The 55,386-nt window shown below is 68.1% G+C and carries 56 protein-coding genes (1 of these 56 only partly in view); 27 read left to right on the forward strand and 29 right to left on the reverse strand.

What is annotated here, in order from left to right:
- Nucleotides 1-341: 341 nt before the first annotated feature.
- Nucleotides 342-968, reverse strand: coding sequence for a TetR/AcrR family transcriptional regulator (locus NAM01S_RS28470; protein ID WP_067791235.1), 627 nt, complete (start codon nt 966-968; stop codon nt 342-344).
- 151 nt (nt 969-1,119) lie between these two features.
- Here NAM01S_RS28470 and NAM01S_RS28475 point away from each other — a divergent pair, with 151 nt between their 5' ends.
- Nucleotides 1,120-3,036: an acyl-CoA dehydrogenase family protein gene (locus NAM01S_RS28475; protein WP_067791090.1), complete on the forward strand. Its 1,917-nt coding sequence runs from the start codon at nt 1,120-1,122 to the stop codon at nt 3,034-3,036.
- A gap of 244 nt (nt 3,037-3,280) precedes the next feature.
- On the opposite strand, the gene NAM01S_RS28480 is transcribed toward NAM01S_RS28475, so the two are convergent.
- The 3 genes from NAM01S_RS28480 to NAM01S_RS28490 are packed head-to-tail and all read right to left on the reverse strand — an operon-like array spanning nt 3,281 to nt 5,690.
- On the reverse strand, nt 3,281-4,111 hold the full coding sequence (locus tag NAM01S_RS28480) for an exodeoxyribonuclease III (protein WP_067791092.1): 831 nt from the start codon (nt 4,109-4,111) through the stop codon (nt 3,281-3,283).
- A gap of 27 nt (nt 4,112-4,138) precedes the next feature.
- Complete coding sequence (locus NAM01S_RS28485; RefSeq protein ID WP_067791094.1) at nt 4,139-5,110, reverse strand: N-acetylglutamate synthase, CG3035 family; 972 nt, start codon at nt 5,108-5,110, stop codon at nt 4,139-4,141.
- Entirely contained in the window at nt 5,100-5,690 is a 591-nt protein-coding gene (locus tag NAM01S_RS28490; RefSeq protein ID WP_067791096.1) for a peptide deformylase, read from the reverse strand. The genes NAM01S_RS28485 and NAM01S_RS28490 overlap by 11 nt, the downstream gene beginning before the upstream one ends.
- Before the next feature lie 187 nt (nt 5,691-5,877).
- On the opposite strand from NAM01S_RS28490, the gene napA reads away from it, so the two are divergent.
- The 8 genes from napA to NAM01S_RS28530 all read left to right on the forward strand — a co-directional run bounded on the left by napA (nt 5,878) and on the right by NAM01S_RS28530 (nt 13,815).
- A complete protein-coding gene (gene napA / locus NAM01S_RS28495) occupies nt 5,878-6,234 on the forward strand; it encodes a nucleoid-associated protein NapA (protein WP_067791098.1) in 357 nt (118 codons plus the stop codon).
- A gap of 58 nt (nt 6,235-6,292) precedes the next feature.
- The gene (locus NAM01S_RS28500) at nt 6,293-6,850 is read left to right on the forward strand and encodes a LytR C-terminal domain-containing protein (protein ID WP_067791100.1); all 558 of its coding nucleotides are present in this window, start codon (nt 6,293-6,295) and stop codon (nt 6,848-6,850) included.
- Between the two features lie 127 nt (nt 6,851-6,977).
- On the forward strand, nt 6,978-7,667 hold the full coding sequence (gene sodC / locus NAM01S_RS28505; protein ID WP_067791102.1) for a superoxide dismutase[Cu-Zn]: 690 nt from the start codon (nt 6,978-6,980) through the stop codon (nt 7,665-7,667).
- A 13-nt stretch (nt 7,668-7,680) separates the two neighbouring features.
- Nucleotides 7,681-8,823, forward strand: coding sequence for a glutamate--cysteine ligase (locus NAM01S_RS28510; protein WP_067791104.1), 1,143 nt, complete (start codon nt 7,681-7,683; stop codon nt 8,821-8,823).
- Nucleotides 8,824-8,882: 59 nt separating this feature from the next.
- Complete coding sequence (locus NAM01S_RS28515) at nt 8,883-10,256, forward strand: phosphatase PAP2 family protein (protein WP_067791106.1); 1,374 nt, start codon at nt 8,883-8,885, stop codon at nt 10,254-10,256.
- An 832-nt stretch (nt 10,257-11,088) separates the two neighbouring features.
- Nucleotides 11,089-12,852, forward strand: coding sequence for a hypothetical protein (locus NAM01S_RS28520; protein ID WP_157107963.1), 1,764 nt, complete (start codon nt 11,089-11,091; stop codon nt 12,850-12,852).
- Between the two features lie 140 nt (nt 12,853-12,992).
- Nucleotides 12,993-13,553, forward strand: a complete 561-nt coding sequence (locus NAM01S_RS28525) for a type II toxin-antitoxin system Phd/YefM family antitoxin (RefSeq protein WP_084483393.1) — start codon at nt 12,993-12,995, stop codon at nt 13,551-13,553.
- Complete coding sequence (locus NAM01S_RS28530) at nt 13,546-13,815, forward strand: Txe/YoeB family addiction module toxin (RefSeq protein ID WP_067791114.1); 270 nt, start codon at nt 13,546-13,548, stop codon at nt 13,813-13,815. The genes NAM01S_RS28525 and NAM01S_RS28530 overlap by 8 nt, the downstream gene beginning before the upstream one ends.
- A 424-nt stretch (nt 13,816-14,239) precedes the next feature.
- Here the strand turns inward: NAM01S_RS28530 and mnhG are convergent, their stop codons facing one another.
- The 12 genes from mnhG to NAM01S_RS28590 form a co-directional block, all read right to left on the reverse strand.
- Nucleotides 14,240-14,572 (reverse strand): monovalent cation/H(+) antiporter subunit G, encoded by a 333-nt coding sequence (gene mnhG, locus NAM01S_RS28535; protein ID WP_067791116.1) that lies wholly within the window; start codon nt 14,570-14,572, stop codon nt 14,240-14,242.
- Nucleotides 14,569-14,829: a monovalent cation/H+ antiporter complex subunit F gene (locus tag NAM01S_RS28540; protein WP_067791118.1), complete on the reverse strand. Its 261-nt coding sequence runs from the start codon at nt 14,827-14,829 to the stop codon at nt 14,569-14,571. The genes mnhG and NAM01S_RS28540 overlap by 4 nt, the downstream gene beginning before the upstream one ends.
- A gap of 4 nt (nt 14,830-14,833) precedes the next feature.
- Nucleotides 14,834-15,412, reverse strand: coding sequence for a Na+/H+ antiporter subunit E (locus NAM01S_RS28545; RefSeq protein ID WP_084483395.1), 579 nt, complete (start codon nt 15,410-15,412; stop codon nt 14,834-14,836).
- A 43-nt stretch (nt 15,413-15,455) separates the two neighbouring features.
- Nucleotides 15,456-17,057, reverse strand: a complete 1,602-nt coding sequence (locus tag NAM01S_RS28550; RefSeq protein ID WP_067791119.1) for a Na+/H+ antiporter subunit D — start codon at nt 17,055-17,057, stop codon at nt 15,456-15,458.
- Nucleotides 17,054-17,437, reverse strand: coding sequence for a Na(+)/H(+) antiporter subunit C (locus tag NAM01S_RS28555; RefSeq protein WP_067791120.1), 384 nt, complete (start codon nt 17,435-17,437; stop codon nt 17,054-17,056). The genes NAM01S_RS28550 and NAM01S_RS28555 overlap by 4 nt, the downstream gene beginning before the upstream one ends.
- Nucleotides 17,434-20,268 (reverse strand): Na+/H+ antiporter subunit A, encoded by a 2,835-nt coding sequence (locus NAM01S_RS28560; protein ID WP_067791121.1) that lies wholly within the window; start codon nt 20,266-20,268, stop codon nt 17,434-17,436. Before NAM01S_RS28560 ends, NAM01S_RS28555 begins: the two co-directional genes overlap by 4 nt.
- Nucleotides 20,269-20,378: 110 nt before the next feature.
- Complete coding sequence (locus tag NAM01S_RS28565) at nt 20,379-21,692, reverse strand: hypothetical protein (RefSeq protein WP_067791125.1); 1,314 nt, start codon at nt 21,690-21,692, stop codon at nt 20,379-20,381.
- Between the two features lie 73 nt (nt 21,693-21,765).
- On the reverse strand, nt 21,766-23,994 hold the full coding sequence (locus tag NAM01S_RS28570) for an AAA family ATPase (protein ID WP_067791127.1): 2,229 nt from the start codon (nt 23,992-23,994) through the stop codon (nt 21,766-21,768).
- A 78-nt stretch (nt 23,995-24,072) separates the two neighbouring features.
- On the reverse strand, nt 24,073-24,495 hold the full coding sequence (locus NAM01S_RS28575; protein ID WP_067791129.1) for a hypothetical protein: 423 nt from the start codon (nt 24,493-24,495) through the stop codon (nt 24,073-24,075).
- A gap of 263 nt (nt 24,496-24,758) precedes the next feature.
- Nucleotides 24,759-25,112, reverse strand: a complete 354-nt coding sequence (locus NAM01S_RS28580; protein WP_067791136.1) for a UBP-type zinc finger domain-containing protein — start codon at nt 25,110-25,112, stop codon at nt 24,759-24,761.
- A 31-nt stretch (nt 25,113-25,143) separates the two neighbouring features.
- Complete coding sequence (locus tag NAM01S_RS28585) at nt 25,144-26,622, reverse strand: ATP-binding protein (RefSeq protein WP_253799466.1); 1,479 nt, start codon at nt 26,620-26,622, stop codon at nt 25,144-25,146.
- 16 nt (nt 26,623-26,638) lie between these two features.
- Nucleotides 26,639-28,306 (reverse strand): NAD(P)/FAD-dependent oxidoreductase, encoded by a 1,668-nt coding sequence (locus NAM01S_RS28590; protein ID WP_067791240.1) that lies wholly within the window; start codon nt 28,304-28,306, stop codon nt 26,639-26,641.
- A gap of 477 nt (nt 28,307-28,783) precedes the next feature.
- Here NAM01S_RS28590 and NAM01S_RS28595 point away from each other — a divergent pair, with 477 nt between their 5' ends.
- Nucleotides 28,784-29,239 (forward strand): SRPBCC family protein, encoded by a 456-nt coding sequence (locus tag NAM01S_RS28595; protein WP_067791143.1) that lies wholly within the window; start codon nt 28,784-28,786, stop codon nt 29,237-29,239.
- Between the two features lie 129 nt (nt 29,240-29,368).
- Here NAM01S_RS28595 and NAM01S_RS28600 read toward each other — a convergent pair whose 3' ends face one another.
- Nucleotides 29,369-30,397 (reverse strand): beta-ketoacyl-ACP synthase III, encoded by a 1,029-nt coding sequence (locus NAM01S_RS28600; RefSeq protein ID WP_067791144.1) that lies wholly within the window; start codon nt 30,395-30,397, stop codon nt 29,369-29,371.
- Between the two features lie 218 nt (nt 30,398-30,615).
- Between NAM01S_RS28600 and NAM01S_RS28605 the strand changes: the two genes are divergently transcribed.
- The 6 genes from NAM01S_RS28605 to NAM01S_RS28630 all read left to right on the forward strand — a co-directional run bounded on the left by NAM01S_RS28605 (nt 30,616) and on the right by NAM01S_RS28630 (nt 35,776).
- Nucleotides 30,616-30,888: a GlsB/YeaQ/YmgE family stress response membrane protein gene (locus tag NAM01S_RS28605; protein ID WP_067791145.1), complete on the forward strand. Its 273-nt coding sequence runs from the start codon at nt 30,616-30,618 to the stop codon at nt 30,886-30,888.
- Between the two features lie 99 nt (nt 30,889-30,987).
- Nucleotides 30,988-31,701 carry a phosphatidylserine decarboxylase gene (locus NAM01S_RS28610; RefSeq protein ID WP_067791146.1) on the forward strand — a complete coding sequence of 238 codons (714 nt, stop codon included), beginning with the start codon at nt 30,988-30,990 and terminating at the stop codon, nt 31,699-31,701.
- Nucleotides 31,701-32,603: a CDP-alcohol phosphatidyltransferase family protein gene (locus NAM01S_RS28615; RefSeq protein WP_067791147.1), complete on the forward strand. Its 903-nt coding sequence runs from the start codon at nt 31,701-31,703 to the stop codon at nt 32,601-32,603. The genes NAM01S_RS28610 and NAM01S_RS28615 overlap by 1 nt, the downstream gene beginning before the upstream one ends.
- Before the next feature lie 62 nt (nt 32,604-32,665).
- Nucleotides 32,666-33,547 carry an RNA polymerase sigma-70 factor gene (locus tag NAM01S_RS28620; protein ID WP_067791148.1) on the forward strand — a complete coding sequence of 294 codons (882 nt, stop codon included), beginning with the start codon at nt 32,666-32,668 and terminating at the stop codon, nt 33,545-33,547.
- A 96-nt stretch (nt 33,548-33,643) separates the two neighbouring features.
- Complete coding sequence (locus NAM01S_RS28625) at nt 33,644-34,729, forward strand: NAD(P)/FAD-dependent oxidoreductase (RefSeq protein ID WP_067791153.1); 1,086 nt, start codon at nt 33,644-33,646, stop codon at nt 34,727-34,729.
- A 309-nt stretch (nt 34,730-35,038) separates the two neighbouring features.
- Nucleotides 35,039-35,776, forward strand: coding sequence for a Clp protease N-terminal domain-containing protein (locus NAM01S_RS28630; RefSeq protein ID WP_067791155.1), 738 nt, complete (start codon nt 35,039-35,041; stop codon nt 35,774-35,776).
- A gap of 225 nt (nt 35,777-36,001) precedes the next feature.
- Here NAM01S_RS28630 and NAM01S_RS28635 read toward each other — a convergent pair whose 3' ends face one another.
- The gene (locus tag NAM01S_RS28635; RefSeq protein ID WP_067791160.1) at nt 36,002-36,676 is read right to left on the reverse strand and encodes a suppressor of fused domain protein; all 675 of its coding nucleotides are present in this window, start codon (nt 36,674-36,676) and stop codon (nt 36,002-36,004) included.
- A 145-nt stretch (nt 36,677-36,821) separates the two neighbouring features.
- On the opposite strand from NAM01S_RS28635, the gene NAM01S_RS28640 reads away from it, so the two are divergent.
- The 3 genes from NAM01S_RS28640 to NAM01S_RS28650 all read left to right on the forward strand — a co-directional run bounded on the left by NAM01S_RS28640 (nt 36,822) and on the right by NAM01S_RS28650 (nt 39,690).
- Nucleotides 36,822-37,124 carry a hypothetical protein gene (locus NAM01S_RS28640; protein ID WP_067791162.1) on the forward strand — a complete coding sequence of 101 codons (303 nt, stop codon included), beginning with the start codon at nt 36,822-36,824 and terminating at the stop codon, nt 37,122-37,124.
- Between the two features lie 236 nt (nt 37,125-37,360).
- The gene (gene groL, locus NAM01S_RS28645) at nt 37,361-38,986 is read left to right on the forward strand and encodes a chaperonin GroEL (protein ID WP_067791241.1); all 1,626 of its coding nucleotides are present in this window, start codon (nt 37,361-37,363) and stop codon (nt 38,984-38,986) included.
- 107 nt (nt 38,987-39,093) lie between these two features.
- Nucleotides 39,094-39,690: a Uma2 family endonuclease gene (locus tag NAM01S_RS28650; protein WP_067791243.1), complete on the forward strand. Its 597-nt coding sequence runs from the start codon at nt 39,094-39,096 to the stop codon at nt 39,688-39,690.
- A gap of 153 nt (nt 39,691-39,843) precedes the next feature.
- Here NAM01S_RS28650 and NAM01S_RS28655 read toward each other — a convergent pair whose 3' ends face one another.
- Genes NAM01S_RS28655 through NAM01S_RS28665 form a run of 3 tightly spaced genes read right to left on the reverse strand, consistent with a single transcriptional unit; the run spans nt 39,844 to nt 41,525 of the window.
- Entirely contained in the window at nt 39,844-40,683 is an 840-nt protein-coding gene (locus tag NAM01S_RS28655) for a helix-turn-helix domain-containing protein (RefSeq protein ID WP_067791170.1), read from the reverse strand.
- The gene (locus tag NAM01S_RS37440; protein WP_372511745.1) at nt 40,676-41,200 is read right to left on the reverse strand and encodes a DUF6879 family protein; all 525 of its coding nucleotides are present in this window, start codon (nt 41,198-41,200) and stop codon (nt 40,676-40,678) included. Before NAM01S_RS37440 ends, NAM01S_RS28655 begins: the two co-directional genes overlap by 8 nt.
- Nucleotides 41,178-41,525, reverse strand: coding sequence for a hypothetical protein (locus tag NAM01S_RS28665; protein WP_253799470.1), 348 nt, complete (start codon nt 41,523-41,525; stop codon nt 41,178-41,180). Before NAM01S_RS28665 ends, NAM01S_RS37440 begins: the two co-directional genes overlap by 23 nt.
- Nucleotides 41,526-41,796: 271 nt before the next feature.
- Here NAM01S_RS28665 and NAM01S_RS28670 point away from each other — a divergent pair, with 271 nt between their 5' ends.
- Nucleotides 41,797-41,985: a hypothetical protein gene (locus NAM01S_RS28670; RefSeq protein WP_157107964.1), complete on the forward strand. Its 189-nt coding sequence runs from the start codon at nt 41,797-41,799 to the stop codon at nt 41,983-41,985.
- Between the two features lie 189 nt (nt 41,986-42,174).
- Here the strand turns inward: NAM01S_RS28670 and NAM01S_RS28675 are convergent, their stop codons facing one another.
- The 4 genes from NAM01S_RS28675 to NAM01S_RS28690 all read right to left on the reverse strand — a co-directional run bounded on the left by NAM01S_RS28675 (nt 42,175) and on the right by NAM01S_RS28690 (nt 45,637).
- Nucleotides 42,175-42,681: a hypothetical protein gene (locus tag NAM01S_RS28675; protein WP_067791177.1), complete on the reverse strand. Its 507-nt coding sequence runs from the start codon at nt 42,679-42,681 to the stop codon at nt 42,175-42,177.
- A 344-nt stretch (nt 42,682-43,025) separates the two neighbouring features.
- Entirely contained in the window at nt 43,026-43,835 is an 810-nt protein-coding gene (locus tag NAM01S_RS28680; protein WP_245910109.1) for a DUF6585 family protein, read from the reverse strand.
- Nucleotides 43,836-43,940: 105 nt separating this feature from the next.
- Nucleotides 43,941-44,630: a ZIP family metal transporter gene (locus NAM01S_RS28685; RefSeq protein ID WP_067791181.1), complete on the reverse strand. Its 690-nt coding sequence runs from the start codon at nt 44,628-44,630 to the stop codon at nt 43,941-43,943.
- Nucleotides 44,631-44,662: 32 nt separating this feature from the next.
- On the reverse strand, nt 44,663-45,637 hold the full coding sequence (locus NAM01S_RS28690; RefSeq protein ID WP_067791183.1) for an SMP-30/gluconolactonase/LRE family protein: 975 nt from the start codon (nt 45,635-45,637) through the stop codon (nt 44,663-44,665).
- Nucleotides 45,638-45,746: 109 nt separating this feature from the next.
- On the opposite strand from NAM01S_RS28690, the gene NAM01S_RS28695 reads away from it, so the two are divergent.
- Nucleotides 45,747-46,208 (forward strand): MarR family winged helix-turn-helix transcriptional regulator, encoded by a 462-nt coding sequence (locus NAM01S_RS28695; RefSeq protein ID WP_253799472.1) that lies wholly within the window; start codon nt 45,747-45,749, stop codon nt 46,206-46,208.
- A 195-nt stretch (nt 46,209-46,403) separates the two neighbouring features.
- Nucleotides 46,404-47,276, forward strand: a complete 873-nt coding sequence (locus NAM01S_RS28700; protein ID WP_067791188.1) for a DMT family transporter — start codon at nt 46,404-46,406, stop codon at nt 47,274-47,276.
- A 46-nt stretch (nt 47,277-47,322) separates the two neighbouring features.
- Here NAM01S_RS28700 and NAM01S_RS28705 read toward each other — a convergent pair whose 3' ends face one another.
- Nucleotides 47,323-47,514, reverse strand: coding sequence for a GNAT family N-acetyltransferase (locus tag NAM01S_RS28705; RefSeq protein WP_067791190.1), 192 nt, complete (start codon nt 47,512-47,514; stop codon nt 47,323-47,325).
- 153 nt (nt 47,515-47,667) lie between these two features.
- Between NAM01S_RS28705 and NAM01S_RS28710 the strand changes: the two genes are divergently transcribed.
- From NAM01S_RS28710 to NAM01S_RS28720, 3 genes are all read left to right on the forward strand, one after another.
- The gene (locus NAM01S_RS28710; protein ID WP_067791191.1) at nt 47,668-48,462 is read left to right on the forward strand and encodes an HAD-IIA family hydrolase; all 795 of its coding nucleotides are present in this window, start codon (nt 47,668-47,670) and stop codon (nt 48,460-48,462) included.
- Between the two features lie 279 nt (nt 48,463-48,741).
- Nucleotides 48,742-49,347 carry a TetR/AcrR family transcriptional regulator gene (locus NAM01S_RS28715; RefSeq protein ID WP_067791193.1) on the forward strand — a complete coding sequence of 202 codons (606 nt, stop codon included), beginning with the start codon at nt 48,742-48,744 and terminating at the stop codon, nt 49,345-49,347.
- Between the two features lie 61 nt (nt 49,348-49,408).
- Nucleotides 49,409-50,269, forward strand: coding sequence for an alpha/beta hydrolase family protein (locus NAM01S_RS28720; RefSeq protein WP_067791195.1), 861 nt, complete (start codon nt 49,409-49,411; stop codon nt 50,267-50,269).
- Nucleotides 50,270-50,274: 5 nt separating this feature from the next.
- On the opposite strand, the gene NAM01S_RS28725 is transcribed toward NAM01S_RS28720, so the two are convergent.
- Entirely contained in the window at nt 50,275-50,919 is a 645-nt protein-coding gene (locus NAM01S_RS28725) for a TetR/AcrR family transcriptional regulator (RefSeq protein ID WP_067791197.1), read from the reverse strand.
- Between the two features lie 264 nt (nt 50,920-51,183).
- Between NAM01S_RS28725 and NAM01S_RS28730 the strand changes: the two genes are divergently transcribed.
- Nucleotides 51,184-52,539 (forward strand): WS/DGAT/MGAT family O-acyltransferase, encoded by a 1,356-nt coding sequence (locus NAM01S_RS28730; RefSeq protein WP_067791199.1) that lies wholly within the window; start codon nt 51,184-51,186, stop codon nt 52,537-52,539.
- 3 nt (nt 52,540-52,542) lie between these two features.
- Here the strand turns inward: NAM01S_RS28730 and NAM01S_RS28735 are convergent, their stop codons facing one another.
- Nucleotides 52,543-54,600 carry a prolyl oligopeptidase family serine peptidase gene (locus tag NAM01S_RS28735; RefSeq protein ID WP_067791201.1) on the reverse strand — a complete coding sequence of 686 codons (2,058 nt, stop codon included), beginning with the start codon at nt 54,598-54,600 and terminating at the stop codon, nt 52,543-52,545.
- A 42-nt stretch (nt 54,601-54,642) separates the two neighbouring features.
- The gene (locus tag NAM01S_RS28740) at nt 54,643-55,188 is read right to left on the reverse strand and encodes an AMIN-like domain-containing (lipo)protein (protein WP_067791203.1); all 546 of its coding nucleotides are present in this window, start codon (nt 55,186-55,188) and stop codon (nt 54,643-54,645) included.
- Nucleotides 55,189-55,344: 156 nt separating this feature from the next.
- On the opposite strand from NAM01S_RS28740, the gene NAM01S_RS28745 reads away from it, so the two are divergent.
- A protein-coding gene (locus NAM01S_RS28745) for a dipeptidase (RefSeq protein ID WP_067791204.1) crosses the window boundary here: on the forward strand, nt 55,345-55,386 show its beginning. It continues 933 nt past the right edge of the window; only the first 42 of its 975 coding nucleotides appear in the window; it begins with the start codon at nt 55,345-55,347; its stop codon lies beyond the right edge, outside the window.

Consider the following 55,386-nt stretch of genomic DNA (forward strand, 5'->3'; position numbering starts at 1 on the left):
GGATGTCGACTGAGGGCGACCGCCATCCGGCGAGGCCGGCTGAATGTCGCCTTCGGTCGGGTTCCGCTCGCGGGCGTATGGCCTTAGGTCTGGCGTGTGCGTGCGGCGGACTCTTGGCGCTGGCGTCGCGGATGTCGACTGAGGGTGACCGTCATCCGGTGAGGCCGGCTGAATGTCGCCTTCGGTCGGGTTCCGCTCGCGGGCGTATGGCTTTAGGTCTGGCGTGTGCGTGCGGCGGACTCTTGGCGCTGGCGTCGCGGATGTCGACTGAGGGCGACCGCCATCCGGCGAGACCGGCTGATTGTCACCTTCGGTCGGGTTCCGATCGCCGGCGTATGGCCTCAGGCCTGGCGCAGCGCCCGATAGACCGCGGCGCCGACAAAGGCACCGAGCGTCTGCGGCGTCCAGTCGCCCTCGTCGGCGAGCAGCGAACGCACCGCCCCCTCACCCGCCGACACCCACTGCTCGACCAGAATCGGCAGCTTCCGCTCGGCGTCCTCGGTGCCCCACGCGCGCAGCGTCGGCCGCAGCAACTCGGTGCAGCGTTCGACCGCCAACTTGCGCCCGCGCCCGAACGAATCCGCAACGGCGGGATCGGGATTGCCGTACAGCAGCCGCCACGAGTCGGGTCGCGCGGCGGCGATCTCCAGCAGCGTCTGGAAGCCCTCCACGAAGACCGTCTCGCCCGCGTCGACCGCGCGGCGCGGTGTCGCCTCGAGCAGACCCTCGACGAGGTGGTTCTCCTCGCGGCGGATCAATTCCTGGATGAGTTCGACGCGATCGGCGAAGCAGGCGTAGACGACCGGCCGGGTGACGTTCATCCGCTCGGCGACGGCGGCGATGGTGACGGCCGCGACGCCGTGTTCGACGGCGATGGCCAGCGCGGTGTCGAGCACCTGCGGGCGGCGGCGTTCCGGTCCGAGGTGCCGCGCCCGCTGACGCGGTTGCACGGCCTGCTCGGTACTCATGGGCACCAACATTAGCAGCGACCTCCTCCGGTTCTCCCAGGTCGGGCGGCCCTTGCCCATTTTCCTACACTGCTGAACAATAATGCTACATTCACGAATGAAGTGGCCCGGCCGGATGCCGGGCGTCGTCCCGACGGCCCAGGAGTCACCGATGCCCGAAACCCTGTTCAACCCGAAGAACTGCGAGTTCGCCGAGTTCGACGCCGAGACCCGGCGGCTGCTGCGCGCCACGGTCGACTGGTTCGAGACGCGCGGCAAGGCGGCGCTGAAGCGGGACGACCGGGAGCGCGTCTGGTACTCCGATTTCCTCGACTTCGTCAAGCGCGAGCGGATCTTCGCGATCTTCCTCACTCCCGCGGCCGAGGCCAACGGCGATCCGAACAAGCGCTGGGACACCGGCCGCATCGCGATGATGAGCAAGGTGCTCGGCTTCTACGGCATGTCCTACTGGTACGTCTGGCAGGTCACCATCCTCGGCCTCGGCCCGATCTGGCAGAGCGACAACAAGGCCGCCAAGCAGCGCGCGGCGGCGCTGCTCGACTCCGGCGAGATCTTCGCGTTCGGGCTGTCGGAGAAGGAGCACGGCGCCGACGTCTACTCCACCGACATGGTGCTGGAGCCCAGGCGCGGCGGCGGTTTCACCGCGACCGGTAGCAAGCACTACATCGGCAACGGCAACCTCGCCGGGATGGTCTCGGTGTTCGGCCGCCGCGCCGACAAGCCGATCATCGACAGCGCCAAGGCGCTGAATGCCAAACCGGCGCAGGAGGATTACGAGGGATATCTGTTCTTCGTCGCGGACAGCAAGCACAAGAACTACAAGCTGCGCCGCAACGTCGTGGACAGCCAGATGTACGTGGCCGCTTTCGATCTGGAGAAGTACCCGGTCGCCGAAGAGGACGTCCTGCACCGCGGTGAGGCCGCGTTCCACGCCGCGATGAACACCGTCAACGTGGGCAAGTTCAACCTAGGCTTCGGCGCCGTCGGCGCGTGCGAACACGCCTTCTACGAATCGATCACGCACGCGGAGAACCGAATCCTGTTCGGACACAGGGTGACCGAGTTCCCGCAGGTGCGCACGTTGCTGACCGACTCCTACGCGCGGCTGATCGGCATGAAGCTCTACAGCGAGCGCGCCATCGACTACCTGCGGTCGGCGTCCGCAGAAGACCGGCGCTACCTGCTGTTCAACGCCATCGAGAAGATGACCGTGACGCGGCAGGGGCAGCGCGTCATCGAGGACCTCGCCGACGTGATCGCCGCCCGCGGCTTCGAGAACGACATGTACTTCCCGATGGCCATGCTCGGCCTGTTCGGGCTGCCGCGGCTGGAAGGCACCGTGCACGTGAACATGGCGCTGTCGCTGAAGTTCATGGCCAACTACATGTTCCACCCGTCCGACGCCGGACTCGCCGCGCTGCGCGTGCTGCCGGAGGCCGCGCCGAGGACTGCGGTGCGGGCGGTGTCCTCTGCGCTGAGCTGGTCCAGCCGCAAGCTCGCCCCGCGTGCAGGCGCGGCGGTGCCCAAGCTGCGGGCGGAGCTGGCCGCCGCGCGCTACCTGGAGGTGCCGACCCACCGCGACGCCGCCGACGACGAATTCCTGTTCCGGCAGGGTCCGAGCGCGGGTCTCGGCCGTATTCGGTTCACCGACTGGCGTCCGGTGTTCGAGAAGTTCGCGCACGTGCCGAACGTCGCGATCTTCCTGGACCAGGCCCTCGCCTTCCAGACGCTGCTCGCCGCCGCCCCGCCCACCGCCGACCAGCAGCGCGACGTGGACTTCCTGTTCGCCATCGGCGAGCTCTTCACCGCGATCCCGTACGCGCAACTCATCCTGGAACAGGCCGCGATCGAGGGCACCGACACCGCCGTACTCGACCAGCTCTTCGACGTCTTCGTGCGGGAATTCGCCAAGAACGCCCTCGCCCTGCACAGCAAGCCGACCGCGACCAAAGCGCAGCGGACCAGGGCACTGGACCTGGTCCGCCGCCCCGCGGCCGACGCCACCCGCTTCGGCAACGTGCTCACCAAGGCCCGCTCACACGCCGGCGCCTACGAGATGAACCCATAGTCGCGCGTCGCAGCTGCGGATACACGTCACCGGCTGGCACTCGGTGCCGCCCGCGACGCGTCGGCGGGCTGATTCAGGCGCTCGGCGACGCCGCGTCGGTGGGCTGAACCCGCCGCCGCACGTTCGCCATCGGCACGCTGCGGCGCGCTGTCAGCCTGGTCGGTGCGCGTCGAACGCAGCCGACGAGCGGGCCGCACCGTAGCGCACTGTCGGTGCGGGACCCGACCACTGGCGGCCGACGCCTTCAGCTGGGCTCTACGGGAATATCGAACTCCGCGACAACCGGCGCGTGATCACTGGCGCCCTTGCCTTTTCGCTCCTCACGGTCGACACCCGCGTCCGTCGTCGCGGCGGCGAGCGCAGGCGAAGCGAGGACGAAATCGATGCGCATGCCTTCCTTACGCGGGAACCGCAGCTGCGTGTAGTCCCAATACGTGTACACCCCGGGCCCCGGCGCGAACGGCCGCATCACGTCGGCGAAGCCGGTGTCGACGATGGCGCCGAAGGCGTCGCGTTCGGGCTGGGAGGTGTGCGTCTTGCCTTCGAAGAACGCGGGGGACCACACGTCGTCGTCGGTCGGCGCGATGTTCCAGTCGCCGACCAGCGCGATCTTGGCCCGCGGGTCCTCGGTCAGCCAGTTCGCGGCGTTGGCGCGCAGAGTTTCCAGCCACTCGAGTTTGTAGGCGTAGTGCGGGTCGGCGAGGGCGCGGCCGTTGGGCACGTACAGGCTCCAGACCCGCACGCCGCCGCAGGTCGCGCCGAGTGCACGCGACTCCACGATCGGTGTGCTGATGAGGGATTCGCCAGCGTCCTTGTCGAAACCGGGCTGGTTGGGGAAGCCGAGTTCGACGTCATCCAGGCCGACCCTGGACGCGATGGCCACGCCATTCCACTGGTTGATGCCGAGGTGGGCCACCTCGTAGCCGAGTTCCTCGAAGCGCTCGAACGGGAACTGGTCGTCGCGGCACTTGGTTTCCTGCATGGCGAGCACGTCGATGTCCTGGCGGTCGAGCCAGGCAGCAACCCGGTCGAGCCGGGAGCGGATCGAGTTGACGTTCCAAGTCGCCAGACGCACGAAATGCCTTCCTTCTGCGGTCTTCGTCTATTGTCCGCCGTGCGGAGCGGCGTAGCGATAGCCGTGGTGGTCCAGGAAGCCGAGGCCGCGGTAGAGCTCGAGCGCCGGCACATTGTCGGCCTCCACTTGGACGTAGGCGTGCGTAGCCCCGCGCTCGTGCCCCCAGCGGATCAGCTCGGCGCACACCAGGGTGGCCAGGCCGTGCCTGCGGTGCTCGGCGGCCACCGCGACGCAGGCGAGCCCGATCCAGCGGCGCCCGTCCGGCGCGGTGGTGCACGCGCCGCGTCCGATGGCGATCGGGCTCGGCAGTCCGAGCGAGGCGAAACCCAGCTCGCCATCGCGCACCGCGGTGAGCACCTCGGTCACCGGAACAGGCTGCGCCGCAGGGTCTTCGCCGCGATAACGGTGCAGCCGCAGCCACGCCTCGTCGGGCCGCTGCGCGATCCGGACCATCGGGGGACCTTGCGGCAGTACGAAATTGGTGATGTCGATGCCCAGCACCAGGGTTTCGTTCCAGGTGCGCCAGCCTGGTGGCGCCGGTGCGAGCCGGTCGGGCAGCAGCAGTTGCAGCGGCAGCCCGTGCGCGGTGTACCACGCGCCGATGCGGTGCAGGGTGTCGGTGGACAACTCGGCCGGTCGTCCCGGTTCGCCCAGCGGCACAGCGGAATTGGCGCGGTTGGTGTAGCCGTCCCCGGCGCGCAACAGCCAGCCGTCGAGCCATTCGCTCTCGACGCCGGGCCACGCGTCCGCCGCGGCCGCCTCCAGCGCCCTGATCTCCCTGGTGCGAATCGGCCTCGGCCCGATGGCTTTCAGCGCGATCACCCGATCGGGTGTCACCGAGACCATCTGCCCGTCGGCGTCGCGCACCGTAGGCGGGTCGAGCGAAATCAGTTCGCCGATCACGTCGGTCAGCGGCTGCGGATATCCGGGCGGCAGCTGATAACGCATCACCACCCGGCGGCCGAGCGGAATCCCCGCGGGCGCCGGCTCAGTCGTCATGCCCGAAGGGATCGGGAACGGTGCCCGGCACCCAGCTCAAACCCGCTTTGCCCCAACCGTTTCGCTTGATCGCCTTCTTCGCAGCGCGGGCGTTGCGGCCGATCAGCACGTCGACGTAGAGGAATCCGTCGAGGTGGCCGACCTCGTGCTGCAACATGCGAGCGAAGAAGCCGTTGCCCTCGATCGAGACCGGCTCGCCGTGCTCGTCGGTGCCGGTGACCCGCGCCCAGTCGGCCCGGCCGGTGGGGAACTGTTCGCCGGGCACCGAGAGGCAGCCCTCTTCGTCGTCGTCGGGGTCCGGCATGGTCTCCGGTAGCTCGGAGGTCTCCAGCACGGGGTTGATCACCGCGCCGCGACGCCGGACGGCCGTGCCGTCGGGGCCGAAGTCCGGGCAGTCGTAGACGAACAGCCGAAGCGGCACGCCCACCTGGTTGGCGGCCAGCCCGACGCCGTTGGCGGCGTCCAGGGTCTCGTACATGTCCGCGATCAGCGGGGCCAGCTCCTCCGGCGAATCGGTGACCGGCTTGGTCGGGTTGTGCAGCACGGGGTCACCGACGATCACGATGGGGAGGATTGCCATGGAAAGCAAGCCTACCGGCCGCTCAGCGGAGGCGAATGGCCGCCGCCCGGCGCAGGTGGGACGCGCGTACCTGGGCGTAATCAACACGCCGGACCGAAGGCGAATCATCCCCGTTGCCCCGTGGTTGAATGATCCGCGACGTACAAGCACCATTTTTCGTCTGGTGGCAACTCGGCGAGGGAGCGAGATGGACGGCGCAGCGGCACGGAATATTTCCGCGATCCAAGACGACCCTTCCGCGAGCGAAGCGACGACGGCGGGCGCATCGGCCAAGGCCGAGGCGGGCGAAGGCAGTGGCCTCAGCCGCCGCGAACTCGACATTCTGGCCTTCGAACGACAGTGGTGGAAGTACGCGGGCGCCAAGGAAGAGGCCATCCGCGAGCTGTTCGGCATGTCGCCGACCAGGTACTACCAGGTGCTCAACGCCGTGGTGGACCGGCAGGAGGCCCTCGCCGTCGACCCGATGCTGGTGAAGCGGCTGCGCAGGCTCCGCGCGAGCAGGCAGAAGGCCAGAGCCGCACGGCGTCTCGGTTTCCAGGTATGACACGTCTTCGGATCGTGATGCGGGCATCCCGGCCGGATGTGCGACTAGGGTCGACAGCGTGAGTCAAACCAATCCCACCTCCGGCGGGCCGCCGTTGCGCGCGCTGGCGATGGTTTTGATCGCGCTGGCCATCGTGTTCGCGGGTCTCGGTGCGATGTCGTTGTCGAGTTCCGATTCCGACGCCACGAACGCCGAGGAGTCGTCGACCGCGGCCCAGCAGGTCACCTCGGCCGCGCCCGTGACGACGGCCGCGACCACCACGGTGGCGACGACGACCGTGGCGCCGACCACCACCGCCGCGCCGACGACCACCGCTGCTGCGCCCGCGGCGGGCGTGAACCGGGCCGTGCCGGTCCGTGTTCTGAACAACAGTCTGGTCGCCGGTCTGGCCGCCCGTACCGCAGAGGAATTGACGGCGAGCGGCTGGACGAACGTCTCGCCGGGCAACTACGCGGGCGGCACCATCGCGAAAACGACTGTGTATTACGGGAATACGGCCGGTGAGCGGGAGGCGGCGGTGGCGATCGCCGCGCAGCTCGGCGCGACCGCCGAACCCAAGTCGGCGGGAATCGGGGACAGCGCTCCGGGTGTGGTCGTCATCTTGACGGGTAACTGAAAACCGAGACCGGCGCGCACGGCCCCTTGGCGGCGCGACACGGCGCTCGTGGCATCATCTTGTCCGGTAACGACAGTGTCCACCCAGCTTTACTCGTAAACTCGGTACTCGTAAAGGAGTTCCCCCGATGGCCCCGTCCACAACTCGTCGCCCGTCCTGGCGGACTGTGACCCCGGTGCTTGCGGTCGCGGTCTTCGGCCTCGCTGCCTGCACGAACAGCCAGGAGTCGAGTGACGTCAAGGGAACGACCCCGCCGGTGTGGACCGGTGCCTCCGCTCCGGCCGAGGGACACGGGACCGATACCGAGCACGGCAGCCCGGCCGCCGACCCCGGCACCAAGGTCGAGCTGAAGGACGCGTCCGGCAGCTCGGTCGCCACCGCGAACATCGCCAAGGACGGCGAGCACCTCGTGATCACCGTCGACGCGCACGGCCTCAAGCCCGGTTTCCACGGTCTGCACTTCCACCAGGTCGGCAAGTGCGAGCCCAACTCCGTGGCGCCCACCGGCGGTGCGGCCGGTGACTTCCTCTCGGCGGGCGGCCACCTCCAGGTTGGCAACGCCAACGCCCACCCGGCCAGCGGCGACCTCACCTCGTTGCAGGTCCGCTCGGACGGCCAGGGCAAGCTGGTCACCACCACCGACACGGTGACCCTCGACGACCTGAAGAATCGCGCGCTGATCATCCATGCCGATGCCGACAACTTCGGCAACATTCCCAACCGTTACGTCCGTGCCGACGGCGTGGCAGGCCCGGACGACAACACACTGGCGACCGGTGACGCGGGCGGCCGCGTCGCCTGCGGTGTAGTCCAGTAGACAAGGTGCCGATATGGGCGGGGCAATCGAGAACGTTCCATTTCCAGGTTCGCCCCGGCCGACGATCGGCATCGAATGGGAGGTCGCGCTCGTCGACAAGGTGACGCGCGATCTCTCCAACACCGCGGCCGCGGTGTTCGATGCCGTCGGTGACCTGCGGGCCTGGGACGGCACTCCGCAGGTCACCAAGGAGCTGCTGCGCAACACCGTCGAGATCGTCACCGGCGTGCACGACACCGTCGGCGCGGCGGTGGACGATCTGAGCGGCACGATGGACACCGTGCGCCGCGCCGCCGACCCGCTCGGCGTCGACCTGTTCTGCGCGGGCACCCACCCGTTCGCCCAGTGGTCGGCCCAGCAGCTGACCCGCTCGCCGCACTACGACGAGTTGATCGAGCGCACCCAGTGGTGGGGCCGCCAGATGATGATCTGGGGCGTGCACGTGCACGTGGGAGTCTCGCACCGGGAGAAGGTCTTTCCGATCCTGAACGCGCTGCTGTTCACCTACCCGCACCTGCTCGCGCTCTCGGCCTCCTCGCCGATGTGGGCCGGTTCCGACACCGGGTACGCGAGCAACCGCACGCTGATGTTCCAGCAGCTGCCCACCGCGGGTCTGCCGTTCCAGTTCGAGAACTGGGGCCAGTTCGAGCGTTTCGTGCACGACCAGATGCAGACCGGCGTCATCGAACAGCTCGGCGGCATGCACTGGGACATCAGGCCCGCGCCCAAGTGGGGCACCATCGAGGTGCGCATCTGCGACGGCATCTCGACCAGGGCCGAATTGGCCGCGCTCGCGGCGTTCATCCACTGCCTGATCGTGGATCTGGACCGTCGCATCGACGAGGGCGAGGATCTCGGGACTTTGCCGCCGTGGCATGTCCAGGAGAACAAGTGGCGGGCCGCACGCTACGGGCTGGATGCGATCGTCATCACAGACTCCGACAACAGCGAGCGGCTGGTCACCGACGACCTGATGGACGTGCTGAACCGGCTCGAGCCGACGGCCAAGCGGCTCGGCTGCTCCGACGAATTGTCTTATGTCGCCGAGATTCCCCAGCGTGGGGCGTCGTATCAGCGCCAGCGCAAGGTGGCCGCTGCGACCCAGGGCGACCTGATCGCGGTGGTGGACGCGCTGGTCCAGGAGCTCTACAAGTAGCGCGAGCGGTCGTCTGCCGTTCAGCTGGCCAGGGGGATGTCGTTCATCCCCCGTTTACTATGGTCGTCGTGCTTGTCGAAGACCCGGGTTCCAGCGTAGGAAGTGCGGTGTGGCGGTTGAAGATACCGCCGTCCCGGGTCTGGGTGACCGCCGCCGTCGCGGCAGTGCCCCTATTGCTGATCGTGCTCCAGATCGTCGCGTTCCAGCAGAATTTCGAAGGTCCGCTGGAAAGCCTGTTGCGCGACTACGTCGGTACGCCGAAATCGATGTCGGTGCCGTGGGCCGGGCTGGTCCTCGCGCTGGTCGGTATCCCCATGCGGCGCAGGCTCGTCGCGGCCGGTGCGGCGGTGGCCATCGACCTGGTGTGCGCGGGGGCCCGGCTGCTCGCCGGTGATCCGCCAACGGTCGGCAACGGTCCTGTACTCGTGCTCACCGCGCTCGCCCTCATCGCCTGGCTGCGCTGGAGCGGCGACGAGCGGCGCAACGCGTTGCGCGCCGCCGCGCTCGGCGCACTGCTGATCCTGGCGACCAAGGTGGGCGACGTCTGGTTGCACATCACGGTGCTGAGCAGTCCCGATGTGCTCGACGAGTACGTGATGCTCGCCGATCACGCGCTCGGCGACCCGTCGTGGGTGATGGGCCGGGTGATCGACGCGCTCGGACCGGTGGTCTACGCCGTGCTGCACTGGGTCTACATCGAGTTGCCGGTGGCCGCGATCGTGGTCGCGGTGTGGCAGCTGCGCCGGGTCGTCGATTCGGGGCGGTGGCCGAGCCACTACCTGGTGCGGACCTTCCTGGTGCTCGGGCTGGTCGGACCGATCGTCTACGTGTTCTTCCCGGTGGTCGGTCCGATGTTCGCCTTCGGTGCCGACGGCAACGGACTCCAGATCGGCAACTACTGGCCTGGCGTACTGCCGCCGATCGACCGCAGTCCCGAGCCGCTGCCCTTCGACACGGCGACGCCGCGCAACTGCATGCCATCCATGCACACTGCCTGGGCATTGTCGGTCTTCCTGCACACCCGTCGCGATATCGACGGGTCGCGCGCGCCGCGTTGGCTGCGCTGGGGCGGCACCTTCTGGCTGCTGGCCACGCTGGCCGCGACGCTCGGCTTCGGCTACCACTACGGCGTCGACCTGGTCGCGGGCGCGGTGCTGTGCCTGACCGTGGAATCCGCGCTGCGTGAGCCGGAACGCGGCTGGGGTTGGTTCCGCATCCGCCTGGTCGGGGGCGGCGCCGCGGTGCTGGTGATCCTGCTGGTCTCCTACCGCTACCTGGCGGCGCCGATGGCGGAGTACGCCGTCCCGGCCGGGACCATCGTGCTCGCGCTGTTGGCGGGCATGGCGGCGGCGTTCCACGCGACGTGGTTCGCGGGGGAGCGAGAGCCGGTGGTTGAGGCGCGGGAGACGGAGTCGGAGACGGTCGATCGCTGAGTCCAGGCAAGGGTCGAGCTGACTGGCCGATGAGTCCGGCGAGCGTTGAGTCGGCTGGCCGCTGAGTTCAGGCAAGGTCGAGCTGACCGGTCGTTGAGTCCGGCGAGTGCTGAGTCGGCTGGCTGGGCCCGTCCGGGCGTGCGGTCATCGCGCGGGTCACGCGGATGCCTCAGGCGCACTTGTATTTTCTCGAACCTCCTGATGTGGGCCTGTTCGAACCGATTCGTGTGGCCGAAGCGCAAGAGGTCGCTGGCGTGGAGCGCGATGGCGAGCAGGTGGTGGTGGAATCGCGGGTGGGTGCGATTCCGACGGTGACGCGCCTGGAAGTGGTCGAAGAGCTGGCGCGGCGCGGATTGCCGGAGCTTGTCCGCGCGGACGGTATTGGTCCACCCGACTTGTCCAGGGGTGCCGGTCAGCTCCGGTCATCCAGCGGCGCGGGCCGCCTCGGCGTTGACCGCGTTGATGCGATCGTGCGCACTCATGGAGTCGATAGTGCGCCGAGGCACCGACAGACTTCGAACCCCGGATCAGCCAGACACCGAGGGACTCGTCGACCTGACGCGCCCGCTGTAGCTCAAGGGTGTGGGGACCAAATCCCATCTACCGGTGCCCAGCAACCTGTTCCCACGCTGCGCGGTATTGGTCGTTCGTACTCGGCGGCAGCTTCCCCAAAACCCGCAGCACGACTGGCCGCAGGTCGTGCTCGTTGTGGTGTATTCGGCCGGGCGCGAGGCCACGTCGCCCCTCGAATCTCTCGTCGGCGAAGTCCTGCGTATCTGGTGGCCATCTCTGTCTCCCTGGCTTTGTGTCTGTGGAAGACCGGAGGATGGTCGTGCCATCAATAGACGGAGAGGCGGGCGCTGGGTTGAAGGGCGTGGTGGGAGTCGGCATTAATTGGCGGCAGGCGGAGAGGCACGAGTTCGAGTGGGTGTTTGAACAGCTCATGCTGCGCGAACACCGAGGCGCGGCCGATGTGGTTCGGATTCCGGACGACCGCGGTGGGGACGGAGGCATCGACATCTTGGTCGACTATCCGAACCGGAGGTTGGTCTACCAGCTGAAGTTCTACACCGACGGGCTATCGAGCAACGAAAGGACCCGCAAGGGCCAGATCAAGCGGTCGTTCGACAAGGCGATGAAGCTCAGTCCGCGACCGGACGTGTGGATCCTGGTGGTGCCTTGCAAGTACAAGGACTCCATCGTCACGTACGTGAAGGACAATCTGATTGCGAAGGTCACCGGTCCTCAGCCTGTGTTCTCCATGATCGACCAGCCAGAGCTGGATTTTCTGCTGCTGGCCCAGCCTGACCTGCTGAGCAGGATGTCGCGTGATGACCACTTCACCACCTTGGTCAGGCTCCATCGCGCAGAACAGTCGGTGTTGGCTGGCGGCGTTGCTGATCTGACCAGTCGGCTGCGTGCGCTGAACAGTGTCGCCGCCGAACTCGACGATCACTGGACGCTCGCCTACGCCACCGACGGCAAGAACATCACTCTCACTCCCGTTGCGAAACACCCGCATGCCGCAGAGCGCAGCCCGCTCGGCGTCCAGTTCGGGATCGACCTGACCGCAGCGGATGACGAGCTCCTGGACGATCTCGACAAAGTCGTCGGCTTCGGTGCTCCAGGAGAGGTGGTGGTGCCCGGCGCCGTCGTCACTGGCCTGAGATGGACAGGACCAGAGCTGTTGGATCCGACCAAGGGCACACTCGCCGAGATGCGGATTGGTGAATCTGCACCAGTCGCCTCATTGACCGGCAAGCCATGCCGACTGTCACTGTTCGATGCGGACGGAACCGCGACCGCCCACGCAGAGGGGCCGATTACTCGAATCGCTCCTGGAACAACCGGGTACACCATCGCAGCCACGTTCCATCACAGCCTGCATCTCGAACTTCGCGCACCGATGCAGGCAGGCAAACCCGGTGAAGCGAACATGACTCTCACCCTGGGCGGACGCGAGCCACGTGAAGTTTGGCGCGGCATCGATCTTCGCCACGCCATCTGCGAAGCAGTGACGGCGCAGGTTCATGTCGATGGAATCCCATATTTCACGGCACAACTGGACGCTGCCGTTTCTGACGAGGACCAGAGGTCACTCTCGGCTTTAGCTGATGCCGCACGTGACCTCGACGTTGTCCAGGATCGGACCGGCACCATCTTCGCCATGCCGGATGAGATCAACGCTCTTCAACGCATTTGGCTGCGCGTCCTACGCATCATCCTCGACGGTGGAATTGCCCCGTTGCCGCGCAATTCTGTGCAAGGCCGCACGCATCCCGGCGCTACGCTCCCCACGGACGGCGAGTTGCACGCTGCACTCGTGGACTATCGGCCTGGAATCGTTGAGCTGTTCGGACGGCCGTTGAACCTCGGCGGGCCGCTGTTCTACTACCATCCCTGCACCCGCACTGAAGTCCTCGATGCAGAGCCCGACGACTTGGGTTGCTACCCATTCCGAATGACCAGCAGTGACGAAACTGTATTCGTCGGCTACATCGCCGGTTGCGTGACAACGACGACTGTCGTTACACCCTGGTCGGTCGAAGGGATCGAAGACCCCGATACGCCTACGCTGCCGGTCGGCGCCTCTTGATCCCGCTGGAAAGCGTGACGGAATACAACTGATCAACCCTGACCTTCCTGCCGGTCATGGGTGACGCGTATCCCAAATGCACACGCCTCAGTAAGGTTGTACGATAAGTCGTACAACCTTGGAAAGAAGGTGAGAAGCTGATGCCTGCGCTACCGATTTCGAACGTGCGCCAGAACCTGTTCGGGCTAGTGCAGCAGGTCAACGACGATCATGATCCGTTGACGGTGGTCACTAAGTCAGGCCAGAACGCCGTGCTGGTAGCCGAGTCGGACTGGAACTCGCTGATGGAGACGCTGTATGTGCTCCAGACCCACGGCGGCGTGCATCTGCTGAAGTCCGCGCAGGACGCCCGCGAGGGCCGCACACAAGCGCACACCCTCATCGATCCTGACGCGGAGACATCGATGGAAGAATGGCCGGCACCCGAGGACATGACGGCTGGGCTGAAGGCACTCGTCGCGAAGGTCGCCAGTCTCCGCGAGCAGTTCGCCGCTCTCAGCGGTCCGGAAGCTCCGGCCGCCGCCGAGCTGGTCGATGAGATCCGACAGTACGTCTTCGATATCGCACATGGGTCAGTGCCGACGCAATCGCTGATGGAGTACCAACCGGCACCGGCAGATGAAGCGCAGCACGAGGATCTACCAGATATACCTGATCTGCCCGCGAGAGTGCAGCCGGAGGAGTCGCGGCGACGTGCCTGACCGGAAACTGACATTCACCGCTCAGGGGTGGCGCAGCTACTCGGCATGGTTGGCACGCGATCGCGCGGTGCTGAAGGCGGCGAACAAGATGATCAACGCTGCGCTCGCCGACCCGTTCGCTGGGATCGGCAAGCCGGAGCCACTACGGCACCAACTGGCAGGACATTGGTCGCGGCGGATCACTCAAGAGCACCGACTGATCTACTACGTCACCGACACAGAGATAGCGGTCGTGCAGGTCGGCGGGCACTACGACGACTGACCGCGCGCGGCCGCCGATCGACATCCAGGCCGGACCGGCACTCTGGGTAGGCCTGGCATGGCTCATGTCGGGACACGTTAGGCGAGCGGGCGCCAATCCCGGCCCGATTGCGCCGATTCCAGACCATGCGCCAAGTTCGTTCGGCGCGTTGGTGTGGCAACGTGCTGCACCACGAGACGATCGCCCGCGACGTTGCCGGCTGGGACGGGCGAGTGCTGAGCCGACCGGTCGTTGAGTCCGGCGAGCGCTGAGTCGGCTGGCTGCTGAGTCGGGCGCGCGCTGAATCGACCGGTCGTCGAGTCCGGTGAGGGTCGAGTCGACCGGTCGCCGTGTCCGGGGAGCGCAGAGCCCACCGGCCGTCGAGTCCGGTGAGTGCCGAGTCGGCCGGTCGTCGACTCCAGCGCACGTCGCGGTGGTGGTCCGCTCAGTCGAGCTCGTCGCCGAGTTCGTTGACCCGCAGCAGTCCGTCGCGGTGTCGCTGTTCGCGGTAGGCGGTGCGGCCGAGCAGGTGCGCGATCACCGGCGCGGTGAAGAGTGTGAACAGGCCGACCAAGGCGAGCAGCCAGACATTGCCTTGGCCGCGCAGCTCGATCGCCGCGCCCGCGAGCACCAGCAGCAGCCCGACCACCTGCGGTTTGGTGGCGGCGTGCATGCGGGTCAGGGTGTCGGGGAAGCGGACGATGGCGATCGCGGCGGTGCAGGCCAGCGCTGCGCCGCTGAGGATCAGCGCGGCCGATGCCCACTGCCAGCCCGTCATCGGTCGTCCCTGACGCGGAAGCGGGAGACGGCGGCCGAACCGAGGAACCCGACCAGCGCCAGCGCGACGATGGCGGGCAGCACCGTGGCGTCCCGGTTGTGCGCGGCCCACACGGCGAGCCCCGCCATGGCGATGGCCATCAGCGAGTCGATGCCGACGACCCGGTCGAGAGTGCTCGGCCCCGCCAGGATGCGGTAGCTGGTGATGACAGCGGCGGCCGCGAGCAGGAAGCCCGCGAGCACGGCGACGACGGTCATGCGTTCACCTCCGGACGGATTTCGGTACGGGCCGCTCGAGTGCCGAGATCAGCAGCCGTTCCAGGCGGCGGGTCTGCTGGTAGAACCGCGCGACCGCGGCCTCGCTGCCGACGTCGAGCACGTGCACGTAGACCAGGCAGCGGTTGCGGTCGATCTCGAGCACCATCGTGCCGGGGATCAGGTTGAGCAGGTCGGTGGTCAGCACGAGCACCAGGTCCGACTTCGTGCTCAGGTTGACCCGCAGCACACCGGAGACCGGCGGCGGCGCGGGCCGCAGCGCGAACCACGCGATCTGCAAGCTGGATTCGAGCGCGTAGTACGTGCCCACCCACACCACCTCGGCGAGCGCGAGCAGGTTGAGCCGCCCGCTCACCGGGATCCGGGGCAGCGGCAGCGCCACCATGATCAGCGCGCCGACCACCAGCCCCGCCAGCAGGTTGCCGATGCTCGAGTCGCCCCACAGCGCCATGTAGACGGCGGCGAGCCAGAGCAGCACGGCCATGCGGACCACGATGTCCTTGCCGACCCGCCGCCGCGCACCGGATCCGCTTGTCCCGTCCGTGATCTCGTTGCCGCTACTCATGCCTTGTCCTCAACTGGCGTGCGCGGGCACGTGTTTCGTTCACTCATCGATACGCCTCCGGTTCGCCGAGCACCGCGCCGACGTACACCGCGGGATCGTTGAGGTCGGCCGCGGCGCGGTCGGCGATGTCGAGAATCGGTCCGGCAAGCACGGTTAGGCCGAGACCGACCGCGGCGAGCGCCATCGTGGAGAGCAGCATGAGGGGCGGGATGCGGCCGGGGTCGGTGCGCTCGTCGTAGAGCACGTCGGTCGAATCCTCGATCAGGGTCGGTGGTTTCGCGGCAGCGAGGTGTCCCTCCGGAGCTTCGGAGCGCGGCCGCCAGAACACCTTGGCCCAGACCCGCGCGACGACGTACAGCGTCAGCAGGCTGGTCAGCACCGCGCCGCCGACCAGCACCCAGGCCAGCACGCTGCCGTCGGCCGCGCCCGCCTGGAGCAGCGCGACCTTGCCGATGAAGCCCGAGAAGGGCGGTATCCCACCGAGATTCAGTGCGGGCACCAGGAAGAGCACGCCGAGCACCGGACTCGCCGCGGCCAGCCCGCCGAGCCTGCGCAGCGAGGTGGAACCGGCTTGCCGCTCGATCAGGCCGACCACCAGGAACAGCGTGGTCTGCACCAGGATGTGGTGCGCCACATAGAACACCGCGCCCCCGATACTGGCGGCCGTGGCGAGCCCGACGCCGAAGATCATGTACCCGATGTGGCTGACCAGGGTGAACGACAGCAGCCGTCGGATGTCGTGCTGGGCGATCGCGCCGAGGATGCCGATCACCATGGTGAGCAGGCCGCAGATCAGCAGGATGTTGTCGAAGGCGCCGTCGGGGAACAGCAGCGTGTGTGTCCGAATGATCGCGTACACACCGACTTTCGTCAGCAGACCGGCGAAGACGGCGGTCACCGGCGCGGGCGCGGTCGGATAGGAGTCGGGCAGCCAGTTGTACAGCGGGAACACCGCCGCCTTGACGCCGAAGGCGACGAGCAGCACCGCGTAGACCGCCGTGCGCACGCCCTCGGGCGCCGCGCCGAGGCGGACGGCGATCTGCGCCAGATTCAGCGTCCCGGTGGTCGCGTAGACCAAGCCGATGCCGGTCAGGAAGATCAGCGACGACAGCATCGACACCATCACGTACGCCACGCCCGCGCGGATGCGTTCGGCGGTCGCGCCTACGGTGAGCAGCACGAACGACGCGGCGAGCAGCATCTCGAAGCCGACGAACAGGTTGAACAGGTCACCGGCCAGGAAGGCCGCCGAAACACCCGCTGTCAGAACGAGATACGTCGGGCGGTAGATGGAGGTCGGCTGGCGCTCGTCACCGTCGCGGATGTTCTGGCCCGCGCCGTAGACCGAGACGGCGAGCAGCACGATGGCGGAGATGAGCAGCATGGCCGCCGCGAGCCGGTCCACAACCAGCGTGATGCCGATCGGGGTGTCCCACCCGCCGACCTGCACCGCGGCGGTGCCGTCCCGGTCGGCCAGGTAGAGGAGCATTCCGGTGATGACGACGACCGCGGTCAGCGTGACCGGGGTGACCGTGGCCTGGATGCGGGGTCTGCGGCCGAAGATGAGCGTCGCGGCGGCGCCGAGCAGCGGAACCAGCACCGGCAGCGGAGCGAGGGCGGGCATGAGGTGCGGCGAGAGGGTCAATCTTCCGGATCCTCTCGCTCGCGTCGCGTCGCCACCTCCGCGTCGCCGGGGTCGTTCTGCACGTCGTCGGTGGTGGTGAGCATGTAGGACCGGTAGGCGAGGGAGAGCACGAACGCCGCGAGACCCATCGTGATCACGATCGCGGTGAGCATCATCGCCTGGGCGAGCGGGTCCGCCATGCCCTCGTGCGCGCCCGCCTCGGTGGTGCCGACGGGCGGGTCGCCGTCCGGACCGCCGACGGTCAGGATCAGCAGGTTCACCGCGTTGCCGAACAGGATCATGCCGAGCAGCATCTTGGAGACGGCGCGCTCCAGGATCAGGTAGACGCCGCAGGCGGTGAGAACGCCGATGAGGACGAGCAGGGTCAGGTTCGCACTCATGCCCGACCACCCCGCGGCGCCGGGGAGGGCTCGTCGCTCGGGGAGTCGCCGAGTTCGCTGTCCAGGCGGGCGCCGAGGCTGCGCAGCACGTCGAGGACGAGGCCGACCACGATCAGGTAGACGCCCAGGTCGAACAGCAGCGATGTCACCAGCTTGACGTGCCCGAACAGCGGCAGCGTGACTTCGACGATCGCCGAGGACAGCGGCGGCGCGCCGAGCAGCAGCGAGGTGGCCGCGGTGCCCGCCGCCAGCGTCAGCCCGGCGCCCAGCACGTGGCCCGCTTCCATCGGCAGCGCCTCGCCGAGTTCGTAGCGGCCGCCCGCGAGATAGCGCAGGGTCAGCGCGAGGCCCGCGGTGAGGCCGCCCGCGAAACCGCCGCCGGGGGCGTTGTGGCCCGCGAAGAAGAAGTAGACCGAGAGCACCATCATCGTCGGGAAGAGCAGGCGCGCGGTGATCTGCAAGACCATCGAGCGTTCCCTGCGGTCCACCAGCCGCCCGGCCGGCAGCCAGCTGACCAGGTCCGGGTTGTAGTCCGGCGAGTCGGCGGCGCGCGGCGCGGCGCCGAAACGCCTGGTGCGGAACACCATCGAGGCGACGCCGGTGGCCGCGACGATGAGCACCGAGACCTCGCCGAGGGTGTCCCACGCCCTGATGTCTACGAGCAGCACGTTGACCGCGTTCTTGCCGCCGCCGATCCGGTAGGCGGCCTCGGGGATGCGGTGCCAGATCGGTTCCGCGCCGCGCGCGGCCGTTGCGAAGGCGGCCAGCACCGCGACGCTCGCCCCTACCGCGACGGCCAGCGCGGCGCGGCGCGTCTCGAACGGGGCGGTCCTGCTCTCCTCGATCTCGGCGGGGAAGGCGCGCAGGACGAGCACGAAGACCACCAGCGTCACCGTCTCGACGAGGAACTGGGTGAGCGCGAGGTCGGGCGCGCCGTGCAGCGCGAAGATCACGCCGCAGCCGTAGCCGGTGACGCCGACGACCAGCACGCTGGCGAGCCGGTTCCGCAGGATGGTCGCCGCGAACGCCATGGCCGCCATGATCCCGGCGATGGCCAGCTGCAGCGGCGAATCCCACAGGCGCAGTTGGACTCCCGTCTTGGTGCCGAGCGCGAGCAGGACCGCGGGCAGGATGGTCAGGGTGCCGAGGATGGCGGCCTGGCTCAGCGGCAGCGAACCGCGCTGCACCGATCCGGTCATCCGCAGCGAAAGTCGGTCCATCGCGCGCAGGGTTGCGTCGTAGGCGCGGTCGGCGTTGCCGAGGCGCGGGTGCGCCGTCTCGCCGAATCGGTTGCGCACCAAGAAGAGTGCCGAGCCGACGCTAATGATCAGCACCGAGAGCGCGAGCGGCAGGGTGAAGCCGTGCCACAGCGCCAGGTGCGAAACCAGTTCTCCCGGAAGAGTTTCCGGATACCCGCGCAGCAGTTCGTCCAGCCACTGCGCGCCGACGCCCGCGGCGAGGCCTGCGACGGCGAGCACGGCGGGCGGCGCGAGGAACAGCGGCCCCGGCGCGTGCCACGACGGTTGTTCGTCGAGTTCCCTGTCGCCGAACGCGCCCCAGACGAAGCGGGCGCTGTAACCGACGGTCAGCATGGAGCCGAGCACGATCGCCGCGCACAACGCGACGCGCACCGGAGCCGTCAAGATGTCCGCGTCCAGGATCGCGCCGAGCGCGCTCTCCTTGCCGACGAACCCGAGCAGCGGCGGAATGCCCGCCATGCTCAGCGCCGCGAGCACGGCGACCCCGCACAGCACCGGCGCCCGCCGACCGAGACCTGACAACTCGCGCAGATCGCGGGTGCCCGCGCCGTGGTCCACGATCCCGACCACCATGAACAGGCACGCCTTGAACAGCGCGTGCGCCACGATCAGCGTCGTCCCGGCCAGCGCCGCGTCCGGTGTGCCGAGCCCGAGCAGCACGATCAGGAAACCCAGCTGGCTCACCGTGCCGAAGGCCAGCAGCAGCTTCAGATCGGTCACCCGCAGCGCGCGTATGCCCGCGAGCAGCATGGTCACCGCACCGAGGACGAGCACCATCGGATGCCACGGCGGACTGTTCGCGAAGACCGGCGCGAGCCGCGCGATCAGGTACACGCCCGCCTTCACCATGGCCGCGGCATGCAGGTACGCGCTCACCGGGGTTGGCGCGGCCATCGCGCCGGGGAGCCAGAAGTGCAAGGGAACGATCGCGGACTTGCTCAGCGCGCCGACGAGTACCAGCGTCACCGCCACCGATACCGCGATCCCGTCCGGCAGGCGGTCCATGGCCAGCAGTTCCGACAGCAGATAGGTGCCGCAGGTCTGTCCGAGGATGACGATGCCGACCAGCATGGCCAGCCCGCCCGCACCGGTGACCAGCAGCGCTTGCAGTGCCGCGCGCCTGCTGGTCGCCCGCTCGGCGTAGTGGCCGACGAGCAGGAACGACAGCACCGTCGTCGTCTCCCAGAAGACGTAGAGCAGCAGCATGTTGTCGCTGACGACCAAGCCGAACATTGCGCCGGCGAAGCCGACGAACTGGGCGGCGAAGATGCCGAGCCGCGGTTCGTCGTCGGTGAAATAGCGGGTGCAGTAGAGCAGGATCAGCGTGCCGATGCCGAGCACCAGCGCGGCCATGACGGCGGCCAGCGAGTCGAAGCGCAGCTCGATGTTCATCGCGATCGCGGGCGCCCAGGTCACTCGAACCTGCTGTGTGCTATCCCAATTCGCGATCACCCAGCCGAAACCGGCCAGCGGAGCGAGCGCGAGCACCGCGAACGCGTTGCGCCCCAACACCCGTACGCACCACGGCGCTGCCAGCGCGGCGAGCGCGTGCGCGAGCAGGATTACGAGCAAACTGCACTCCGTCAGGTCGTGGCGGGCGGTGGTGCGGTTCCAGCCTACGTGGAGCCAGGGTTTTTCGGGGACGCGGCGGCTATGGCGTCAGCCATGTCGCGGCGGCTCGGCTATATGTCCGCTACCTCGTCCCGCTGCGCGGGCGGCGCGGGTTTGCGATAGGCGCGCGGCCGCAGCCGGTAGAGCAGGAGCAAGGCGATCGCGCACCCGAACACGATCATCAGCGCCACCCGGCCGGGCGTGGTGGCGTGCGCCATGTTGTCCCGTGGCGGCCACGTCTCGTGCTCCACCGGCAGCGCGGTGACGATGCTCGGCAGGTAGATCGCGCCGAGGGCGAGCACGGCGCTCGGGCCGTAGTGGGGGCGGGCGGCGCCACCGCAGAACCCGGCGGTCAGCGCGAGCAATACCGTCGCGACGGAGTAGTAGACCGTGCCGTCGCCGTGCGCGTCGACCCACGCGAACACCGTGACGCCCATCAGCGCCAGCAGCGCAAGGAACGGCGACGGCGCGCGCAGACCGGCGAACAAGCCGAGCGCGGTGAGCGCGATCACCACGAAGACGCTCCACCATGGCCGGGGCGCGTAACCGAGCGCGTCGGCGGTCGCGACCAGACTCACCGCGAGCAGTACGCCGATCCCGTCACGGCCGGGCAACAGCATGGCCGCGATGAGCGCGGCGCTGATCGTGGCCGCGATGGCGATCGCGATCTCCAGCCGGTTGTCGCCGGGCGCGGAGACATTGTTGTATTGGGCGGCCAGCCATTCGGTCGCGGCGAGGACGATCATGCCGAGCACGATCGCCGCGAGTATCGGCGTGATCGGCAGATCGATGGGCACGGTCGAGTCGCTTTTCGGTTCGGCCCGGTCGCGATTGCGAGCGATGGCGACGAACAGCAGCACCACAGTGATGCCGATCATCCAGAACGGCGGCGTCTCCAGCACCGACCACGGGTCCTGATCGGGCAGGTCGAGCAGGTCGGCGAGATCGCCGAAGACGAAGAAGCTCGTCGCGCCGAGCACGTAGCCGATCGCCGAGGCGGGCCTGCGCAGCGCGGCGGCGCCCAACGCGCCCAACAGGATTCCGCCGCATACCGCGTCGATGTAGTTCTGCGTGGTGAGCAGATCGGCGGAAGACACGTCGCGGCCCGCGAAGTGGTTGACGTACATGCAGAGCGCGCCGCCGAACGCCACGACCCAGCCGACCACCGGCCGGGCGAAGGTGGTGATCAGCACCGCGACCGTGACCGCGACGACCACGCCGATCGTCGCGCCGCGCGGCACGCTGTTGATCAGGCTGGCGATCTGGTACGGGTCGCTCTGCGAGGTCCAGGCGAAGGTGGTCGGCAGGAACAGCGCGACTCCCGCGACCGCGGCCCCGAGGAAGGCCGTGACCACGTCGACTCCGTCGCCGATCCATCGCCGCACCCAGGCAACATACCCGCGCGACCGTGCCGAGCCGGTGATTACCCACTCATCGCCGCCGCATGTCGACCGTCGATCAGCTGCGGTTTTCCGCGTACTTGCGCAGCGCTTCGACCTGGTCCGGATCCAGCGAAGGACGCACCACCGCGCGGGCGGCGGCGAGATCGGCGGCGGTGACGTCGGCGGCCGCCACGTCGCGTCGCATCGCCGCGAGCGCGGCCTCGCGCAGCAGCGCGGCGCAGTCGGCGGCGGAGTAGCCGTCCAGGTCGGCGGCCAGCGCGGTCAGGTCGACGTCGGCGGCCAGCGGCACCGAACGACCCGCGGTCCGCAGGATCTCCAGCCGCGCCGCGGCGTCCGGCGGCGGCACGAACACCAGCCGCTCCAACCGGCCGGGACGCAGCAGCGCGGGATCGATCAGCTCGGGCCGGTTCGTCGCGCCGAGCACCACCACGTCGCGCAGCGGCTCGACGCCGTCGAGTTCGGTGAGCAGCGCGGCGACAACGCGATCGCCGACACCGGAGTCGGTGCTCTGCCCGCGTCGCGGCGCGAGCGCGTCGACCTCGTCGAGGAAGATCAACGACGGCGCGGAATCCCTTGCCCGCTGGAACAATTCGCGCACCGCGCGCTCGGACGCGCCGACCCACTTGTCCAGCAGCTCCGCGCCCTTGACCGCGTGCACGCTGAGCTGGCCCGTGCCGGCGAGCGCGCGCACCAGGAAGGTCTTGCCGCAACCGGGCGGGCCGTAGAGCAGCACGCCGCGCGGCGGATCGATGCCGAGTCTGGCGAAGGAATCCGGATGGCGCAGCGGCCAGAGCACCGTTTCGGTGAGCGCCTGTTTCGTCTCGATCATGTCGCCGACGTCGTCCAAGCCGAGGCTGCCGATCGCCAATTCCTCCATGCCGGAACGCGACAGCGGACGGATCACCTCCAGCGCGCCGACCAGGTCCTGCTGGGTCAGGTGCGGTTCGGCCTGCTCCTTGCTGACCCGCGACGCCGCGCGCAGCGCCGCCTCGCGACACAGCGCCGCGAGATCGGACACCACGAAACCCGGTGTGCGCGCGGCGATCTCGTCGAGCTTCAGCTCACCGGTCGGCACCTTGCGCAACAGCTGCTCCAGCAGCGCCTTGCGCATCGCCGACGTGGGCAGCGGCAGCGCGAGTTCCCGATCGCACAGGTCCGGCGCGCGCAGCCGCGCGTCCACACCGGCCGGATGCGCGGTCGTCGCGATGAACGCCACGCTGGTCTCGGCCATTGCCGCGCGCAACTGGTCCAGGATGAGCGTCGCGACCGGCTCCGGGTCGGCGGGCAGCAGCGCGTCGATGTCGGTGACGAGCAGGATGCCGCCGCGCCCGGACGCGACATCGGCGACCGCCTCGGCCACCTCGCGCAGCCGGGCGCCGCCCTCCTGCGCGCCGACCGAGGGGCCATCCAATTCGACGAGGCGCCGCGGGGCGGTCACCGATCTGGCCAGGGTGGCCTTGCCGACACCGGCTGGTCCGGTGATCAGCACCCCGAGATGCGGTGTCGCGCCGAGTGTTCTGAGCAGTTCGGGTTCGTCGAGCGCGAGGCTGAGCCATTCGGTCAGCTTCGAGGCCTGGGCGTGCACGCCGACCAGTTCCTCCGCGGGAACGCGCGGCGGTGCGCTGCGCACCGCGGTCGCGCCGTTGGTGCCCGCGACAGCCTCGATCACCGCGCGGGAGGTATGGCCCCCGGCGGCCGCGCGTTCGGCGGCGTCCATCGCCGCGACCGCTCCCGCGCCCCAGGCGACGGCCGTGTTGGGCTGCACGCTCACCGGACCGCGCACCGGATCGGTGGCGGTGACGGTCAGCAGTTCGGTGGTCCACGCGATGCCGAAGGTGCGCGACAGCGCCTGGCTCGCCGCCGACGAGGGAATGTCCGGCCCCAGATCGCGTGGCAGCAGCGACACCGCGTCGCCCACCGTGACGACCTTGCCGAGCAGCGCCTGCCGCAGCGTGGCGGCCGGAATGCTGCGGCAGGCGTGCACCGAGCCGCTGACCGAGATCTGTTTGGCGCCGAACACCGCGGCGGGGGAGACCACCACGGTGGCGTTCTCACGCAGTCCCGCGTTCGACAGGGTTACGTCGTCCAGCAGCGCGACGCCCGCCGGAGTGCCCGCGGGCGCGATACCGACCACCGCCGCGGTGCGCCGCGATCCCGCAAGCGCGACTCCGTCCCACTCGCGCAGGCCGAGCGCCGTCAACGCCTCCGGATGCAGGCGCACGACCCCGCGTCTCGCGTCGGCGGCGGACGTGTTCAGTCGAGCGGTGAGCGCCAGTTCTGCCACTGTGCCATTCTGCCCGCGTTGGGGCGGCGGTGGACAGGGCTCCGCATTCGCCGGGTGGACGGCGTCCCGCTATGGCCCCTAGATGATCCGCGCGGCGACGGCCACCGGCTTTTCCGCGTTGCTCGGCGACAAGCAGACCAGCTTGGCGGTGCCGAGCGCGACGTTCGGGCTGCCCGCGAACGAGCTGTCCGGGTTCTCGGCGAGGATCTGCTCGATCACCCGCTTCTCCGCTTCGCTGTCGAGTTCCTTGAACTCACCGCACGTGGTGCGCGAGGCCGGACCGAGGCCGGAGGTGTCGGGCGACTCGGTGGTCGCCGGAGCGCTGTCGGGAGTGGTCGGCGCCGAAACGGTCGTGGTCGGTGCCTGCGTCGCGCTGGTGCTGGTGCCCGTGCTGCCCTTGCGTAGGCCGCTCGCATCGGAGGACTCGTCCGACCCGCCGCAGCCGGTCGCCGCCAGAGCCACCGCTCCCGCGGCGAGGACGATGACGGAAATTCGCTTCATTTGGTGCTTTCCCGGGTGCCACAGAGCGCTGGAGCCTCCAGCGCGTGGGCAGCAGTGTATTTGGCGCGCTGGCGCGCGCAAGTTCGCGGCCCCTTTTGTCTCGCTTCCGAGCGGTCGAGACTCGCGACTTCGTCGCATGCGCTTCGACCGCTCGGAAGCGAGACGGCCGCGAACGGGCTCGTAAGACTCGCCCTCGACGTGGTTGGGAGCGCGGGAGTGTTGCGTTCGGCCCAGCGGTGCTCCATCCGGCGTGCGTCCCGCGATCAGTGAATGTGCGCCTGCCAGTCCTCGGGAACTCGTCCGCGCGGTCCCGGCACGCCCTGGTCCGCCGGATGGCTGTGCGGGGGAGCGAGCTCGGGTCCGCCGCCGTACATCTCCTCGCTGCGGAAATCCCAGAACCAGTCCTCACCCGGCTCGAAGCTCTGGATGAAGGGGTGACCGGTGTCCTTGGCGTGCTTGCTCGCGTGCTGGGCAGGGGAGGTGTCGCAGCAGCCGATGTGACCGCATTCGGCGCAGCGGCGCAGGTGCACCCACCACCCCTGCTCGGCCTCGCACTCGAGGCAGCCGGAGCCGCTGGGCGGGACAGCGGGGTTGATGCCTTCGATGGCTTCCGTCATTCGGTGTGCCTCCTGGCGGCGATACGTTCGGTCAAGGGGCTTCCAGCGCGTCTTCATTCTGCTCCGGCCGGTGCAGGGGCAGGCGGACCGTGAAGCGGGTGTTGCCCGGTTCGGATTCGACGCGGATGTCGCCGTTGTGCTTGTTGACGACGATGCGGAAGGAGATGTCGAGGCCGAGGCCGGTGCCTTCGCCTACCGGTTTGGTGGTGAAGAACGGTTCGAAGACGCGGCGTAGGACGTCCGCGGGGATGCCGGGGCCGGTGTCGCCGATCTCGACGACGGCGCAGTCGTTCTCCTTGCCGGTGCGCACCGTGAGGGTGCCTTCGCCGCGCATGGCGTAGACCGCGTTGTCGATCAGGTTCGTCCACACCTGGTTCAGCTCGGCGGCGTAGCAGGGCAGCGGCGGCAGGCTGCGGTCGTACTCCTTGACCACTTTCACGCCGTCGCCGAGCTTCCTGTTCAACATGACCAGGGTGCTGTCGAGCAGTTCGTGCAGGTCGACCACCTGGAACGGGGCGCGGTCCATCTGCGAGTACTGCTTGGCGGCGTCGACAAGCGTGGAGATCCTCGCGGTCGAGTCCGCGATCTCGTTCATCAGCAGCTCGGTCTCGATGGTGTAGTTGAGCCAGCGGATCGCGCCTTCGAACACCTTGCTCGGGCAGTCCGCCAACGTGCCGTGCACCCGCTCCAGCCAGTCCACGTCGAACCCGGCCTGCACGAAGTTCGGTGCCAGCGCCCAGCCGTCGCCGATCTCGTGGTCCTCGAGCCATTCGCCGAGCATGTCCTCCCGGTCGGCGGCCTCCATTGGAGTCAGCTCGGGCGCCTTGGCGACCTGGGCCGCCGCCTCCTCCTGCAACCGAACCAGGGTGACGAGCACCTCGGGCTGGAACTTCCCGTCGGCCATCATGGCGAGCTTGTGCCGCATACCCGCGACCCGCTCGCGCAGGCCGGAGGTGGCGCGCACGGCCGCGGCGGCGGGGTTGTTCAGCTCGTGGGTCAGGCCCGCCGAGAGCGAACCGAGGGCGAGCAGGCGTTCCCGTTCCGCGACGCGCTGGGCGGTGTTGCGGTTGCCGAAGAACGCGCCCTCCAGCAGGTGCACCGCCATCGGGAACCACTCGTGCATCATCCGCGCGAAGGTGCCCGCGTCCAGCACGTAGAACCGGGACTTGCGGGTGACGTACATCGACCCGGTGTAGTTCGGATCGGCCTTGTCGCCCAGGTACGCGCTCCACGCGCCCGCGTAGGCGCCCTTGTGGTCGGTGCGGTTCAGCTCGATCTCGGTGCCGCCGGAGAGTTTGGTCAGCCGCACCTCGCCGTCCATCAGGACGTAGAAGCAGATGGCCGGATCGCCCTCGCGGAAGACGAGTCCCGGCTCGATGTACTCGATGCGCCCGTCCGTGCACAGCCAGGCCAGCTGGTCGTCGTCGAGCTTCTCGAACAGGAACAGGGTGCGCAGCTCGGCGGGGTCGCAGACGAGATGCGAACGGCGCGCCGCGTTTTCGATGGTCACAACTGCCCTCCTGAGATCACGCCAGGTACCGGTGCACGAGCATGACCGCCATCGCGCCCTCGCCGACCGCCGAGGCGACCCGCTTGGCGGACTCGGCGTGCACGTCGCCCGCGACGAACACGCCTGGCACGCTGGTTTCCAAATGGTGTGGCGGCCGGGGCAATTCCCAGCCGGCGGGCCGCGCGCCGTCGACCATGAGATCCGGCCCGGCCAGCACGTAGCCGTCCTCGTCGCGCTTGACGACGCCGTCGAGCCAGTCGGTCTGCGGCGCCGCGCCGATGAAGAGGAAGAGGCGCTCGGCCTCGGCCTTCTCCTCCGCGCCCGTGGTGTTGTCGCGCAACACGATTCGCTCCAGGTGATCGCTGCCGTCGGCGGCGGTCACCTCGGTGTTGGTGTGCACCTTGATATTCGGGATCTGCCCGATCTGCTGGATCAGGTAGTGCGACATCGACTTCTCCAGCGAGTCCCCGCGCACCACCAGGTGCACCGTGCGGGCGTTGCGGGACAGGAAGACCGCCGCCTGTCCGGCCGAGTTGGCCCCGCCGACGATGTAGACCTCGTGGTCGGCGCATTCGGACGCCTCGGTCATCGCCGAGCCGTAATACACTCCGCGACCGGTGAATTCGTCGACGCCGGGCGCGGGGTGCCGTCGATAGTCGACGCCCGTCGCGATGATCACGGTGTGTCCGCACAGCGTGCCGCCGTCGGCGAAACGCACAGTGCGAGCGGAACCGTTGACCTCGAGACCCACCACCTCGCGCGTGGTGATCACCTCGGCGCCGAACTTGGCGGCCTGCCGTCGCGCCCGGTCGGCCAGCTGCGCGCCGGACACACCGTCGGGGAAACCGAGGTAGTTCTCGATGCGGGAACTCTGCCCGGCCTGTCCGCCGGTGGCGGTGCGTTCGACGAGCACCGTGCGCAGGCCCTCGGACGCGCCGTAGACCGCGGCGCCGAGCCCGGCGGGACCGCCGCCGACCACGATCAGATCGTAGAAATCGCCGGTGGGGGTGACGTTGAGTCCGACGCTCTCGGCCAGCGCGCTGTCGGTCGGCTGGACCAGCGCGTCACCGGCCGCGGTGATCACCACCGGACATCGGTCCGGTTCGGCGCCCGCGGCCTCCAGCAGCCGGACGCCCTCCGGCTCGTCGGCCAGGTACCAGCGGTAGGGCAACTGGTTGCGAGCCAGGAATTCGCGCACCTGCGAGGAGCGCGGCGACCAGCGGTTGCCGACCACCTTGGTCTCGAACACCGGCCGGTGTTCGCTGCTGCGCCAGGCGTCGAGCAGGCCGTCCAGGACCGGATAGAGCTTCTCCTCCGGCGGATCCCACGGCTTGAGCAGGTAGTGGTCCAGATCGACGACATTGATCGCGTCGATCGCGGCGTTGGTGTCGGCGTAGGCGGTCAGCAGCACGCGGCGCGCGTACGGGTGCAGGTCCATGGCCTGCTCCAGGAATTCGATGCCGTCCATGCCGGGCATCCGGTAGTCGGCGATCAACACAGCGACCGGCTGGCCGCGCAATTTCATCTCACGCAGGGCCTCGAGCGCCTGCGGGCCGGATTCCGCGCGCAGAATCCGGTAGTCGGCGCCGTAGCGGCGGCGCAGGTCGCGTACGACCGCGCGGGAAACGCCCGGATCGTCGTCGACGCTCAGGATTGCCGGTTTCGTAGCAGCGGGTGCAGTCACCACAAAAGTATGTCGCCTCGGCGTCGGGTGTGTCGCCGAAGATTCCCGTCCCCCGGATCACCCCCGAGGTGTGTGTCACACCCGGTGTTGGAGCACCATTTCGAGTTCGCTCGGCGTGAGCAGCCGCTCCAGCCGTTCCTCTTGGGCGAGCGCCTTCGCGGCTCGGCGCGATATGGAACCGGGCGCCGCGGGCCCGTCGTCGGGTTCTAGCGAGGGAAGCAGGGGGACTTGGTCCGGCTGCCGACGATGAAGAAGCGAGCGAAGTTTCACGGCCGATCACCTCACGCTGGACGGGAAAGTTGGTGGCTGTGCTTGTGCTTCGTCTATCCGCCATTGTGCGCGGCCCATTACGACGGGCGGTAACCAAAAAGCCAAAATGTGACACAGTTGTCTTCCAAGGGCGCCCGTTTAGGATGTCTGTTACTCGTCGTACACATATGTCCGGTTTGTCCGGACCGCGCACCACCGGAGGCAGCGTTGCCCAACCACCTCGAAGCGACCGTCGACATCGCCGCACCGCCGGAGCGGGTCTGGCAGATCGTCTCGGACCTGAAGCGCATGCCCGAGTTCAGTCCGATGACGGTCCGGATGGTTCCGCTCGGCACGCCGAAGGCGGGCACCTGGACGGTGAACTGGAACAAGGACGGCTGGAAGCGCTGGCCGACGACCTCCCGCATCGTGCGGTTCGAGCCGAACCAGGCCTTCGCCTTCCGGATGAACGAGAACCGCACGGTCTGGAGCTACACGCTGGAGCCGACCGCGACCGGCACCCGGCTGATCGAGCGCCGCGATGTGTCCAACGGCGTCACCTGGGCGGTGCGCAAGGCAATCGACACCGTGCTCGGCGGCGAGCAGGCGTTCGAGGCCAACCTGGTTCGCGGGATGAACGCGACGCTCGCCAAGATCAAGGCCACCGCCGAGACGGGCGCCTGAGCTTCGATCGGCAGCCAGGCACGCCGACGCCCTCACCCCGAGTTGCGGGACGAGGGCGTTTTGGCACTCAACAGGCGCTGCTGGACGTCGATCGCCCGCGCATGGCCGGAGTGAAGGCGGAGGTACGCCTTACTTCCAGCTCGGCAGCTTGACGACCTGTGCGGCGTAGGAAAGCCCGGCGCCGAAGGCGATGAGCAGCGCGGTGTCACCCGGCTTCGACTCGCCGTTGCGTAGCAACGCCTCCATGGCGAGCGGAATGGACGCGGCCGAGGTGTTGCCGGTCTCTTCGATGTCGTGGGCGAGCGCGCACTCCTCCGGCAGCTTGAGCACCCGCGCCATGATCTCGATGATCCGGCCGTTGGCCTGGTGCGGGATCATCGCCTGCATGTCGTCGGTGGAGAGTCCGGCGCGGTCGATCGCGTCGCGGCACACCTTCTCCAGCGAGTGGGCGGCCCACCGGAAGACGGCGGTGCCCTCCATGGTCAGGTACGGCCGGACCGCGTCGAGGCCCTTCTCCTCGATCTCGGCGAAGTACTCCATCCAGTCCTTGTCCTGGCGGATCGCGTGGTGCTGGGTGCCGTCCGAGCCCCAAACGGTCGGGCCGATGCCCGGCTCTTCGGAGGGACCGACCACCACGGCGCCCGCGCCGTCGGCGAACAGGAACGCGGTCGAGCGGTCGGTCATGTTGATGGTGTTCGTCAACTTCTCCACACCGATCACCAGCACGTTCTTCGAGGTGCCGCACCGCACGAGGTCCGACGCCAGCGCCAGCGCGTGACAGAAACCCGCGCAGCCCGCGGAGACGTCGAACGCGGCTACGCCGTTCATGCCGAGCTCGGTGGCGATGCGCGGGGCGGCCGCGGGTGTCAGCAGCAGATGCGTCGACGTGGCGACGATGACGCAGTCGACCTCGTCGTAATCCACGCCCGCCGCCGCCAGCGCGTTCTGCGCGGCCGCCACGCTCATGCTTTGAATCGTTTCGTCCTCGGAGGCGAAACGTCGGGTCTTGATGCCCGACCGGGTCTGGATCCACTCGTCGCTGGAGTTGATCGGTCCCGCAACTTCGTCATTGGTGACCACACGGGCCGGGCGATAGACGCCGAGCCCGAGGATCGCGGTGTGCTCAGCCCCGGTGGTCTGGGCGATTCGAGCAGACATGATGCGTCTCCTAATACCTGCGGCGCTGCTGCCGGGGATCCGGCGGAGCCTCGAACTCCTCATCGGTTTGCCATGGCTACGAAACTTAGACATGAGGCTCCCTCATATTACCCGAGGGTTGCCGGGCGAGTGCGTATTCTCACAATCGCCGGGTATATCGCCGAAAGCACGTCCTTCTACTGCTCGGCGTGCATCCCAACTAGTGATGCGAGGTCACCATGCTCGGTCTCGGGATTATCGGCTGGATCATCATCGGCGGTCTTGCCGGCTGGATCGCAAGCAAGATCATGAAAACAGACGCCCAACAGGGCATCTTGCTGAACATCGTCGTCGGCATCATCGGCGGCCTGCTCGGCGGATTCCTGCTCAAGCTGCTCGGCGTCGACGTCGAAGGTGGCGGGCTGTGGTTCAGCTTCTTCACCTGCCTGGGTGGCGCGGTGATTCTGCTGTTCCTGGTCGGACTGGTCACCGGCCGCAGGGCATTGCGCTGACCGGACGCGTCACAGGCTCCTCCCGTAAGGTGTGATCGCTTGCGCCCGACCTATCGTTGAAGGGCGCAACCGACTGCATCTAGCACGAAAGAGGAGCCTGTGGCACGCCGTCCCACCCCGCCCGGCACGCCCGAAACCACCGGAGTCGGCCACGTCGTCGACTTGGTACGGGCCGCCATTCCCCCGCTGCATCCCGCGGGGCTGCCCTTCGTCGCCGCGCCGCTCGCGGTCGCGGTGGTGGGCGGCAAGCGCAAATGGGTGCGCCGGACGGGTCTGGTCGCCGCGGCGGCCTGCGCCACCTTCTTCCGGCACCCGAAGCGGGTTCCGCCGAACCGGGCGGGCGCGGTCGTAGCCCCGGCCGACGGTGAGATCGCGCTGGTCGACACGGCCGCGCCGCCAGCGGAGCTCGGGCTCGGCGATCAGCCGCTGCCCCGGGTGAGCATCTTCCTCTCGGTGCTGGACGTGCACGTGCAGCGCACCCCGGTCTCCGGCACGGTCCGCGCCGTGCACCATCAGGCGGGTCAGTTCCGCTCGGCCGATCTGCCCGAGGCCAGCTCGGTCAACGAGCGCAACAGCATGCTGCTGGAGACCCCGGCGGGCAAGCAGCTCGTCGTGGTGCAGATCGCCGGTCTTCTTGCCCGGCGCATCGTGTGCGACGCGCAGGTCGGCGACGTGCTGACCATCGGCGACACCTACGGTTTGATCCGCTTCGGCTCCCGGGTCGACACCTACTTCCCCGCGGGAACCGAGCTGCTGGTGCAGCCGGGCCAGCGCACCATCGGGGGCGAGACCGTTCTGGCCGTGTTGTCATGATGGAAGCGGCTGTGCCCAACCAACGGCGCAGGCGCCGCAGCGTCCGGCTGCTTCCGAGCATCGTGACGATCCTGGCGCTGGCCTCGGGTCTGTCCGCGGTGAAGTTCGCGCTGGACGGCGAACTCGACATCGCGCTGGCCATGGTCGGCGCCGCCGCGGTGCTCGACACCCTCGACGGCCGCTTGGCCAGGATGCTCGACGCGACCACCAAGATGGGCGCGGAACTCGATTCGCTGTCCGACGCGATCTCGTTCGGCGTCGCGCCCGCATTGGTGCTGTACATCGCGCTGCTCGACCAGAACAGCGCGGGATGGATCATCGCGCTGCTGTTCGCGGTGAGCATCGTGCTGCGCCTCGCCAGGTTCAACACCCTGATGGACGACGACACCAGACCCGATTGGGCGCGTGAGTATTTCGTCGGCGTGCCCGCTCCGGCCGGCGCGCTGATCGCGCTCGTGCCGATCGCGCTGCTCGTGCAGTTCGGCGACGGCTGGTGGGTCGGCTTCTACGAGGTCGCGGCCTGGACGGTGTTCGCGGGAGCCTTGTGCGTCAGCACGATTCCGACGCTGGCGATGAAGTCGGTGTCGGTGGCGCCGCAGGCGGCGGCCGGTCTGCTGGTGCTCGTCGCGGTGGCGGCGGCCCTGCTGGTGACCTATCCGATCATCCTGCTGCTGATCCTCGTCGCGCTGTACCTGGGCCACATTCCGTTCGCCTGGCATTCGCAGCGCTGGGTGGCGGCGCGGCCGGAGACCTGGCAGCACAAGCCCGCCGAACGCCGGGCGCAGCGCCGGGCACAACGGCGTCGTCCGGCGATCCCCTCCGGTTTCCGCGGTTCGACCGCGCGGCTGCGGTTGCGCAGGCCCGGTGGACGCCGGGAACAAGCGGACGACGTTGTGCGCTGACACCTGCGCCGCGCGCTGACCGAACTCTGACGACGCGGACGGCGAGCGGAGGAAGGTGAGGAGTGGAACCCGACGGACTGCGCGAATTCCAGGCGCATCGCCCTCGGTTGTTCGCGCTCGCCTACCGCATGCTCGGCTCGGCCACCGAGGCCGAGGACGCGGTGCAGGAGACCTACCTGCGCTGGGACGGCACCGACCGGGCCACCATCCGCTCCGTGGAGGCCTGGCTCACCACCGCCGTCGTGAATCTCTGCCGCACCTGGCTTGTTTCGGCGCGGGCGCGGCGCGAGACCTACGTCGGCCCGTGGCTGCCAGAGCCGGTGCTCACCGCGGACGGTGAACTCGGTCCGCTGGAGACCGTCGAGGAACGCGAGCTGGTCTCGTTGGCGCTGCTCACTGCGCTGGAGCGGCTGAATCCGGTGGAGCGCGCCGTCTTCGTGCTGCGCGAGGCGTTCGGGTACGCGCACCGCGAGATCGCCGACATGCTCGACCTGAGCGAAGCGGCGTCCCAGCAGACCTACCGCAGGGCCGGTCAGCGCGTCCGCGACGGCCGGACCCGCTTCGTGATCGAACCCGCCCACGCGAGGGCGCTGATCCAGCGTTTCCTGGACGCGGCGCGTTCCGGCGAGATCGATGAGCTCGGCCGGATGCTCGCCGCCGACGTCACCGCCACGGCGGACGGCGGCGGCCGGATCAACGCCGCGCGGCGTCCGGTGCACGGCGCCGACCGGGTCGCGCGCTACCTCGCCGGCCTGTTCCGCTGGGCGGTCCCGGGCATGGAATTCGGGATCGAAGAGGTCAACGGCGCCTTGGCGATGGTCGTGCGGGTCGCCGAGAATCCCGTGCTGATGGTCGGTTTCGAGCTCGACGGCGAGCTCGTCGACGAGCTGTACCTCGTCGTCAACCCCGACAAGCTGGCCTACCTCGCCGCCGCTCGGGCGTAGCTGTTCCCCGGTGTGACGCGGCTCATGCCGCGGACTGTCAGGAAACGGGGGCCTGTCCGGTCTGAGTGGTATCGGCCAACGAGAGGAGCCACCATCATGACCGGGAATCAGCACATCGTCGTTCTTGGCGCCGGGTACGCGGGACTGGCCGCGGCCAAGCGGCTGGCCGCGCGAGCCGGGGACGCGCGCGTCACGGTTGTCGACGCGCGGGCCGAGTTCGTCGAGCGGGTGCGGTTGCACCAGCAGGTCGCCGGGCAGCGGGTGCGCCGCTGGGACTTGGCGGAACTCTTGGAGCGCAAGGGTATTCGATTCGTTCGGGCGCGGGCGACGGACATCGACACCGTTGGCAAGCGGGTCGAGCTGGACAGCGGTGCTTCCATCGACTACGACGTCCTGATCTACGCCCTGGGCAGTCTCGCCGATCCCGTCGGCGTCCCCGGTGTCACGGAGTTCGCCAGAACCGTTGCGACGCCCGAGGATTCGGTATGGACGGCGAAGGGAACCGTCGCCGTCGTCGGCGCGGGCGCCACCGGCATCGAGCTGGCCGCGGAACTCGCCGAGTCCCAGCCGGATTCGCGCGTGCTGCTGCTCAGTCCCGACGAGCCGGGCGCTTGGCTCTCGGCGAGAGCGGTCACGCACATTCGGAAAGTGTTGGAGCGCTTGGGCGTCGAGATCCGCTCGGACGCGAAGGTGGTCGAGGTGACCGCGGACGGTGTCCGACTGACGAACGGTGAATTCGTCGCGGCCGACACCACGGTGTGGACCACCGGGTTCGGCGTGCCCGATCTCGCCGCCCGCGCCGGTCTCGAGGTGGACGGCGCTGGCCGGGTGCTGACGGACGAGTCGCTGCGCTCGCTCTCGCATCCGGACATCTACGCCGCGGGCGACAGCGCGGTGGTCGCCGGTCCCGGCGAGCGGTCGCTGCGGATGGCCTGCGCGACGGCGCTGCCGACCGGCAAGTACGCGGCCGACGCGGCCACGGCGCGGATGCGCGGGCGGGACCCGCGTGAACTGCGGTTCCGTTACGTCTTCCAGTGCATCAGCCTCGGGCGGCGGGACGCGGTCATCCAGTTTCTGCACGCCGACGACACCCCGGCGCGGACCGTGCTGCGCGGGTGGGTTGGGGCGCGAGTCAAGGAGCTCGTCGTGCGCGGTGCGGCTGCGGCTGCGGGGTTGCGGTAGGGGCGGTGGTCGACGAGCTCGTACGCTGAGCGGCGGCTGCGGTAGCTGCGGTGGTCAACGAGCTCGTCGTGCGCGGTGCGGCGGCCGACGCGAGGTCTGGGTAGGGCCGCTGGGCTGGTCCTTCGACCGCCGTGCTCGCACCCGGCTTCCACCATGCGGCAGTCGTCGCCATCGCCGGATGCGGCGACGGGCGGCCTGACTGGCGACCGGCCCACGACGGACCGACGCTGGCGGGGATGGGAATCAGCGGGCGATCAAGATCGTCAACCAACGGTTGACGCAGGCGTGTCGTCAACCTATGGTTGACGCATGACTTCTTCGATTCGTCTCGACGACCTCATCTCCGCCATAAAGAAGGCTCGGCCGGACAACGTGCTCGAGCAGCTCTCCGACGCGGTCATCGCCGCCGGTCACCTCGGCGAAGTGGCCGATCACCTGATCGGCCACTTCGTGGACCAGGCCCGCCGCTCCGGCGCGTCCTGGACCGATATCGGCGCCAGCATGGGCGTCACCAAGCAGGCCGCGCAGAAGCGGTTCGTCGCGAAGGGTCCCGGTGACCCGGCCGACGCGGCCGCGATGGATCCGAACGCGGGATTCGCCAAGTTCACCCCCCGCGCCCGCGAGGCGGTGATGGCCTCCCAGCAGGCCGCGCTCACCGCGGGCAACAAGCTCATCGGGCTGCCGCACCTGGTGCTCGGGCTGCTGAGCGAGCCGGAAGGCCTTGCCGCCAAAGAGATGCAGACCGCGAAGCTCGATCTCGAGGAGGTGCGCGCCGCCGCGACCGCCGCGCTGCCGCCCGCCGAATCCGGCGACGAGGCGCCCACTGGTCTGGTGCCTTTCGATCCCGAGGCCAAGAAGGCGCTCGAGCTGACCTTCCGCGAGGCACTTCGCCTCGGCCACAACTACATCGGCACCGAACACATCCTGCTCGCCATCCTCGAACAGGAGAACGGCGCCGGGCTCCTGACCGACCTCGGCATGGACAAGGCGAAAACCGAAGCGCACCTGCTGGAACTGCTTTCGGTGATCGCCGCCAAGAAGCCGTGAGGGTGTGGCGGCACGGCGGCCGGATCGCAACGGCCGCCCTCGTCGCCGCGGCGCTCCTCGTGGTCGTGCGGGAGCGCGATCCGCGTCGGAGCCGGGTGTCCTTGTCGCTGAGGGCTTTTCGTTACGCGCATGCCGCACGTGCGCGCCGCCGCCGCGTCGCGCGTGCGGCGCTCCGCCGTGCTCGGAACGCGTCGAACTCGTGCGACCGGGCGGCGTTCGCGGGCCCTACGCCCGCCCGCGCAAGCCGCCGCCCCACCGCGGCCACTGCGCCTGCGGTTTGGGGGCGGCGACCAGCGATTCCCGGTCGATATCGGTGACGAACAGCGGGAGCCGCGGCGCGAGACCGTCCAGCAGCGCGAGCAGCTTCCCGCCGAGCGCGGCCTGGTACTCGGTCATCGTCAGGCCGACGATTTGCAGGAAGGCGACCCGGCCGTTGGGGGTCGCGATGGTGCCGAGCTCCGGATCGGCGACGAAGCCGACGGCTTGGATCGCCGAGTCCGGCCGGTCCGCGGCGAGGGGGCCGTTCGCCTTGATGGTGTGGCCGGGCTCGAACCACTTACCCGACTGGAAGACGTACCTGGCGAGGTTCTGCAAGAAGTGCGCGGGCCAGATCGGCGCCTGCGCCTCGGCGGGATCGCCCGCCAGCCGGAACGTGAACTCGAATCCCCACCCGGAGACGTCCGGATCGTCCCATTCCTTCTGACCGAGCTCGCTCATGCCGTACCCGACGTAATGCCAATGCGGGACCGGATCGGTGCGCGGGTACGCGCTGACACCCTCCAACGGGTCCGGCCCGCCCAGTGACCAGGGGTGCCCGACCGTCCAGTGCACCGGTTGTAGCTCGCCGTACAGCTGTGCCAGGGCGCCATCGATCGCATCCCGGCCGGGTCCAACACTCACCCGGTCACTTTAGGCGTACCTCCTCGGGCGGAAATCTCCGTAGACTCAGCCCCCAGCCGCCGATCCGCGCCGACGTGGGCGGGGTGCGGTGTGCTGGCCGATTGCTCGACCGAGGCGCGTCACCGCCGACCGCTAAGCTATAGCGATGGCGGATGAATCGGCTGATACGGATTCCGACCTAGTCGCGGGCGAACGCCGCGCCGACTTGTTGCGCGCTCTGTCCTATGTGTCGACCGAATCCGGACCCGACGGCGAATACATCGTGAACGGTGATCTGCCGCCCGAAGTGGCGCCCCCGTTCATCCGGGCCATCATGCGCGTGGAGGCCGAACTGCTGCTGCACGACGCCGAGCTCGTCACCGTGGACAACGAGGAACCGAGGACGCCGGACGAGCGCCGGACCGACGCGTTCGTCGCGCTGGTCCTGCGCATCGACGACCGGCACTGAGCCGCGAGCCGCGCACGCCCCTTCGCGGCCCGGACCTTGCACTCGCCACCCTCGAGTGCTAGAAATGGCTTTGGCACTCTCGACCTGTGAGTGCCAGGGTCGGGACGGTGAGACCGGGTTTCATCGACACCCTCGGTCGTCCGTCGCGGGCACCGAACCTGGCCAGCGTAAATGGGGCGATCCGAAAGGGGTCGTCCTGTGTGTCAGCCCCATTACTAATGGAGGATTCCAACGCAATGGCCAAGACAATTGCGTACGACGAAGAGGCCCGTCGCGGTCTCGAGCGGGGTCTGAACAGCCTCGCCGACGCGGTCAAGGTGACGCTGGGCCCCAAGGGTCGCAACGTCGTCCTGGAGAAGAAGTGGGGCGCCCCCACGATCACCAACGATGGTGTTTCCATCGCCAAGGAGATCGAGCTGGAGGACCCGTACGAGAAGATCGGCGCCGAGCTGGTCAAGGAAGTCGCCAAGAAGACCGACGACGTCGCGGGCGACGGCACCACCACCGCCACCGTCCTGGCTCAGGCGCTGGTGCGCGAGGGCCTGCGCAACGTCGCGGCCGGCGCGAACCCGCTGGGTCTGAAGCGCGGCATCGAGAAGGCCGTCGAGGCCGTCACCGCCAAGCTGCTCGACACCGCCAAGGAGGTCGAGACCAAGGAGCAGATCGCCGCCACCGCCGGTATCTCGGCCGGCGACGCGTCCATCGGTGAGCTGATCGCCGAGGCCATGGACAAGGTCGGCAAGGAAGGCGTCATCACCGTCGAGGAGAGCAACACCTTCGGCCTCCAGCTGGAGCTGACCGAGGGCATGCGCTTCGACAAGGGCTACATCTCCGGCTACTTCGTGACCGACCCCGAGCGTCAGGAAGCGGTCCTCGAGGACCCGTACATCCTGCTGGTCGGCTCGAAGGTTTCGACCGTCAAGGACCTGCTGCCGCTGCTGGAGAAGGTCATCCAGGCAGGCAAGCCGCTGCTGATCATCGCCGAGGACGTCGAGGGTGAGGCCCTGTCGACCCTGGTGGTCAACAAGATCCGCGGCACCTTCAAGTCCGTCGCCGTCAAGGCCCCGGGCTTCGGTGACCGCCGCAAGGCTCAGCTCGCCGACATCGCCATCCTGACCGGTGGCGAGGTCATCAGCGAAGAGGTCGGCCTCTCGCTGGAGACCGCCGGTGTCGAGCTGCTCGGCCAGGCGCGCAAGGTCGTCGTCACCAAGGACGAGACCACCATCGTCGAGGGCGCGGGCGACGCGGAGGCCATCAAGGGCCGCGTCGCGCAGATCCGCACCGAGATCGAGAACTCCGACTCGGACTACGACCGTGAGAAGCTGCAGGAGCGTCTGGCCAAGCTGGCAGGCGGTGTCGCGGTGATCAAGGCGGGCGCGGCCACCGAGGTGGAGCTCAAGGAGCGCAAGCACCGCATCGAGGACGCCGTCCGCAACGCGAAGGCCGCCGTCGAAGAGGGCATCGTCGCCGGTGGTGGCGTGGCCCTGCTGCAGTCGGCTCCGGCGCTGGACGCGCTGAACCTGACCGGTGACGAGGCCACCGGCGCGAACATCGTGCGCGTCGCGCTGTCGGCTCCGCTGAAGCAGATCGCCTTCAACGCCGGCCTCGAGCCCGGCGTGGTCGCCGAGAAGGTCGCCAACCTGCCCGCGGGCAGCGGCCTGAACGCCGACTCCGGCGAGTACGAGGACCTGCTGGCCGCCGGCGTCGCCGACCCGGTCAAGGTCACCCGCTCGGCCCTGCAGAACGCGGCCTCCATCGCGGCCCTGTTCCTGACCACCGAGGCCGTCGTCGCCGACAAGCCGGAGAAGGCCGCCGCTCCCGCCGGCGACCCGACCGGTGGCATGGGCGGCATGGACTTCTGATCCTCGGATCAGCGAGTTCCCGCTAGTCACGAAGGCCGGTCCACCCTCGGGTGGACCGGCCTTCCGCATAAGATGTGCGGTGCCGCCTGCTCGAGAGCGAGGACTCCATGACCACATTGCCCGCCTGGGCGAACGATCCGGAGATGCTGCTCATCACCGAGGACGGCTACGACGCGCTGCCCGACGAGGTGCAGAAGCAGATCGAAGTCATCGACGGCCGAGTGATCTTCTGCCGCAGTGGAAGTTCGGAGCACAACATCGTGGCCCGCAGGCTGGCCAATGCGTTCGAAGCGGCCCGTCCGCAAGAGCCGTGCATTCGCGTCGTCACCGATTTCGAGATGCACTATCAGAGAATTCGGCCGCATACCCCTGGGTTCTCGTTCCGTAGGCCTGATGTCGTGGTTCACCGATGCATCGAGCGCGGCCACAAGCTGAGCACCGACAGTGTGTTGTTGGTCGTCGAGGTGGTCTCACCCGGATCCGAGTACGTCGACACCGTCGACAAGCGAGCCGAATACGCGGCCGAAGGAATACCCGTCTACTTGGTCGTGCATCTCGATGACGAACTGCGGGTGAAGATCATTCAGGAATACCGCCTCGACTGGGCGAGCGCGGCCTACCGCCGCGCGGAGCCACACCAAGAGGTGCTCGTCCTGAATGAGCCCTATCCCCTGAAGGTCGAGTTCAGCGCGCTCGACGCCTGAGACCGCTGTCGGTCTGCCCGGACGCTCAGATGCCGGTCAGCACTTCGGACACTTTTGCGGCATCGGTCTCGTCGTCCAAGGGGAAACCTCGGGTAGGTCTGGGCGCGCAACCGTAGATGCCGCGCCCGCGCGGGAGTCAGTCGGTCGAAGAGGCTAGATCCGGGTTCGGTCGTCCAGCGCCCGCCGTATCAGCTCCCGAGCCTTTTCGCCGGTCACGGATTGACCGGCGAGCGTGTCGAACGCTCGAAGGTAGAGAGCGAGCTCCCTCGGCTGTGTGATAGTCAACTTCGCGGTCGAGCCTTCCTCAGCAGCTAGGCGGTTGTCGTACAGCACGAAGTTGTTGAACAACACCCGGGCTTCGGCTGCCTTCGGGACTATCCCGAAGGTGACCCTGGGAAGACTTCCGGCAGTGAGGAGTCGGTCCAGCTGACCGATCATCACCTGATCGTCGCCGACCGTCGTGTAGAGCGCCTGCTCACCTACGACAAAGTGAAAGCGCTTGTCCCGCTGGTACAGAACTTGTTGACGCCGCATCCGAGCGGCTACGGCCTGCTCGATGTCGCCAGGTAGTTGATAGAACTCTCCCACGTACCTCAACATCGCTTCGGCATATTCCGGCGTCTGCAGCAGGCCGGTCACGATGACCGGCTGATAGTTGCGGATGAACGTTGCTTCGGCCTCGAGCTTCTGTAGCCGCTGCTGTCCGGCCTTGATGCCGGGACCAAGTAGGCGTTTCCACTCGACGTATGCACTGTCTATGTGGTGCAACGTGGCTAGGAGATCTTCTAGCTGATCTGCGGCACCGCAGTGTCGGCAGTAAGCCTGGATCACCGCGTCCGACGCGTGCAGCTTTCCGAACTCGTATTTCGATACCTTCGACTCGTGCCAGCCTTCGAGGCGGGCAAGCTCCCGGCCGGATATGCCGGCACGTCGCCGGATCTCGCGGAGACGCTGGCCGAGCGCCTGCCTCGCTTCCTGAACCGAACTAGTCACTGGGTGACATCACCCGTACATACTCGGCGTACGGCGTCGCCAGCGGCCAGAGTCGCAGACGCACACTCCGGCAATAGTCGACAATCCGCGGATCGGTTGTCACCGCGACACCGCCGACCGCGCGGCCTTCCTCATCGGTGAGGGTGAATGCCGCTCGTTCGTCATCGAGTAGCCAGACGTCATCCGGAGGCACGTCCCCGGCTCGATGGCGGGCGACGTAGCGGATGCTCTCGCCCGCTTCGGCGTTCAGCTCCGCGAGGGTGAGCAGCCACCGGTGATAATCGGTGTGTGGCACGGTGACGACGCGGACGCGGCTCACGGTCACTCCGCGGGTCACCAACTCGCCAACGAAGTCCGACCAGTCGCGGAACCACCCGCGCAGATCGAACGGTTCGCCCCTCAGAAACCGTTGCAGCGGTTCGGATTCACCGGGGACTCCGTAGGAGTCCCGGACCTCGAGCCGGAACGCTTCACGTTGGCACTCTCGCAGTACGTCACGAGTCGGCCGGAACTCCACCGAAATAGGTCCTCTCTGCCCGGGGCACTTCGATCGCGGTTTCGAAGTCTTCCATGGTCATTTGATCCAAAGTCTCCCGATCGGTGATCGGTCGGCCGGTTACCGCAAAGGTTCCCCGGCCTGTATCGACCAGCGGGGTACCGATGTAAGTCCGGGGCTCGGTGAAGCCGGTCAAAAGGTGTGGGATTTCGACCGTTTCCGGGTGGTCGGTCCTCCATCCGAGGATCACGTAGCTGTCCTGGTCGGTGGCGAACAGCGAAGGGCAATCGTCCTTGCCGGAACCACCTTTACCGAGCAGATGCAAGCGCATGGTCAGGTCTCCCATCGAGCGTGTGCAAGTTCTTGCAGAATCAAGACTAACGCCGTCTACCTGTGTAAATGCTGAATCGAAGTCGACCAGTATTGGCAAATCTTGGCACACTAGTCGCCCAGCGCCGCCCCCCGTTCGTAGCTTCGACTCAGCACGCGGCACCGGGTTGGGTTCCAGTGACGAGTCATCGAGTCGCGGTTTCCCGGTGCGGTGTGCGCTCAACGAGAGGGGCGCGCTGTACTACTTGGCGAAGATTCACTGCGCCGGTTCGGCGTGGATTGTCCACGTGCCTGCGGTCGATCACTGGACGATCGCCACCGACAAGCGTGGCTTGACGGATACGGCTCGGCAGATGGTCTCGGCCGTCCTCGGCGCACCGGATTCCTTCGATATCGACCTCATGATGGGCCGCGCGGTCGGCACGCCGGACGAGTTCGCAGCCGGGTCATCGACCCTTCGACAGTGGGGGCTGTGAAATCAATGGAACCTGTTGTGGCACAAGCATCTCTGGCGCCCTCGACGCAGCGCAGCCGCAATGGCAGTTCGAGTTCGCTGCAAAGTGGACCCAGGGAACAAAATAGAACGGATTGAGGCTGGTTCCCGTCATCGCCGTCGGTGCCCGACCGGGCAGTGAAGGTGCTACCGCCGTATGTGAGCCCGGTGGTCAGTCGAGGCTTCGGCGTCGAGCGCGCATCGAATACACCGTGTTGCGAGGGCCAGGACCCGACTGGCTGCCCCATCCGCGTGATGTGGCGATATCCCAGCCCTTCTGCCGCTTCATCTGCCTCGCGAAGGCATCGATGTCCTCTATGCGGCAGCCACACTCGAGTCGAACTTCGATCGAGACATATGTGCCGGAGGGATTGGCCTCGTACTTACTCAGGGCCCACTTCGCCGTGTGATCATGTTCTTTGAGGCCCGATGCTGCTTCGCTGTGAATGAATCCGAAGGCGCCGCCCATACGATCGAGGTCGTCGATGACGAACAGATCGCTACGCCACTGGCCCGGCCACACAGCGAACAATCGAGACTTTCCGCCCTTGGCCCGGGACCAAGAGTCAATGTTCACGCCATGAGAGACGGTTCCGTCCTCTCCGACTTCGATGTAGCAGACGGTTTGGCTTGTGTAGGGGAAGTCGTTGCCCAGTTCTGCGGAGCTGCGCGGCTGCATACGCGGATAGTAAGTGTCAGCTGTACTGCGCCGCAGAAGATCGTGAGGCCCACTAGTCGGTCGGGGCTTACTCAGTGGCTGCCGTCCTCAGGTCTGGCCGTTCCGGCGTCAAACGATGACGGCGCTGGCCACCGCGACGTTCGAAAAGCCCGTGCCGAGTGCGTGGGACACGTCCTCGCCCAAAGCAGGCTCGCAGATCGGCTGTGGCTGGTGCGACCCAACGAACACCCACAACTGCCCGAAGGCCGCCGTGGGGTCGATTCTGCAGCTCCGACGTCGGTTTCGGCGTGGTCTTTGGATTCCGCGTCCACGCCTGTCAACTGACGCCGCCCCGACAGAACCCTTCAGGTGGTGGCGGGGAGGCGGAGGCGTTCGGCTAGTTCGTTGAAGATGTAGAAGTTGGGGATGGCGGCGACGGGGGCGAGGGAGATCCAGGTGCCGTCGACCTTGATGCGGACCAGTCCGCTGCGGGCGTCGATGAGCTGGATGCGGTCCCAGGGATAGACCTGATTGCGGAAGCTGAGGGCGACCAAGTCGAGGCCGATATCGCCGAAGTGGACGGTTTCGCCGTTGTCGATTTTGAGGACAGCGCGCGGCAATTGCGTGCCGGTGATGGCGGACTGGATCGCCCTGCCCCATTCGCGCGCGTCGGCGAACTCGGTGTCGTCGAAAGCCGCGTGCGCGCCGTTGGGTCCGCTCATCTCCAGCGAATACTCGACGCGCGAGGTGTTCTGGAACGGAATGACCTGTTGGCGCACTTCGGCGGTGTCCCAGCGGAATCCGGCGATCTGCTCACCGGATCGGTACACGGTCATGCCGTTATCGAACAGATCGAGCCGCGCCGAACGGTTCTGCTGGTTCTGCCGTCCGCGCACCGACGCCAGCGTGGCAGGCAGCAGCGCGACGACGCCGACAGCGACTCCGCCCGCGAAGGATCCGACCGCGGCACAGATCACACCGACGGCCGCGAGTCCGCCCGCGACGATTCCGCACCCGCGCACGAAGGTGTCGCTCACCGGTGCGGGGAGAAATGTTTGGCGGTGCGTGCCGAGCTTTTCGTACTCGGCCATCAGGTGTATCAGCTGCGACAACGGTATGGTGCGCCGGACGCCGGTTCCGCCTTCACCGTCCTCCGGCATGCTCGGAGTGGTCAATAGTCCCTCCATGAGGCGGTTTTCATCCGCGCGAAGCGTATTCCACCGGACCGGATATCGCTACCGCAACCCCCGGTGAATTCGCGCGTCGGTCTCACCGCGTATTCACCCCTGCAGCACGAAGGCGACCAGAAAACCTGCCGCCGTGGCCATTCCGACCCACCAGCCGCCTTCGCGATAGGCCTCCGGCATGAGTGAATCGGCAAGAACGGCGATGGTCGCGCCGCCCGCGAAAGCCTGCACGGTGCTGATATGGGTGTCGGAGAGATTGTCCGAGAGACTGTTTCCCAGCACCGTGACGAGCACCAGAACCGCACCGGTCGCCGCCCACAACCCGAATGCGCGAGCGTGCTTCAATCCGTGCTCGCTGCGCATCAGCGCCGCGCCGCCGATGGCCTCCGGCAGGTTGCCCACCGCGACCGCCACCAGCAGCACCAGCCCGCCGCCCGAGGTCAGCGAGACGCCGAGCGCGAGGTTCTCGGGAACGCCGTCCAGGATGGTGCCGAGCATCAGCGCCCAACCGATGGCCGCCGCGCCCAATTTCGTCTCGATCAGATGATTGGCGACCACATACACCCCGGCGCCCGCGAACAGCGCCGCACCGGCGATCACCGCGCCCGCCTGATGAAAGGCCGGTTCGAACAGTTCCGAGGACACCGCCGCGATCATGGTGCCCGCGCCGAACGCCATCAATGACGCGAGCAGCGGCCTCGGCAACGACCAGCGCAGGCCGATGGCCGCGCCGACCAGCAGCGGTACCGCGGTGCCGAGACCGTAGAGCAGTGCCTTCAGCATGCGGCTCACCCTAATGGGCGCCCGCAACTCGCTCAGATGCCCGCGACAGATACGACGCGGAAGGCGCTAGGAGTGCCGGGACCCATCGGCCCACCCTTGTCGAACTGCGACGCGACCACCAGCGTGCGCTCGCCGTCGCGCACCAAAGTGGTTGGAATGTCCAGGGTCTCGTCGGTGAGCCGTTCGTCCAGCCGCGCGGACGCGCCGTCCTCGGTCAGCGTCCAGCGCGAGATGGAGTTGGTGGAGTTGTGCACCGCCCACAGCGTGTCGCCGCGCAGCTCGAGGCCGTCGCCGTTGGTCAGGTCGCCGCCGTTCAGTTCGACTTTCCTGATCGGCGCGTCGGCGGTGAGATCGACGCGGTAGAGGTCGCCGCCGACCATGTCGACCACAAGCAGGTACCGCCCGGACGGGTCCGCGACCAGGCCGTTGAGGTTGAAACTCCCCGGTTCGCGCGGTTCGATGACGCCGCCGAGTTCGAATCGCGGTGTCAGCTCGCCACGTCCGCCCTGCGCGGCGACCGCACGCACCTGCTCGGGCGTGACCCGGTAGACCACGGCGCGCACGCTGTCGGTGAGGTAGGCGGTGCCGTCCTGCGTGATGGCGACGTCGTTGACGAAGCGCGGTTCGGCGCCGGGCACGTCGAAGCGGGCGATCAGTGCGCGAGAGGCCGTGTCGTACACAGCGACTCCCGCGGTCGAGTCGGTCACCCACAGCCGACCCGACCCGTCGACCTTCAGTCCGTTCGCGGTCTTCCGCCCGTCGGCGCCCTCGGGCAGGAACACCTCCGCCCGCTCGGCGTCGGCTGTGGCGCGGTAGATCGCGCCGGTGCTGTAGGAGCCGACGTAGGTGTCGCCGGTGCGGGCGTCCAGCGCGATGCCCTCGGGATAGGCGCGCTCGCCTGGCAATTCGTAGGCGGTGGTTACCCGCGGTGCTTCGTCGGGGGAGCCGCAGGCCGTCAGCGCGGCGAGGGTGAGGAGGGCGATCGGAAGGGTGCGCGTGCGGGACATGCCGTGACCTTTCGAATGTGATCGTATCGAAGAACGTTCACGAACATAGATTCGAGTTCTAATAATCGTCAAGACTCGAACGGCAAGACGAGCGGATACCATGCCAGGCATGACCCCTATGCCCGCCGCCGAACGCATCGGCTCCTACGTCAAGCGCGCGGAGCAGGCTCTGGCGACGGCGAAGAACGTCGCGCTGAAGCCCGCGGGGGTCACCGTGGCCCAGTACTCCGCGCTGCTGTTCCTCGCCGAGAACCCGGGCATCTCGGCGGCGGCATTGGCGCGCCTGTGCGGCGTCACCCCGCCGACCATGAACACCGTGCTCACCAACCTCCAGGAGCGCGGCCTCATCGAACGAACCCCGCACGCCTGGCACAAGAACGTCCTGGAGACCCGTCTCACCGAGCGCGGCGAGTCGGTGATGAAGGACGCCGACGCCCGCGCGATCCGGGTCGAGCGTTCGGTGGCGGCCGCGTTCACTGCCACGGAGCGCGACACCCTCGTCGAGCTGTTGACCCGCTGCGCCGACGCTTTCGACGCCGCTCGCGAGGACGCGCCCACGGCGAACAAATAGGCCCGCCTGAACCGAGGCTTCCGCCAGAGCCCGCTGCCCAGCAAACAGGGGCGGCTGGTGTGGACACGCGGTGCCGACGGCCTGGTGTCCGCGACGCGGCGCGGCTCGTCGGCGCTCGCTTCCGTATGCGGGGGCGGAGCGGCGCGGGATCGCGAACGTCCGCGGCACCCCGGGCGACGTCGGTAGTCTGCGGTGATGGCGCACCTGCATGCGATCGGATTCGCGCTGGTCGCCGCGCTGTGCATCGCGTTCAGCGCGGTCATGCGGCACTGGGAGGCGGCGCGGGTGCCTGATGTGGATCTCGGGCGTCTCGGCGCGATCGGCAGCCTGGTTCATCGGCCGCTGTGGTGGTTCGGCACGGCGGTCGGCGCGGGCGGTTACGTCTTCCAGGCGATGGCGCTCGGTCGCGGATCGGTGCTTCTGGTCCAGTCGCTTCTGGTGAGTTCCCTGCTGTTCGCCTTGCCATTGGCGGCGACTCTCTCCGGCCGCGCGATTCGGCGTTCGGAATGGTTGTGGGCTTTGGTGCTCAGCGTCGCCATCGTGGTGCTACTGATCGTCGGCGATCCACGGCAGGGGAAACAGCATGTGGCGGCCTGGCATTGGGCGTTGACCGCCGCGATCGGCGTCCCCCTCTTCGCGGCCTGCCTGCTCGGCGCGCGACAGCCGGGCAGGCGGCGGGCGCTGCTGCTCGGCATCGCGGCTGGCGCGCTGTTCGGCTTGGCGGCGGTGCTCACCAAAGGCGTGGTCACGTTGATCGGGGAGGGGGCCGCCGCGGTGTTCGGTTCCGCGGAGACCTACGCCCTCGTCGTGGTGGGCGTCGCCGCGGTGGTCCTCCAACAGGACTCCTACCAGGCGGGGGCGCTGCAAGCCTCACTGCCCGCCGCGACGGTGACCGAACCCGTCGTCGCCGCGGCCCTCGGCATCCTGCTGCTGGACGAGTACTTCGACGTCGACGGCGCCCACGTCATCCTGCTCGCCCTCGCCCTCACCGCGATGACCGCCGCCACCCTCGCCCTGGCCCGCTCGGCCGCATCCGAACCCACCCCGGCCCCCACTCCGATTCGCTGACCCAGTCCTATGCTCTCGCAGCATTCGGCCGAATCCGGCCCCGCGGTCAGTCGGTGGTGATGCGGGCGTGTAGGTGCATGTCGTGCCACCGCTGGATCGCCGGATCGGCGAACGCGGCGAACACCGCCGAGGCGTCACCGGCGAGCCACGGCCGTAGGACGAGGCCGTCACCGGTCGTGATCGTCGGCTGGTCGGCATCCCAGAACCGTTGCACCACATCGGGAGTCGAAAGCGCCATGGTCGAATTCTCCGCCGGTCGATCGATCGTCGCGCGACTCGCGTTCCGGCGCGACCGGCGCCTGATGATCGGACGCAACCGGGCGGCCCGAGGTAAGCACCTTGTCTGACCGTTCCACGGGCGCACCACCCACTCCGGTCGTAGGCTGAATTCATGTCGCGCGGCGAGATCAAGGGCGTGCTCTACGACATCGACGGCGTGCTGGTTACCTCATGGCACGAGATCGAGGGAGCGCGCGCCGCCGTGCGGGAATTGCGCGAAAAGGGTTTGCGCCGAGCATTTCTCACCAACACCACCTCGAGGACTTGCGCCGAGATCGGCAGTCGTTTGAAGTCGGCGGGATTCGAGATCGATACCGAGGAAATCGTCACGGCGGCCAGGCTGACCGCCGAATTCCTGCGGCGCCGCTATCCGGATTCCCGTGTCTGGCTGTTGAATCACGGCGACATCGAAGCGGATCTGGCCGGATTGGAACTGGTCGAGAAGGACCCCGATGTAGTCGTGATCGGCGGCGCGGGAACGGAATTCACACACCGCGCGCTCAGCAGGGTGGTCGAGCTGATGCTGGACGGCGTGCCGGTCGTCGCGATGCAGGGCGGTCTCACCTGGGCCACCGACGACGGCCTCCGTATCGACGCGGGCGCGTATCTCCCCGGCCTCTCGGCGGCGGGCAACGCGGAGATCGAGGTGATCGGCAAACCCGCCCCGACGGGGTTTCGCACCTGCGCGCAGCTCATGGAACTCGAGCCCGCCGAGATCGTGATGGTCGGCGACGACCTGCATTCCGACGTGCTGGCCGCGCAAGCCGTCGGCATGACGGGCGTACTCGTCCGCACCGGAAAGTTCCGCCCCGGCGTACTCGCCGCCGCCGACGTCGCGCCGGACCACGTGATCGACTCGGTGACCGCGCTGCCGGAACTGCTGTCGACCAGCGGCGTCGCCGGGTGAAGGATCGGAACCGGTCCGTTCGAAAAAAGTTCTACGAAATTCCTCCAAAAGCCTTCCTGCGCGGCGGATTGCTCGGTATCGTCCGTGTCGGCAAACAGTCAGTGACAACGGAGTTGCGATGGTCGGATCGGAGGAATGTTTGATCTAGCTACCAGGCTGCCAACTTTCGGCTAACGCGCGGTCGGTCGAAGGTTGAGACGAAGGGCCCGATCCATGACGAGGGGATCGGGCCCTTCGGTATTGTCTGCCCCAATGTCACAGGATGCGAATACGGGACGAATGTATGCCGGGCAACCCGTAGAGGACCGGCAACGCCAGCGGCGTGCGCGTTTTCTGGAATCGGGCCTGACGGTCTTTGCGCGCGACGGATACGCCAATAGTTCGGTGGGCGCCATCTGTAAAGACGCCGGGCTCTCCTCGCGACAGTTCTACGAGGAGTTCACCGGGCGCGAGTCACTCCTACTAGAGCTCTACGAGCAAATCGACAAGGAGTCGCGCGAAGCGGTGACCGCCGCGCTCGACAAGAAGACGGACGCGTCCGCGCTGGAGATCATCGACGCCGCGGTGCGCGCCTACGTCGAGTCCATCGGCGCCGATCCGCGCAAGGCGCGCGTCGCGCTCGTCGAGGTGGTCGGCGCCGGGCCGAAGGTGGAGAAATTCCGCCTGGAGCTGCGCCGGGTGTGGGGCTCGCTACTCGCGAGCGCCGCGGAGGACGCGGCCATGCACGGCGAAATCCCGCCGGGTGACTACGAAATGCGGGTGCTGGCGATCATCGGCGCGGTGAACTACGTGGTGGATTCGTGGAGCGGGTCGGATCCGCGCCCGCCGCTTGACGATGTGATCCGCGTGCTGAGCCGGGTGATCATGGGCGCGGTCGGCGCGTAGCGGACCGGCTGGTCGGCTGCCCGCGCGGCGGCGCCCGAGGCCGCGCGGTAGCGTGCGCAGCATGGAGACAGTTCCGATCCAGGTGCCGGACGGCAGCACCATTCCGGTGCGGTTGATTCCGGCCGAGGGTCAGCACCGGCATCCGGTGACGCCCGACGCGCCGCGCCCCGTCGTGGTGATCGTGCCGGGGCTCGGCGTGCCGGGCGCGTACTACGAACTGGTCGCCCAGCAGCTCGCCGCGCGCGGATTCGACGCGGCCATCGGCGAATTGCGCGGCAACGGCGACAGCCGCCCGCGGCCGAGCCCGACCAGCACCTACGGCTACCACGAACTGGTGTCGGTCGACTTCCCCGCCATCTTCCAGGTGGTGCGCGATCGGTTCCCGTCGAGCACGCCGTACCTGCTCGGGCACAGCATGGGCGGTCAGCTCGCCGTCATGTACGCGGCGCGGGTCCGCGGCAGGCTCGGCGGGCTGATCCTGGTCGCCTCGGGCACGCCGTATTACCGCGGTTATCGCGGATTGTTCAGTCCCGGCATGCTGTTCGGCACCGCCGCCGCCTCGCTGACCGCGAGCCTCGCCGGTTTCTGGCCCGGCGACCGGATCACCGTCGGCGGTTTCGGACCCCAGTCGAAGGTGCTCATCTCCGACTGGGCGCGGCTGGCCCGCACCGGCCGTTTCGTTCCGGTCGGCGCCGATATCGACTACGAGGAGCGCATCGCCCGGCTGAAGCTTCCGGTCCTGTCGATCACCATCGCGGGCGACGAACTCACCCCGCGCGGGTCGGCCGAACACCTGCTGAGCAAAATGCCCGCCGCCGACCTGACCACCTGGCATCAGCCGGAACGCTTGGGGCACAACGGCTGGATCCCGGATCCGAATTCGACCGTCGACCGCATCGAGAAATGGTTGCGCGACCGCTGATCGGCTCAGCGGCTCGTCGCCAACCGGCCCGCGAACCCGTCGAGCATCGCCTCGACGCCGACCTCGAAATGATCGCCACCCGCCGCGGCGCCTGACCTGACCAACGTGTCGTTCTCGGGCACAACGGATTTGCGGCCGCGCCGCATCGCATCGCCGTCACGCACGGCGGCGACGGCTTGGCCGAGGATGTGGCCGATCACGTAGTCGCGTAGACACTGGGTCAGTTGCCGGGCATGGCCGGGCTCGAAACCCGTGCCCTGCAATCGTTCGATCATCCAGTTGCCGGTCTCGATCGCGGCCGGGCTGCGTACCGGCCGGGTCGCGAAGACCGGCACCGCGTTCGGATGCCTGCGCAGCGTCGACCGCAGTCTGCGCGCGTACGCACGCAGCAGTTCGCGCCAATCCTCCTGCCACGGCAGGCTTTCCATTTCCAGCTCGGCGAACATGGCCGCCGCGATCCCGTCGAACAGATCCTGCTGATCGGAGAAATGCCGGTACGCCGCCATCGGATCGGCGCCCAGCGCGGCGCCGAGCTTGCGCATGGAGAACCCGTCGAGCCCGGTCTCGTCGATGACAGTCAGCGCGACCGCCGCGATGTAGTCGCGGTTCAGCGCGGTGCGGGTGGGCGGTGTCCGCTTGCGCGACGTCATCCGGCGACCGGCCGCCGCGGGTCCGCCTGCCGGACGACAACGCACGCCGGTAACCGCCGCGTGCCGTGCGCCGGGGCGGCTGGAAAGGACGACATGCGGGCATGGTAGCCGCCACCGCTTTGCGGCTACGCTGTAGATCTCATCTACGACGTAGATGTTTGCCGCGCGATGACCGCGAACACGCGACGGTGGAGCCGAATCCGGCCGACCGGCGCGGGCGAAGCGGTACATTTCTTCGACTCGGGTTCGGCAAGGGACGGGCACATGGTCGAGTTGATATCTCCACCCGACGCGATCTTCCTGGTGAACGAGTCGCGGGAACACCCGATGCACGTCGGTTCGCTCCAGCTGTTCCAGCCGCCGGACGACGCCGGTCCCGACTTCGCCAGAACCATCCATGAACAGATGCTCGCGATGCCGGTGCGCAAGCGCCTGTTCCGCAAACGTCCTGGCACGCTGCTCGGCGGCATCTCCAGTCTCACCTGGTCCTACGACGACGAGGTCGATCTGGACTATCACCTGCGCCGCTCCGCGCTCCCCTCACCGGGCCGGGTGCGGGAACTGCTCGACCTCACCTCCCGGCTGCACAGCAGCTTGCTCGACCGGCACCGCCCGCTGTGGGAGCAGCGTTTGATCGAGGGACTCGACGACGGTCGCCTCGCGGTCTACACGAAGGTGCACCACGCGCTGATCGACGGCGTCTCGGCGCAACTGCTGCTCCAGCGCACGCTGAGCACCGACCCGAACGCGACCGACGTCCAGGTGCCGTGGACTTCCTCCGGCGAGGGCCGACGCGGCGGGGGTCCGTCGCTGGCCGGACGCGCGGTTGGCGCGTTGCGCGGCATCGGCGGCATCGCGCCGTCGACCCTGGCGCTGGCCAAACAGGCGCTCGCCGAACACCGGCTCGCCCTCCCGTTCGACGCGCCGGACTCGATGTTCAACGTGCGAATCGGGGGAGCGCGGCGTTGCGCGGCGCAGTCCTGGCCGCTGGCGCGGATCAGGGCGGTGAAGGCGGCGGCCGGTGTCACCGTCAACGACGTGGTCCTCGCGATGTGCTCGGCGGCGCTGCGCAGCTATCTCCTCGAGCACGACGCGCTGCCGGATCGGTCGCTCATCGCGATGGTCCCGGTGTCGCTGCGGCACGACGGCGCGGACGAGGAGAGCGGCAACAGCGTCGGCACGATCCTGTGCAATCTCGGCACCCATCTGCCCGACCCGGCCGAGCGCTTGCGGACGATCAGCGAGTCCATGAGCGAGGGCAAGCGGTTGTTCGCGCAGATGCCCAAGACGCAGGCACTCGCGGTGTCGGCGTTGATGATCGCGCCGCTCGGCCTGTCGACCGTGCCCGGCTTCGTCTCGATGACGCGCCCGCCGTTCAACATCGTGATCTCCAATGTGCCAGGGCCGCGCGAACCGATGTACTGGAACGGCGCGCGGCTGGACGGCAACTACCCGATGTCGATCGTGCTGGACGGCCAGGCGCTCAACATCACCGTGACGTCCAACGCCGACAATCTCGATTTCGGCGTGGTCGGCTGCCGCCGCAGCGTGCCCCACCTCCAGCGAATCCTTCGGCACCTGGAGACGGGGCTCGCGGAGCTGGAGCACGCCACCGCGTGAGTCCTATTCGCCCTTCTCCATGAGCATTTGGGTGAAGAACTCGTAGATGAGCGCGGCCTGGAACGCCATCTGCTTGTTGTCCGCGGCGCCGCCGTGTCCGCCCTCGATGTTCTCGTGGTACCAGAACGTGTGTCCCTGCTCCTCCAGCAGCGCCGCCATCTTGCGCGCGTGCCCGGGGTGGACGCGGTCGTCGCGGGTGGAGGTGGTGAGCAGGATGGGCGGGTACTCGGCGTCGGCGCGCACGTTCTGGTACGGCGAGTACTTGCCGATGTACTCCCACTCCTCCGGCTTGTCCGGGTCGCCGTACTCCGCCATCCACGACGCGCCTGCCAGCAGCAGGTGGTAGCGCTTCATGTCGAGCAGCGGGACCTGGCAGACGATGGCGCCGAACAGCTCCGGGTACCTGGTCAGCATCACGCCCATCAGCAGACCGCCGTTGCTGCCGCCCACCGCGCCGAGCTGCCGCGGGGTGGTGATGCCGCGGTCGACGAGATCCCTTGCGATGGCGGCGAAATCCTCGTACACCTTGTGGCGGTTGGCCTTCTGTACCGAGGTGTGCCACTCCGGGCCGTACTCGCCGCCGCCGCGGATGTTGGTCATCACCCAGGTGCCGCCGCGCTCGAGCCAGCCCATGCCGGACGCGCCGCTGTAGGCGGGCGTACGGGACACTTCGAAACCGCCGTAGCCGGACATGACCGTCGGGCCCGGCTCGTCGGTGCGGTCGTGGTGCCGAATCACGAAGTACGGCACCATCGTTCCGTCGTCGGAGCGGGCGAAGAACTGCTCGGTCTGCACGCCTTCGGCGTCGAAGAACGCGGGCTCCTGCTTGAGCTGTTCGGTGCTGCCACCGACCGCGCTGGCAAGCAGCGTGGCGGGGGTGGTGAAACCGCTTGTGGTGAGCATGAACTCGTCGCCGCCCTCCAGCGGGTCCAGGTTCATGACGCTGGTCGTCGCCATCGGGGGCGTGTCGGCCAGCGGCTCGACGGACCACCCGTCGGGGCCCGGGGTGAGTACGTGCAGTTTGGTCTGCACGTCCTGGAGGGTGATGAGCAGCAGGTGGTTCTCGGTCCAGCCGTAGCCGTGCAGCGAGGTGTGCGCGTCGGGGGTGAACAGCGCCTCGAATTCCCGTGCGCCGGAAAGGAAACTCTCGAAATCGGTGGCCAGCAGCGCACCGGCCGGATAGGTCACGCCGCCCACCTCCCACGGCGACTTCAAGCGAACCAGCAGCCAGTCCTTGTACCAGGATTCGCTGGCGTCGGTCGGCACGTCGATGTGGCGCAGCGTGCCGTCGTCCTCGATGAGGTAGACCTCTTCGTTGAAGAAGTCGGTGGCGCGGCCGACGAAATGGCGTTCGTAGCCGGGGGTGCGGTCGTAGCCCGCGGAGACCGCGACATCTTCCTCGGCGCCCTCGAAAACCGTTTCGGCGTCGGCGAGTTCGGTGCCGCGCCGCCAGCGCTTGGCGATGCGTGGGTATCCGGATTCGGTCAGCGAACCGGGGCCGAAATCGGTGCCGACATACACCGAGTCGACATCGATCCAGCGGATCTCCGATTTCGCCTCGGGCAGGAAGTAACCGCCGTCCGTCGGTTCGATGAATTCTCTTCGCTCGATGTCGAATTCGCGAACCACCTTGGCGTCGGCGCCGCCGCGGGACAGGCTGACGAGCGCGCGCAACTGCTCCGGCCGCAGCACCGCGGCACCGCCCCACACCCAGTTCTCGCCTTCGGCGGCGGCCAGCGCGTCCAAGTCGATCAGGACGTCCCAGTCCGGCGACTCCTTGGCGTACTCGGCGAACGTGGTGCGCCGCCACAGGCCGCGCGGGTGCTCGGCGTCGCGCCAGAAGTTGTACAGCCAGCGCCCGCGACGGCCCGGGTAGGCGATCTTGGTGTCGGTGTCGAGCATGTCGAGGATGCGGCGCTCCAGCTCGGTGAACCGCTCGGTCGAGGCGAAGCGTTGTCCGACGACCTCGTTGTGGGCGCGCGCCCACGCCAGTGGCCGTTCGCCGGTCACCTCTTCCAGCCACAAGTAGGGATCGTTCACGTTCTGCTCGACGCCGCTCATGTCAACTATTGTTGCTGAGCGGCGTCCTCCCTGCGTGCGCGGTTACCAGAAGTGTGCGACGTCGATCACGACCCGCGATCCGCCGCCGGGCCCGTCCAGCGTGAACACCCGGAACGGCAGCCGCGCGCGCACGCCGACGCCCAAGGTGGTCTGGCCTTCGAACGACCCGGCCCAGGCGACCTGCCGGAGGGTCCGATAGCCGGCGACTCTCGCCAGTTCGCCCCGATCGGCCGGGTTGTAGGTGGGGTTGCCCGCGTTGTCGTAGGCCGGAGCGTGCACCGTCACGCTCAGGAAGGCGCCGCCGCGCAGCGGCACGGGCGCGCCGGAGGCGTCCATGCTCACCGAGCCGACGTAGGTCGCCCGGTAGCCGGTGACCGGACCGGCGACGTCGATGACGAGCCGGTCGAAACACTGGTGGCGACCGGAGCGCACGCTCGTGACGGGCGCGGTCGAGTGGTTCGGTTCGGTCTTCTCGAGCGAACCCCAGACCAGACCGCAATAAGAGGGGGTCGCGTCGGCGGAGCCGGGAAAGATCAGGAGTGCGATTCCGGCGACCAGCGCGGAAATCAGAACGAGGAAGCGACGCACGTCGCACCGCCTTGGGGCAGTTGGGATGAAGCACACGGGAAATCGGTCGAATCCGACAATTCGTTAGCCACCGTTGTGTCGCGGATTCGTCTCGAATTCGTCGCTGCCCGCGCTCATTAAGATCGAACTTCCGCACCGAGCGACAGGAGTTCGAATTTGGCCGCCTTCCTGTGGGAGCAGCACTGTTGTCTGCCGCTG

It is taken from the genome of Nocardia amikacinitolerans NBRC 108937, assembly GCF_001612615.1.
GTDB lineage: Bacteria > Actinomycetota > Actinomycetes > Mycobacteriales > Mycobacteriaceae > Nocardia > Nocardia amikacinitolerans.

What these genes read in the sequence shown, in the direction of transcription:
- NAM01S_RS28630 (WP_067791155.1), top strand. Translation starts at nt 35,039, where the DNA reads ATGACTTCTTCGATTCGTCTCGACGACCTCATCTCCGCCATAAAGAAG.
- NAM01S_RS28695 (WP_253799472.1), top strand. Translation starts at nt 45,747, where the DNA reads ATGACCCCTATGCCCGCCGCCGAACGCATCGGCTCCTACGTCAAGCGC.
- NAM01S_RS28615 (WP_067791147.1), top strand. Translation starts at nt 31,701, where the DNA reads ATGGAAGCGGCTGTGCCCAACCAACGGCGCAGGCGCCGCAGCGTCCGG.
- NAM01S_RS28490 (WP_067791096.1), bottom strand. Translation starts at nt 5,690, where the DNA reads ATGGCAATCCTCCCCATCGTGATCGTCGGTGACCCCGTGCTGCACAAC.
- napA (WP_067791098.1), top strand. Translation starts at nt 5,878, where the DNA reads ATGGACGGCGCAGCGGCACGGAATATTTCCGCGATCCAAGACGACCCT.
- NAM01S_RS28705 (WP_067791190.1), bottom strand. Translation starts at nt 47,514, where the DNA reads ATGGCGCTTTCGACTCCCGATGTGGTGCAACGGTTCTGGGATGCCGAC.
- NAM01S_RS28580 (WP_067791136.1), bottom strand. Translation starts at nt 25,112, where the DNA reads ATGACGGAAGCCATCGAAGGCATCAACCCCGCTGTCCCGCCCAGCGGC.
- NAM01S_RS28525 (WP_084483393.1), top strand. Translation starts at nt 12,993, where the DNA reads ATGCCTGCGCTACCGATTTCGAACGTGCGCCAGAACCTGTTCGGGCTA.
- mnhG (WP_067791116.1), bottom strand. Translation starts at nt 14,572, where the DNA reads ATGACGGGCTGGCAGTGGGCATCGGCCGCGCTGATCCTCAGCGGCGCA.
- NAM01S_RS28540 (WP_067791118.1), bottom strand. Translation starts at nt 14,829, where the DNA reads ATGACCGTCGTCGCCGTGCTCGCGGGCTTCCTGCTCGCGGCCGCCGCT.
- NAM01S_RS28720 (WP_067791195.1), top strand. Translation starts at nt 49,409, where the DNA reads ATGGAGACAGTTCCGATCCAGGTGCCGGACGGCAGCACCATTCCGGTG.
- NAM01S_RS28700 (WP_067791188.1), top strand. Translation starts at nt 46,404, where the DNA reads ATGGCGCACCTGCATGCGATCGGATTCGCGCTGGTCGCCGCGCTGTGC.
- NAM01S_RS28650 (WP_067791243.1), top strand. Translation starts at nt 39,094, where the DNA reads ATGACCACATTGCCCGCCTGGGCGAACGATCCGGAGATGCTGCTCATC.
- NAM01S_RS28685 (WP_067791181.1), bottom strand. Translation starts at nt 44,630, where the DNA reads ATGCTGAAGGCACTGCTCTACGGTCTCGGCACCGCGGTACCGCTGCTG.
- NAM01S_RS28625 (WP_067791153.1), top strand. Translation starts at nt 33,644, where the DNA reads ATGACCGGGAATCAGCACATCGTCGTTCTTGGCGCCGGGTACGCGGGA.
- NAM01S_RS28725 (WP_067791197.1), bottom strand. Translation starts at nt 50,919, where the DNA reads ATGACGTCGCGCAAGCGGACACCGCCCACCCGCACCGCGCTGAACCGC.
- NAM01S_RS28515 (WP_067791106.1), top strand. Translation starts at nt 8,883, where the DNA reads ATGGTCGTCGTGCTTGTCGAAGACCCGGGTTCCAGCGTAGGAAGTGCG.
- NAM01S_RS28470 (WP_067791235.1), bottom strand. Translation starts at nt 968, where the DNA reads ATGAGTACCGAGCAGGCCGTGCAACCGCGTCAGCGGGCGCGGCACCTC.
- sodC (WP_067791102.1), top strand. Translation starts at nt 6,978, where the DNA reads ATGGCCCCGTCCACAACTCGTCGCCCGTCCTGGCGGACTGTGACCCCG.
- NAM01S_RS28555 (WP_067791120.1), bottom strand. Translation starts at nt 17,437, where the DNA reads ATGAGTGCGAACCTGACCCTGCTCGTCCTCATCGGCGTTCTCACCGCC.
- NAM01S_RS28640 (WP_067791162.1), top strand. Translation starts at nt 36,822, where the DNA reads ATGGCGGATGAATCGGCTGATACGGATTCCGACCTAGTCGCGGGCGAA.
- NAM01S_RS28710 (WP_067791191.1), top strand. Translation starts at nt 47,668, where the DNA reads ATGTCGCGCGGCGAGATCAAGGGCGTGCTCTACGACATCGACGGCGTG.
- NAM01S_RS28475 (WP_067791090.1), top strand. Translation starts at nt 1,120, where the DNA reads ATGCCCGAAACCCTGTTCAACCCGAAGAACTGCGAGTTCGCCGAGTTC.
- NAM01S_RS28690 (WP_067791183.1), bottom strand. Translation starts at nt 45,637, where the DNA reads ATGTCCCGCACGCGCACCCTTCCGATCGCCCTCCTCACCCTCGCCGCG.
- NAM01S_RS28735 (WP_067791201.1), bottom strand. Translation starts at nt 54,600, where the DNA reads ATGAGCGGCGTCGAGCAGAACGTGAACGATCCCTACTTGTGGCTGGAA.
- NAM01S_RS28715 (WP_067791193.1), top strand. Translation starts at nt 48,742, where the DNA reads ATGTATGCCGGGCAACCCGTAGAGGACCGGCAACGCCAGCGGCGTGCG.
- groL (WP_067791241.1), top strand. Translation starts at nt 37,361, where the DNA reads ATGGCCAAGACAATTGCGTACGACGAAGAGGCCCGTCGCGGTCTCGAG.
- NAM01S_RS28665 (WP_253799470.1), bottom strand. Translation starts at nt 41,525, where the DNA reads ATGGGAGACCTGACCATGCGCTTGCATCTGCTCGGTAAAGGTGGTTCC.
- NAM01S_RS28485 (WP_067791094.1), bottom strand. Translation starts at nt 5,110, where the DNA reads ATGACGACTGAGCCGGCGCCCGCGGGGATTCCGCTCGGCCGCCGGGTG.
- NAM01S_RS28605 (WP_067791145.1), top strand. Translation starts at nt 30,616, where the DNA reads ATGCTCGGTCTCGGGATTATCGGCTGGATCATCATCGGCGGTCTTGCC.
- NAM01S_RS28545 (WP_084483395.1), bottom strand. Translation starts at nt 15,412, where the DNA reads ATGAGTAGCGGCAACGAGATCACGGACGGGACAAGCGGATCCGGTGCG.
- NAM01S_RS28575 (WP_067791129.1), bottom strand. Translation starts at nt 24,495, where the DNA reads ATGAAGCGAATTTCCGTCATCGTCCTCGCCGCGGGAGCGGTGGCTCTG.
- NAM01S_RS28675 (WP_067791177.1), bottom strand. Translation starts at nt 42,681, where the DNA reads ATGCAGCCGCGCAGCTCCGCAGAACTGGGCAACGACTTCCCCTACACA.
- NAM01S_RS28600 (WP_067791144.1), bottom strand. Translation starts at nt 30,397, where the DNA reads ATGTCTGCTCGAATCGCCCAGACCACCGGGGCTGAGCACACCGCGATC.
- NAM01S_RS28730 (WP_067791199.1), top strand. Translation starts at nt 51,184, where the DNA reads ATGGTCGAGTTGATATCTCCACCCGACGCGATCTTCCTGGTGAACGAG.
- NAM01S_RS28510 (WP_067791104.1), top strand. Translation starts at nt 7,681, where the DNA reads ATGGGCGGGGCAATCGAGAACGTTCCATTTCCAGGTTCGCCCCGGCCG.